General features: G+C 62.9%; 54 protein-coding genes and 1 pseudogene. 21 read left to right on the plus strand and 34 right to left on the minus strand.

All coding sequences use genetic code 11. From position 1 onward, the window contains the following. Positions 1-23 precede the first annotated feature (23 nt). On the minus strand, positions 24-5084 hold the full coding sequence (gene nrdD, locus QZ650_RS11475; protein ID WP_292518955.1) for an anaerobic ribonucleoside-triphosphate reductase: 5061 nt from the start codon (positions 5082-5084) through the stop codon (positions 24-26). Beyond that, positions 5081-5548: a glutaredoxin family protein gene (locus QZ650_RS11880; protein WP_366932192.1), complete on the minus strand. Its 468-nt coding sequence runs from the start codon at positions 5546-5548 to the stop codon at positions 5081-5083. The genes nrdD and QZ650_RS11880 overlap by 4 nt, the downstream gene beginning before the upstream one ends. A gap of 31 nt (positions 5549-5579) precedes the next feature. Between QZ650_RS11880 and thpR the strand changes: the two genes are divergently transcribed. Then, positions 5580-6119: an RNA 2',3'-cyclic phosphodiesterase gene (gene thpR / locus QZ650_RS11485; RefSeq protein ID WP_292518953.1), complete on the plus strand. Its 540-nt coding sequence runs from the start codon at positions 5580-5582 to the stop codon at positions 6117-6119. After that, positions 6116-7489: a CCA tRNA nucleotidyltransferase gene (gene cca / locus QZ650_RS11490; protein ID WP_292518951.1), complete on the plus strand. Its 1374-nt coding sequence runs from the start codon at positions 6116-6118 to the stop codon at positions 7487-7489. Before thpR ends, cca begins: the two co-directional genes overlap by 4 nt. A 184-nt stretch (positions 7490-7673) precedes the next feature. Here cca and QZ650_RS11495 read toward each other — a convergent pair whose 3' ends face one another. Then, positions 7674-8837: a chloride channel protein gene (locus tag QZ650_RS11495; protein WP_292518949.1), complete on the minus strand. Its 1164-nt coding sequence runs from the start codon at positions 8835-8837 to the stop codon at positions 7674-7676. A gap of 221 nt (positions 8838-9058) precedes the next feature. Here QZ650_RS11495 and QZ650_RS11500 point away from each other — a divergent pair, with 221 nt between their 5' ends. Further along, complete coding sequence (locus tag QZ650_RS11500) at positions 9059-9466, plus strand: hypothetical protein (protein WP_292518947.1); 408 nt, start codon at positions 9059-9061, stop codon at positions 9464-9466. Between the two features lie 12 nt (positions 9467-9478). Here QZ650_RS11500 and QZ650_RS11505 read toward each other — a convergent pair whose 3' ends face one another. Genes QZ650_RS11505 through QZ650_RS11520 form a run of 4 tightly spaced genes read right to left on the minus strand, consistent with a single transcriptional unit; the run spans position 9479 to position 13822 of the window. Further along, complete coding sequence (locus tag QZ650_RS11505) at positions 9479-10498, minus strand: Coenzyme F420 hydrogenase/dehydrogenase, beta subunit C-terminal domain (protein ID WP_292518945.1); 1020 nt, start codon at positions 10496-10498, stop codon at positions 9479-9481. Between the two features lie 5 nt (positions 10499-10503). After that, positions 10504-11241: a hypothetical protein gene (locus QZ650_RS11510; protein ID WP_292518943.1), complete on the minus strand. Its 738-nt coding sequence runs from the start codon at positions 11239-11241 to the stop codon at positions 10504-10506. A gap of 5 nt (positions 11242-11246) precedes the next feature. Then, positions 11247-12764 carry a glutamate synthase-related protein gene (locus QZ650_RS11515; protein ID WP_292518940.1) on the minus strand — a complete coding sequence of 506 codons (1518 nt, stop codon included), beginning with the start codon at positions 12762-12764 and terminating at the stop codon, positions 11247-11249. Continuing rightward, positions 12761-13822 carry a glutamine amidotransferase family protein gene (locus tag QZ650_RS11520; RefSeq protein WP_292518938.1) on the minus strand — a complete coding sequence of 354 codons (1062 nt, stop codon included), beginning with the start codon at positions 13820-13822 and terminating at the stop codon, positions 12761-12763. The genes QZ650_RS11515 and QZ650_RS11520 overlap by 4 nt, the downstream gene beginning before the upstream one ends. 104 nt (positions 13823-13926) lie before the next feature. Here QZ650_RS11520 and glnA point away from each other — a divergent pair, with 104 nt between their 5' ends. Beyond that, on the plus strand, positions 13927-15255 hold the full coding sequence (gene glnA / locus QZ650_RS11525; protein ID WP_292518935.1) for a type I glutamate--ammonia ligase: 1329 nt from the start codon (positions 13927-13929) through the stop codon (positions 15253-15255). A gap of 267 nt (positions 15256-15522) precedes the next feature. Here the strand turns inward: glnA and QZ650_RS11530 are convergent, their stop codons facing one another. From QZ650_RS11530 to QZ650_RS11540, 3 genes are all read right to left on the minus strand, one after another. Further along, positions 15523-15840 carry a hypothetical protein gene (locus QZ650_RS11530; RefSeq protein ID WP_292518933.1) on the minus strand — a complete coding sequence of 106 codons (318 nt, stop codon included), beginning with the start codon at positions 15838-15840 and terminating at the stop codon, positions 15523-15525. A 1-nt stretch (position 15841) separates the two neighbouring features. After that, positions 15842-16738, minus strand: a complete 897-nt coding sequence (locus QZ650_RS11535; protein ID WP_292518931.1) for an Mrp/NBP35 family ATP-binding protein — start codon at positions 16736-16738, stop codon at positions 15842-15844. Positions 16739-16877: 139 nt separating this feature from the next. Then, the gene (locus QZ650_RS11540) at positions 16878-17183 is read right to left on the minus strand and encodes a ubiquitin-like small modifier protein 1 (protein ID WP_292518928.1); all 306 of its coding nucleotides are present in this window, start codon (positions 17181-17183) and stop codon (positions 16878-16880) included. 157 nt (positions 17184-17340) lie between these two features. Here QZ650_RS11540 and QZ650_RS11545 point away from each other — a divergent pair, with 157 nt between their 5' ends. Continuing rightward, complete coding sequence (locus QZ650_RS11545; RefSeq protein WP_292518926.1) at positions 17341-19149, plus strand: aldehyde ferredoxin oxidoreductase family protein; 1809 nt, start codon at positions 17341-17343, stop codon at positions 19147-19149. 6 nt (positions 19150-19155) lie between these two features. Here the strand turns inward: QZ650_RS11545 and tsaA are convergent, their stop codons facing one another. Together tsaA and QZ650_RS11555 are read right to left on the minus strand one after the other, a co-directional pair. After that, the gene (gene tsaA, locus QZ650_RS11550; protein ID WP_292518924.1) at positions 19156-19593 is read right to left on the minus strand and encodes a tRNA (N6-threonylcarbamoyladenosine(37)-N6)-methyltransferase TrmO; all 438 of its coding nucleotides are present in this window, start codon (positions 19591-19593) and stop codon (positions 19156-19158) included. A 3-nt stretch (positions 19594-19596) separates the two neighbouring features. Continuing rightward, positions 19597-20022: a ribonuclease HI family protein gene (locus tag QZ650_RS11555; RefSeq protein WP_292518922.1), complete on the minus strand. Its 426-nt coding sequence runs from the start codon at positions 20020-20022 to the stop codon at positions 19597-19599. 139 nt (positions 20023-20161) lie between these two features. Here QZ650_RS11555 and QZ650_RS11560 point away from each other — a divergent pair, with 139 nt between their 5' ends. From QZ650_RS11560 to QZ650_RS11580, 5 genes are all read left to right on the plus strand, one after another. Continuing rightward, entirely contained in the window at positions 20162-20866 is a 705-nt protein-coding gene (locus QZ650_RS11560; RefSeq protein ID WP_292518920.1) for a phosphoribosyltransferase, read from the plus strand. A 31-nt stretch (positions 20867-20897) separates the two neighbouring features. Next, the gene (locus QZ650_RS11565; protein ID WP_292518918.1) at positions 20898-21359 is read left to right on the plus strand and encodes a YbhB/YbcL family Raf kinase inhibitor-like protein; all 462 of its coding nucleotides are present in this window, start codon (positions 20898-20900) and stop codon (positions 21357-21359) included. A gap of 71 nt (positions 21360-21430) precedes the next feature. Next, positions 21431-21922: a YbhB/YbcL family Raf kinase inhibitor-like protein gene (locus QZ650_RS11570; RefSeq protein ID WP_292518916.1), complete on the plus strand. Its 492-nt coding sequence runs from the start codon at positions 21431-21433 to the stop codon at positions 21920-21922. Positions 21923-21975: 53 nt separating this feature from the next. Continuing rightward, on the plus strand, positions 21976-22443 hold the full coding sequence (locus QZ650_RS11575) for a YbhB/YbcL family Raf kinase inhibitor-like protein (RefSeq protein WP_292518914.1): 468 nt from the start codon (positions 21976-21978) through the stop codon (positions 22441-22443). Between the two features lie 71 nt (positions 22444-22514). Further along, entirely contained in the window at positions 22515-22958 is a 444-nt protein-coding gene (locus QZ650_RS11580) for a YbhB/YbcL family Raf kinase inhibitor-like protein (protein ID WP_292518912.1), read from the plus strand. Between the two features lie 50 nt (positions 22959-23008). On the opposite strand, the gene QZ650_RS11585 is transcribed toward QZ650_RS11580, so the two are convergent. Beyond that, entirely contained in the window at positions 23009-23461 is a 453-nt protein-coding gene (locus QZ650_RS11585) for a CBS domain-containing protein (RefSeq protein WP_292518910.1), read from the minus strand. Between the two features lie 118 nt (positions 23462-23579). Here QZ650_RS11585 and QZ650_RS11590 point away from each other — a divergent pair, with 118 nt between their 5' ends. Beyond that, positions 23580-24509: a DUF475 domain-containing protein gene (locus tag QZ650_RS11590; protein ID WP_292518908.1), complete on the plus strand. Its 930-nt coding sequence runs from the start codon at positions 23580-23582 to the stop codon at positions 24507-24509. A 91-nt stretch (positions 24510-24600) separates the two neighbouring features. Beyond that, entirely contained in the window at positions 24601-25176 is a 576-nt protein-coding gene (locus QZ650_RS11595; RefSeq protein WP_292518906.1) for a flavin reductase family protein, read from the plus strand. Positions 25177-25229: 53 nt separating this feature from the next. On the opposite strand, the gene QZ650_RS11600 is transcribed toward QZ650_RS11595, so the two are convergent. From QZ650_RS11600 to QZ650_RS11610, 3 genes are all read right to left on the minus strand, one after another. Next, positions 25230-25394, minus strand: coding sequence for a hypothetical protein (locus QZ650_RS11600; RefSeq protein WP_292518904.1), 165 nt, complete (start codon positions 25392-25394; stop codon positions 25230-25232). Positions 25395-25479: 85 nt separating this feature from the next. Beyond that, positions 25480-26598 (minus strand): TIGR04084 family radical SAM/SPASM domain-containing protein, encoded by a 1119-nt coding sequence (locus QZ650_RS11605; RefSeq protein ID WP_292518901.1) that lies wholly within the window; start codon positions 26596-26598, stop codon positions 25480-25482. An 88-nt stretch (positions 26599-26686) separates the two neighbouring features. Beyond that, entirely contained in the window at positions 26687-26902 is a 216-nt protein-coding gene (locus tag QZ650_RS11610) for a type II toxin-antitoxin system HicB family antitoxin (protein WP_292518899.1), read from the minus strand. A gap of 188 nt (positions 26903-27090) precedes the next feature. On the opposite strand from QZ650_RS11610, the gene QZ650_RS11615 reads away from it, so the two are divergent. The 3 genes from QZ650_RS11615 to QZ650_RS11625 all read left to right on the plus strand — a co-directional run bounded on the left by QZ650_RS11615 (position 27091) and on the right by QZ650_RS11625 (position 32302). Further along, positions 27091-27426 (plus strand): cupin domain-containing protein, encoded by a 336-nt coding sequence (locus QZ650_RS11615; protein ID WP_292518897.1) that lies wholly within the window; start codon positions 27091-27093, stop codon positions 27424-27426. Between the two features lie 56 nt (positions 27427-27482). Further along, positions 27483-29393 carry a glycoside hydrolase family 15 protein gene (locus QZ650_RS11620; protein WP_292518895.1) on the plus strand — a complete coding sequence of 637 codons (1911 nt, stop codon included), beginning with the start codon at positions 27483-27485 and terminating at the stop codon, positions 29391-29393. Positions 29394-29557: 164 nt separating this feature from the next. Continuing rightward, positions 29558-32302: an HAD-IC family P-type ATPase gene (locus tag QZ650_RS11625; protein ID WP_292518893.1), complete on the plus strand. Its 2745-nt coding sequence runs from the start codon at positions 29558-29560 to the stop codon at positions 32300-32302. On the opposite strand, the gene QZ650_RS11630 is transcribed toward QZ650_RS11625, so the two are convergent. After that, the gene (locus QZ650_RS11630) at positions 32275-34188 is read right to left on the minus strand and encodes a beta-propeller domain-containing protein (RefSeq protein ID WP_292518891.1); all 1914 of its coding nucleotides are present in this window, start codon (positions 34186-34188) and stop codon (positions 32275-32277) included. The genes QZ650_RS11625 and QZ650_RS11630 overlap by 28 nt on opposite strands. 93 nt (positions 34189-34281) lie before the next feature. Next, positions 34282-35217 carry a calcium/sodium antiporter gene (locus QZ650_RS11635; RefSeq protein WP_292518889.1) on the minus strand — a complete coding sequence of 312 codons (936 nt, stop codon included), beginning with the start codon at positions 35215-35217 and terminating at the stop codon, positions 34282-34284. Between the two features lie 187 nt (positions 35218-35404). Between QZ650_RS11635 and QZ650_RS11640 the strand changes: the two genes are divergently transcribed. Further along, a complete protein-coding gene (locus QZ650_RS11640) occupies positions 35405-36118 on the plus strand; it encodes a SagB/ThcOx family dehydrogenase (RefSeq protein ID WP_292518887.1) in 714 nt (237 codons plus the stop codon). 41 nt (positions 36119-36159) lie between these two features. On the opposite strand, the gene QZ650_RS11885 is transcribed toward QZ650_RS11640, so the two are convergent. Continuing rightward, positions 36160-36366 carry a hypothetical protein gene (locus tag QZ650_RS11885; RefSeq protein WP_366830104.1) on the minus strand — a complete coding sequence of 69 codons (207 nt, stop codon included), beginning with the start codon at positions 36364-36366 and terminating at the stop codon, positions 36160-36162. A 6-nt stretch (positions 36367-36372) separates the two neighbouring features. Here QZ650_RS11885 and QZ650_RS11890 point away from each other — a divergent pair. From QZ650_RS11890 to QZ650_RS11655, 4 genes and pseudogenes are all read left to right on the plus strand, one after another. Then, a pseudogene (locus QZ650_RS11890) lies at positions 36373-36537 on the plus strand (YkgJ family cysteine cluster protein); the annotation flags it as partial. Between the two features lie 45 nt (positions 36538-36582). Continuing rightward, positions 36583-36915 (plus strand): hypothetical protein, encoded by a 333-nt coding sequence (locus QZ650_RS11895; protein ID WP_366830106.1) that lies wholly within the window; start codon positions 36583-36585, stop codon positions 36913-36915. A gap of 76 nt (positions 36916-36991) precedes the next feature. Next, positions 36992-38779, plus strand: coding sequence for an SLC13 family permease (locus QZ650_RS11650; RefSeq protein WP_292518885.1), 1788 nt, complete (start codon positions 36992-36994; stop codon positions 38777-38779). Positions 38780-38871: 92 nt separating this feature from the next. After that, positions 38872-40242: an NAD(P)/FAD-dependent oxidoreductase gene (locus QZ650_RS11655; protein WP_292518882.1), complete on the plus strand. Its 1371-nt coding sequence runs from the start codon at positions 38872-38874 to the stop codon at positions 40240-40242. A gap of 577 nt (positions 40243-40819) precedes the next feature. Here QZ650_RS11655 and QZ650_RS11660 read toward each other — a convergent pair. From QZ650_RS11660 to QZ650_RS11705, 10 genes are all read right to left on the minus strand, one after another. Then, entirely contained in the window at positions 40820-41215 is a 396-nt protein-coding gene (locus tag QZ650_RS11660) for a hypothetical protein (RefSeq protein ID WP_292518880.1), read from the minus strand. A gap of 381 nt (positions 41216-41596) precedes the next feature. After that, positions 41597-41989, minus strand: coding sequence for a 4Fe-4S dicluster domain-containing protein (locus tag QZ650_RS11665; RefSeq protein WP_292518878.1), 393 nt, complete (start codon positions 41987-41989; stop codon positions 41597-41599). Positions 41990-41996: 7 nt separating this feature from the next. Further along, entirely contained in the window at positions 41997-43076 is a 1080-nt protein-coding gene (locus QZ650_RS11670; RefSeq protein WP_292518876.1) for a nickel-dependent hydrogenase large subunit, read from the minus strand. Beyond that, the gene (locus QZ650_RS11675; RefSeq protein WP_292518874.1) at positions 43061-43441 is read right to left on the minus strand and encodes an NADH-quinone oxidoreductase subunit C; all 381 of its coding nucleotides are present in this window, start codon (positions 43439-43441) and stop codon (positions 43061-43063) included. The genes QZ650_RS11670 and QZ650_RS11675 overlap by 16 nt, the downstream gene beginning before the upstream one ends. Continuing rightward, positions 43438-43914 carry an NADH-quinone oxidoreductase subunit B family protein gene (locus QZ650_RS11680; protein WP_292519342.1) on the minus strand — a complete coding sequence of 159 codons (477 nt, stop codon included), beginning with the start codon at positions 43912-43914 and terminating at the stop codon, positions 43438-43440. The genes QZ650_RS11675 and QZ650_RS11680 overlap by 4 nt, the downstream gene beginning before the upstream one ends. 5 nt (positions 43915-43919) lie before the next feature. Next, positions 43920-44786, minus strand: coding sequence for an NADH-quinone oxidoreductase subunit H (locus QZ650_RS11685; protein ID WP_292518872.1), 867 nt, complete (start codon positions 44784-44786; stop codon positions 43920-43922). Further along, positions 44783-46687, minus strand: coding sequence for a proton-conducting transporter membrane subunit (locus QZ650_RS11690; RefSeq protein WP_292518871.1), 1905 nt, complete (start codon positions 46685-46687; stop codon positions 44783-44785). The genes QZ650_RS11685 and QZ650_RS11690 overlap by 4 nt, the downstream gene beginning before the upstream one ends. 347 nt (positions 46688-47034) lie before the next feature. Beyond that, complete coding sequence (locus QZ650_RS11695; RefSeq protein WP_292518870.1) at positions 47035-47403, minus strand: HIT family protein; 369 nt, start codon at positions 47401-47403, stop codon at positions 47035-47037. Positions 47404-47451: 48 nt separating this feature from the next. Beyond that, positions 47452-48630: a DUF362 domain-containing protein gene (locus QZ650_RS11700; RefSeq protein ID WP_292518869.1), complete on the minus strand. Its 1179-nt coding sequence runs from the start codon at positions 48628-48630 to the stop codon at positions 47452-47454. Between the two features lie 4 nt (positions 48631-48634). Continuing rightward, complete coding sequence (locus QZ650_RS11705) at positions 48635-49315, minus strand: ribonuclease III domain-containing protein (protein WP_292522506.1); 681 nt, start codon at positions 49313-49315, stop codon at positions 48635-48637. Between the two features lie 219 nt (positions 49316-49534). On the opposite strand from QZ650_RS11705, the gene QZ650_RS11710 reads away from it, so the two are divergent. After that, entirely contained in the window at positions 49535-50284 is a 750-nt protein-coding gene (locus QZ650_RS11710) for a hypothetical protein (protein WP_292518865.1), read from the plus strand. 37 nt (positions 50285-50321) lie between these two features. Here QZ650_RS11710 and QZ650_RS11715 read toward each other — a convergent pair whose 3' ends face one another. The 5 genes from QZ650_RS11715 to QZ650_RS11735 are packed head-to-tail and all read right to left on the minus strand — an operon-like array spanning position 50322 to position 55959. Beyond that, positions 50322-51587 (minus strand): molybdopterin-binding protein, encoded by a 1266-nt coding sequence (locus tag QZ650_RS11715; protein WP_292518863.1) that lies wholly within the window; start codon positions 51585-51587, stop codon positions 50322-50324. A 58-nt stretch (positions 51588-51645) separates the two neighbouring features. Then, entirely contained in the window at positions 51646-52446 is an 801-nt protein-coding gene (locus QZ650_RS11720; RefSeq protein ID WP_292518861.1) for a formylmethanofuran dehydrogenase subunit C, read from the minus strand. A 13-nt stretch (positions 52447-52459) separates the two neighbouring features. Then, positions 52460-54172: a formylmethanofuran dehydrogenase subunit A gene (locus tag QZ650_RS11725; protein WP_292518858.1), complete on the minus strand. Its 1713-nt coding sequence runs from the start codon at positions 54170-54172 to the stop codon at positions 52460-52462. 3 nt (positions 54173-54175) lie between these two features. Beyond that, positions 54176-55546, minus strand: coding sequence for a formylmethanofuran dehydrogenase subunit B (locus tag QZ650_RS11730; RefSeq protein ID WP_292518856.1), 1371 nt, complete (start codon positions 55544-55546; stop codon positions 54176-54178). Beyond that, the gene (locus QZ650_RS11735) at positions 55546-55959 is read right to left on the minus strand and encodes a molybdopterin dinucleotide binding domain-containing protein (RefSeq protein ID WP_292518854.1); all 414 of its coding nucleotides are present in this window, start codon (positions 55957-55959) and stop codon (positions 55546-55548) included. The genes QZ650_RS11730 and QZ650_RS11735 overlap by 1 nt, the downstream gene beginning before the upstream one ends. Positions 55960-56436: the final 477 nt, after the last annotated feature.

Here is a 56436-nt window from a genome sequence, read left to right on the forward strand (position 1 = left end):
AACCAAAAATGATGTGATAGCGGTCAGACATCCGCCCGGTCTGCCGCCGGGGAGACCCCGCCCGCCTTTCCCTGATCCGAACGCACTGGTTTCAGTTCCCGGTACTCCTTCAGGGAGACGGTCAGGTCCCGGGTGAAGGCGAAGTAGCCGATCTGGGTTGTCCGGCAGAGGTTCATCGCCATCTCCATCAGCCCCCGCGGGTCGGGGCGCGCCTCCCCGAGCCAGATGTGGAAGATGTTCCCGCCGTCCACGACGGGGAAGAAGACGTGCTCGATCTCGATCCTCTTTGTGAGCGGGACCGGGGCTCCCGGGGTGACATGCGTCCCGTTCGTGTAGTAGATGGGGAGATCAAGTGTCGTACCGAGCATATCGAGCGCCCGATCGGCGTCGCCCTTGATGACCTTGATCGCGTGGTCGCGGAACCGCTCGTCAAGGAGATCGGCGACCGCGAACCGCTGGCCGGTCGTCTCCGCCGGGGTGCGGGCGAGGGCGATCGTCATGTTGTGCTTCTTTGAGAGTTCGCGAGCGTACATCTCGAGTTCGGTCATCGCCCGGACAGCGAGGCGGAACGCCTCCTTTGACTCGTGGAGCTGGTGGCCGGTGAAGTGCTGCACCATCTCGTTGACGCCGACGACGCCGATGGTGTAGACGAGCCCTTCGAGGTCCACCGCAATCGCACCGCGCTCGCCGGTGTTCGGGTCCTTCGGCCGCTGCATCGCAAACGGCATCCGCCCGTTTGTCCGTATGAGAGACATCCAGCGGCGCTTGATACGGTAGAGGTCGACGGCGATGTCCATAAGGGACTTCAGTTCGGCGAAGAGCCGTTCCTGGTCGCCCTCTGCCTTATATGCCGCCCGCGGGCAGTTGATGGACATCACCTGCCAGGAGCCCATCGAGAAGTGCTTCCCCTCACGGAAGTAGAGTTTGTCCTCGAACTGGTCGTCCTCGTCGGCGAGGGAGGAAAATTGGTACGCGCAACAGTTTCCGGTCACGATCCCGAGCGCGTTCGTGAAGGTGTGGGTGTCGGCGACATCGACGAGGTCGTAGACGTAGCCGTCGTAGGGCAGTCTCTCGATAGACCGTATGCGAACCGGGTGGAGGTCACCGTTGATGAGCCGTTCAACGTTCCCTATCCGTGCTTCGGGCCGTATAAGGGAGACCTGTGCACTATGATGCCCTGACGAGGCATACTGACTTGCATAGACGAGTCCGGTGTACTGAAGCCCGCTTGCTTCGATCGGGAGGCGGGTGAAGGTCCCTCCGGTTTGTCGCGACGATCCGGCGGCTGCCGCTATGCCGTAGCCGGTCTCATGGGCGAACCGTTGGATCTGGTCCTGTGCCGTAATCGTGCAGGTGTAAGCGGTGAGGGGGTACGGCTCGTCGGTCTGGGGGTGCGTGACGGTCGTCTCCTGTTCGAGATAGTTCGCCTGGACGCCGATACGTTGCGCGAGCCAGACCAGTTTCTGAACTGCGTTCCGCGACACCAGCTTTATACGGATGCCCCTTGCATGGTGGACGTACCTGCCCTGTTGCCCTGCCCGGACGGTGACGTTCCCGTCACCGCGGAATGCGGCATCGAGATAGGTTCCCACCAGTTCCCTGTCGACATCGAAGAGCAGATCGGGTACGTTCTTCTCGACAGCGCACTTCCCGCAACCGATTGCGTCAAGGAGGAGATATAGGAGTTTACTGTTGACGGTGACGTTGACGGCTGTGGCCTCGTCGGAGATCAGCGGTTCATAGTCAAGGAAGCCTTTGATGCACGCTACGGCATCCCGGATGAGATCGTCTTCGTGCTTTCCGAACGAGAGCCTTACCGTATACCGCCGTCCACTGGTATCGCTGCATCCTTCCGCGAGGTAGTAGCCGAGGAACCTGATGAACTCCCTTGTTACCGGAAGCATCTCGGGCAGGCCGCGGTTCTTTGCGTTCCGGATGTTCACCTCGCCGTCCCGGAGCACGATCTCATCGGCATATCCGGCGGTGCGGAGCGTTTCTACTACGTTGAGTTCTCTCGCCGGGTTGCTCCCGAATTCGGCGGTTCTGATCACCGGGAGGTAGTCTCCAGTACTGAGTTTCCGTGCCGCTGTCTTCGTGAATCTTCCTTCAGCATGGATGAAGACCGGGTGATCCGGCGTGACGGTGATCCGGCGACCGGATTCGAGGGTGATGCGAAGCATCTCTCCTGTGTGCTTCTTTCGCATGACTCCGCGGAAGGGGCGCAGCGTTGCCGTCATACCCACGATATCGACACTCGGGGCCTTTGCATCGAGAGGGGCGAACTCCGTGCCGTATGAATCGATCTCCCTGTCTTCTGCGGCCGTATCTTCAAAGAGGTCTTTTATCTCCCTGATCCGGGTTCTTCCGTCCGAATCCACGATCGGAACCAGTTCGTCGCCCGCGAGACATTGATAGCATGAAATCCCCTCTCCGGCGCCCCGGTAGCCGGGAATCTGGTTGTCGTAGTAGGGGGTGCCGTACTTGGACGCGAGTTCGAACGTCATCAGGTAGAGATCCTGGTAGGTGGGAAGGTCCGGGTGCTCGCGGTTGAACTCCTCGTTCTCGGTGAGGAAGTCGGGCTCGATGCTGATCTCGGGTTTCGGGAAGGAGAAGGGTTTGCCCCAGTAGTCCCCCTCGAGCATCACCTCCATCAGGGCCTTGAAGAGGAGCCGGACCTCACGCTCGAACTCGCCGTAAGTTCGGAGCGGCGCCTGCTCTCCGTTCCAGACCTTGCCGCGGTAGACGCAGGGTTTGTCCTTCCAGAGGGTGGGAACCCCGGGGGAGAGCTGGACCGACGAGAAGACCACCTGGCCGCCCCGGGCGACCATCATCTGGGTCATCTCGTAGACGAACATCTGCATCAGCTGCTTGATCTCCTCATACTCCATCCCCTCGAAGAAGGGCGCCATGAACGTGAGGAAGTTGTAGTAGCCCTGGCCGCCGGCGAAGTTCGTCTGGGCGGAGCCGAGCGCCTTGACCGCGTGGAGGACCGCCACCTCGGCCCTCTTCGCGGGGCCGGCAACCGAGGCCTTCGTCCCGTTGCCGTCGGGCATCAGGCCGTAGTAGAAGAAGTAGCGGAGATCCCAGTCCTGGCAGTTATGGATGAGGAGGCCGTCGGAAGCGAAGAACGTATGGCTCTCCTCGCTCCCATCGCCTTCGATGAAAAGGTCGTAGACGTACCCGCCGGTCGGTTCCGCCGGAGCAACCTCGACGACGGTCTCCTTCCTCCCGGCGGTCCGTATCCCCTTCACCGCGGAGAGGAAACCGTCGATGTGGTCCTGCCGCGAATCAAGGAAGGTGGCGTATCGGGCAAACGTCTCGATGTTCTTCCTGCCGTTGAGCTGGAGCCGGTAGAGCGTCTTGCGTTCCGCATCGTCCCCGTAGAGTTCGACGATATGGGGGTCCATGCCGAGCGCCGCAAGAAGGAGCGAGAGTTCCTGCCGGAGGGTCGGCGACGCGGTCGTGTAGTTGACGATGCAGTCCGACTTCTCCGGGCGGTAGTATGCCGAGCCGTCTCCGGTGAAGAGGGCGGAGAGGAACTCGTGCAGGAGCACGTCGTCGAGATGGTAGACTACCCAGGGGAGGCGTTTTTCTCCCGCTCCCTCCGGGATGGCGAAGACGTAGCGGAAGAGCAGGTAGGCCAGTTTGCCGCCGAAGTAGACCTGCAGTGCCCGATCGCGCTCAACATCGACCCCGTAGATGGTCGTGGTACCGGGGCTGCCGCCGGCGACCGTCGCATAGGTGTTCAGGGCGGCGGATGCCGCAGCGCAGATGGCGGGCGCCTGGCGGTTTTCCGTGATCGCGAGGTTATACTGCCCGACCGCCGGTGCGGCGTTGTAGTTGCCTTCAGAGACGAAGAACCCGAGAAGGCGGACGAGTTCGGGCGTAAGCTCAAGGAGGGCAGGGAGTTCGTGCTCGCTCCCGGTGACCCCGACGGTGACCCCGGCATACTCCTCGATGCCGTAGAGGTGGGAGAACGCGTTGAAGAGCGCGACCGGCATGATCCCGCGTGTATACCACTGCTTCCGGTGCTCCACACCGAGAGCCCGCGAGATATCGGCATACGAGGCGGCCCGGCCGCTCTGCACGACACCGGCAAATATCTCTTCTGCGCCGCGGACGTAGACGTTCTCGAGGAGACCGGCCGGCACCGACGCCGGCAGTTCCCGGACGAGGTCGATCGCCCCGATCGACTCTCCGCGAAGAGCATCGGTCTCAGTGATCCGGTAGAGGGCGTCCCCGGCGCAGACCTCGTCGGCACGCCGGATAGCCATCCCGTCATCGGTCCGCACCGGGATACGGTGCTCGTCGGTGACCAGCAGCGACCTTCCTCCTGACGTCCGGATCCGGAGCATCTCGCCGGCATTCACCCGCCGGCGTGTCACCTTTACAACCCGCCGCCAGCCCTTCGGCGTCAGTGCGGCGAGGTCCTCCGGGTGCCATTCCTCGCCCTCGATCGGGAGTTCGGCAGGGAGGACGCTCTGGATACGGTTATCCATCCGCACAGGTATCGCCGTACTCCCGTCGATGCAGAATGGCCGGGTCCCGAAGTACTCCAGGTCGTGGATATGGAGGTCACCACGGAGGTGGTGGTCCGCGAGGTCCGGAGGGAGTTGCAGGAGGTACTGCTCCTTGCTGATCTTGTCCGCCTTCTTCTTGTGCGAGGTCTCGGCGTTCTCCTGGAGGTTCGCGTTGTCGTGGGCCTCAAAGCCCCTCCCCACATCGATGAGGTGCGCGTCAAAGACCGGGGTTCCCACCCGGGTGCAGACGTTGCGGTAGGGGATCAGGCCGCGCTCAAGGAGGGTCATGTTGACGATCTCGCGGATCAGCGGGCCGGAGAGCGACTGGAGGCCCAGCATCTGGATCTTCTTCTCGACCCGGCGGGCGATATCCTTCGCCGTCTCCTCGTCGGCTCCCTCGTAGCCGTAGAAGACCTCGACGAGGCGGCTCTCTTCCACGATCTGCCGGATGATCCTGTTCTTGTCCCAGTCGAGGAGGTAGCCCCGCGACGTCCTGACTTTCGGGAAAGTGGGAATGAAGTCCCCGAATATGGTCGTCTGCGTCGACTTGCGCGTCAACCTCATGCCCCCGCGATCAGGCCCGCGACAAGGTCTTCCTGGAACGCACCGCCGGCGAAGAGATCACCGGATGTATAGAATTCGTCGCCCTTCTGCAGCACCGGCGCTTCCTGGACGAATATCCCGTTCATGCGGAGTTCCGTCAGCGCCTCAGCGGACGCCATGTCGCACTCGACGAAGGGAACCCCTCTGGAGGCCAGGAATTCTTTGAGAATCTCACAGTTCGGGCAGAATTCCAGTGTATAAACGATAAATTGCGCTGTATCGGAAATGATAATACCCCCGGAGTCGGTCGTTATATTTTGACTCCGGACGGATATATCCTCTGTGATTCGGTCCAGAACACCGTCCGTTGTTGGGCGCGCATTCCTGAACCCCGTATGGCTCCCCGGCAAAAACGCTTCCAAAATCGGTTTTCTACCGTTGTCCGCCCAAAGACGGTGGATGCGCTCCTGCTGCACAATCATCATTTTGTAGGGTGAGACACGATAGTACGGTAATATGGTCAGGACGTTCGTTGCAATCGATCTCTCGGAGGAGATCCGCGAGAAGGCTCGTCTGTCGCAGGAGATCCTGGCTGAGTCCAGCGGGCGGCTTGCCATCGTTGCTCCTGCAAATCTCCACATCACGCTCAAGTTTCTCGGGGAAGTCGACCCGGGGATGATTGAGCCGATCATCGATGCGCTCCGGGCTGTCAGGGCTGCTCCCTTTGAGTTGACGATCGGGTGTGCGGTCTGCAACCCTCCAAAAAAACCGCGGGTGATCTGGTGTGACGTCACGGACGAAGGAGAGAGCGCCGCTCTCGCCCGGCAGGTGGACGACCTTCTTGCGCCGCTCGGGTTTCCACGGGAAAAACGTCCTTTCCGTCCCCACGTGACCCTTGCACGGGTCAAAGAGTTCCATCCCTCTCAGTGCAGGGCGGTGGCGTGCACCCCCCGCGAACCCCTCGGGAGGTATCGGGTGGAGAGCGTCAAACTCAAGAAGAGCACGCTCACCCCCCGCGGATCGATCTACGATGACCTTGCGGAGGTCCCGCTGTGACCCGGTATCCCTGCGAAGAGGAGGTGCTCGGGAAGATCCGTCCCACGCCTGAAGAGCGGACGTATGTCCGGACGATGGGAGAGCGCCTGATCGAGGCGGTGGAAGCGTCGGGAGTGGCGAAGGCGATGATGGTGGGGTCGGTCGCCCGCGACACCTTCGTCCGGGGCGACCGGGACCTCGACGTCTTCATGCTCTTTGACCCCGCCCTCTCCCGGGAGGAACTCCAGGAGCAGGGGCTCGCGCTCGCGCACCGGGTCGCGGAGGAGTTCGGCGCGACCTGGCGTGAGAAGTATGCGGAGCACCCCTACGTCAATGCCACGATCAATTCGCTGGATATCGATCTCGTCCCCTGCTACGCAGTCCCGAGCGCCACCGAGATCAAGAGCGCCGTGGACCGGACCCCGTTCCATACCCGCTACATCCTCTCGCACATCGCAAACTACGCCGACGACGTCCTCCTTTTGAAGCAGTTCGCGAAAGCGGGCGGGGTCTACGGGTCGGACCACATGACCGAGGGGTTCTCCGGCTACCTCTGCGAGCTGCTGACGATCTACTACGGCGGGTTTCACGCGCTCATCGAGGCGGCCGCCCGCTGGAGGCCGGGGGAGACGATCGATATCGAGGGGCACGGGAAGAAGCAGTTTGAGGACCCACTTGTCGTCATCGACCCGGTCGACCCGGAGAGGAACGTGGCGGCGGCGCTCTCGCTCTCGAGGATGTTCGAGTTCGCAGAGCTCGCCCGGGGCTACCTTGCGGAGCCGTCGATGGCGTTCTTCTGCCGGCAACCGTCCCCGCCGCTCACCCGGGACGTCTTCGCCCGGCTGCTCTCCGCCCGGGGGACCCATCTCTTTACGCTCACCCTCAAGACGCCGGACTACACCCCCGACACGGTGGTGCCCCAGCTCAGGAAGTCAGCCGAGTCCATCCGGGAACTCCTGGAGCGGAGCGGGTTTCCGGCGAACCGCATCGACGTCTGCATGGGGGCGGAGCGGTCGATGCTCCTCTTTGAGCTGATGGCCGGGACCGTCCCGGTGATGCGCCGGCATATCGGGCCGCCGGTCTGGTCCCGGGAGAACGCCGAGAAGTTCCTTGCGAAGTACGTCCGGGAGGAGGTCTTTGCCGGCCCCTACATTGAGGACGGCCGCTACGTGGTGGAACTCCCCCGGACGTTCACCCGGGCGGTCGACCTCCTGCGGTCGAGAGATCTCTTCAGTGTCGCGCTCGGGAAACACGTTCGCCGCTCGATGAAGCAGGGCTGGACGGTGAACACAGGTGCGGAGTGCTGGGACGAGGAGTTTGCCGGATTCCTCTCGGGGTTCCTGGAGCGCTCGTCGCCGCTCGCGAGGATAAAGAGGCTGACGGGGAAATGAGAGGACTCGCTTGAACCACGACAAACCTCTCCATCACGGCTATGCCGTATCCCCCGTCCCGGCAAAGTGGTTGGCGGGCGCGGCACAGACCATCCGTTACTTTTTTGCGGGCATCATCGACCGTTGCACCGGTTCTCCCGTTTCATCGGGGAGATTCGGTTAAAATCTTCCCAACAGCCTGAGTTTACGGTTCGGTCACCGCGCCCCCTCCGTTGCCCTCGTGAGGAAACATCTCGATCTTTTTGGTGGTGTAATACCCGACTACGGTCGCGATAGCGATGATGATCAGAATCTCCCACTGCAGGAAGACGAGCGCCACGATAGGGATCACCGCGGCCGGCATCTTGAGGACGCAGACGATCATCCCTGCCATGACGGCGGGAACGGCGACGGCGGGCGGGATTGCGGGAACCAGGAGGTTGACGGCGAGACCGAGCGTCCCGCCCGCAAAGATCAGCGGAAAGATTGGTCCGCCCTTGAAGATCGTCGCCATGCACCATGTGCTTGCGACGATCTTCACCGCGACGAGCAGGAGCAGCACGGCCGCACCGGCAGTTGCTCCCGTCTCGAGGACAGTCTTGAACTCGTTTTGTCCTGAGAAGAGCACGAGCGGAAAGACCGTCCCGGCAATACCGAGCCCGACACCCCCGGCAACACCCCTGATCAGGTGCCGCCCGGCGAGGGGTGTCATGAGGCGGTAAAAGAAGCGGAATGCTCCGATGAAGAGGACGCCCGCCGCCGCACCGGCAAGCCCGAGGATCGCGGCGTAGACAAGGTACGGCGGGAGCAATTCTCCAAGCGGCGCAAGTGGATAGAGGGCACCGCCTGCGGTCCTGGTGATCTGAAGGTAGATCGCAAATCCGGCAAGGGCACCGACGATGCCGGCGCTCGAGAGCGTCCGCACCCGGCTCCGCAGCCGGTCGCCGGCAAGGGTGCCCATGCTCCCGCCCATATCGATGGCGGCCACCTCGGGTCCGAGACTCGCCCCGAAGATCAGCGAGAGGTAGATGGCGAGCAGCCCGGCGGGAAGGTACCGCGGCTCGAACCGGCCGGTCCTCTGAAACTCTATAAGACTCTGCTGGAGCAGCAGTACGTGGTCGCCGAAGACGTGCAGGCAGAGCCCGACCGCGAGGCCGCCCACGGTCGCGAGGATCAGAGGAAAGAAGGGGACCGGGGGTGAGTCCGGCCAGAGAAGGGCCTCTCCGAGGCTCTGCAACTCGAGAAAGAGCACCATCGCTCCGGCGGCCGCGATGGCGATCAGGATGGCGGCGAGCACGAACCGGGGTGAGTACCGCCCGACCCCGGTTCCGCCGGGAGAGGCGGCGCTGCTGTCTGCGGGATGGTTCACGTCTCCCCCTGTGGTCGGACTGATATATATGTCGACCGCGAGCGGTTCCGCGGTGGGGAACGATCGGGGCGATCTGGTTACCAGTGCCACTCCAGAGGCTTCAGCGGCGCTTCTCTGAAGATGCAGGCGAAGATACCTGCCCGGCCTTTTTGAAGGATACCGGACTCCTCCCGGAGCTATCGCGATGGTATAATATCCCGTTGAAGTGCCATCCTTCTTCTATGAACGTGACACAAACCGGAAAACTCATCGGCTTCGGCCTCCTCACCTGGCTCCTCCCCTTCATCCTCTCGCTCTTCCTCTATTCCCCGGAGGGTGAGCCGCTCTACGACATCTTCCTCATCAAGTCGATCCTGCTCGTCTTCTCCGCCGCGCTCGGCACTCTTCTCATCCTCATCTATTTCAGGAACGTGCGGTCCAGCTTTATCCGGGAAGGCGCCCTGCTCGGCGGCGTCTGGCTCCTGATCAACTGGGCGCTCGACGCCGTTATCCTCCTGCCCCTCTCGGGGATGGATGCCGGCACCTACATGGCAGAGATCGGGCTTCGCTATCTCAACATCCCGATCATTGCGGTCGGGATCGGGTATGCGGCCGAACGGGCCGTTCGAGAAGCACTTCGGGGAGTTTGAGAAAAAAAGAGATTATTCCTGGGGGCGCTCTGCCTTCTTCGCCGCCAGGCGCTCGATGATGGAGAGGTCGACGCTGCTGCCGGTCGCAAGTTTCCCCTGCCAGACCGCGCGGTCGACGAAGCCTCTGCCGATATCGTTTCGGATGATGAGCGTTGTGTAACCGCCCGGTGACCCGACGGCCCCGGCCGAGACGTCCGCTTCCACCGCCGTGAAGTCGGTGCAGACCCGGCACCCGGGCCGGACCGCTTCCTCCAGGTCGGCGAGCGGGATGGAGAGCTGCCGCTCGTCCTGCAGGTAAACGTCCAGTTTACCCTTGATATCCAGGCGGCGGATCTCCCAGGGCTCGATCTTCTTCTCGGACTGCAGTTTCCCCTCGACCAGTTTCGCGTAGTCGAAGGTCTCCGTGCAGAAGAGGCCGATCACGAGCCGGATCGCCTTTGCGTAGGGTTTGAGGAGTTCATGCTCGCTCGCCCGGATCGCCTGGGTCGCCCGTGCCACGCAGGGCACGCCCACGACGGCGATGCGCCGGTACTTCCGGGTGACCACTGCTTCCTTGAGGGATGCCAGGAGCGGCACCCACCAGGCGTAGCGGCTTCCGGCGTGCAGAACCAGTTCCTCTGAGGAGGTGATCACCGCAGAGGACGGTTTCATCGTCCAGGGGTCCCTGGTCACGGTGACGACGGCGTCGATCAGCCCCTCATCGAGGGCGTTCACGAGGATTGCCGTCACCGCACCGCCGCTCTGCTTGCGCTCAACGGTGAAGACCGACCGGGCCGCAACGATATCCTGGTACGGTCCGAGCATCTTCCCCTGCGCCGCAAGGTCGACCCTCGGGCAGGCCGCGTAGCATGCCCCGCAGGGCACGCTGTCGTTCTCGGCCTTGCAGTAGCCGATGCTCACCGGCGCATCGGTGCTCTCCGGCGCGAACCGGAGGCCATCCGCCGGGCAGACCGCCACACAGGCCCCGCACCCGGAGCAGAGGTCGGTCTTCCAGACCTCGGCTTCCAGATCCTTGAATGTCTTCATCTCCATGCCTATCACTCCCACGTATATTTCCCGGCAAAGGGCCTTGCGCTTGCAGGGACAATCCGGGTGTAGTTCGCCTTTACGAGCGGTTCCGCATCAAGCCCGAAGTCGTCCGCAAACTCCCGGAGCACCGGGACGATCCGTGCCCTGTCCTCATCGGTGAGCGGCACCTTCTTTGCCCCGGAAGCGAGGCAGGCGTCATCCACATCCCCGCGGATGACGATCTCCCCGCCGTGGATCCCGCTCCCGATCTCGCGGGCCTTCATGACCCCGTCAAGACCGAGGACGATCAAGAGGCCGCCTGCCATGTACTCGCCGAGGAACGTCTGCGCCGACCCTCCGACGACCAGTATGGGGCGCTGTGCCTGGTACTGCTTCATGTGAATCCCGCCGCGGTAGCCGATGTCTCCGCGGACGAAGACCTTGCCGCCCCGCATGCTGTGCGCCACCGCATCCCCGGCGCTGCCGTGGATAACTACCTTCCCGCTATCCATCGTGTTCCCGGGCGCGTGTTCTGCGTTGCCGTGGACAATGACGGTCGGTCCGCTCATGAACATCGCAAGGTCGCCGCCCGCGACGCCGTTGACGCGGATCGTGGCGTCGCCCCGCAGGCCGTTGCCGATGAACCGCTGCCCGAGGACGTTATTGATGACGATCTCGCCGGCGCCGTCCGCAATAGCCTTCCGGACCTGCTGGTTTAAGGGGGTGTAGTGCACCCCTTTCGCATCGATCGTGACTTTCTTTGCCATTCTGCTCACGCTCCCACCGATTTCACGTCGAGGATATTGAGGAGGCCCTCATCCAGCATGTAGCCCCGGAGCCGGTCGCGGTTGCCGCGCAGGCTCTCGATGCTGTTGATGCCGGCCGCACCCATCAGTTCGGTGATCTCGAGCGTCCATGCGTGGATCAGGTTTGCCACCTGCTTTGATGCCACATCGGGGTTCAGGCGGTCCACGAGATCCTGGCGCTGGGTGGCGATTCCCCAGGGGCAGAGGCCCTGGTAACAGTTTCCGCAGACGCGGCAGCCCATCGCTGCGAGCGCCGCGGTCGCGATGTAGACCGCGTCGGCGCCGAGGGCGATCGACTTCATGACGTCTGCGCTCTCGCGGATGCTGCCGCAGGCAATCAGGGAGACCTCGTTTCTGAGCCCCTGCTTGCGGAGCTCCTTGTCGGCGGTCGCGATGGCGACCTCGATCGGGATGCCGACGTGGTCGCGGAAGACCCGCGGCGCCGCGCCGGTGCCGCCCCGGAACCCGTCGATGGCGATGGCGTCCACACCGGAACGGGCGACGGCCACCACGTTCTCGGCGTTGTTGTTGACGGCCGCGATCTTTGCGAAGATCGGCTTCTTCCCGCCCGTCGCTTCCCTGACGGACCGGACGAGCTGGGGAAGGTCCTCGATACCGTAGATGTCGTGGTGCGGTGCGGGGCTGATCGCGTCGCTCCCCTCCGGGATCATCCTCGTCTTTGAGACATCCGCGCTCACCTTCTCGCCGGGGAGGTGTCCGCCGATGCCGGGCTTCGCGCCCTGGCCAAGTTTGAGTTCGATGGCCGCGCCGCGTTCAAGGTAGTCGATGTTCACACCGAACCGCCCGGAAGCGATCTGGACGATCATCCGGTCCTGGTAGGGATAGAGGCCGGGATGCAGTCCGCCCTCCCCGGTACCCATGTAGGTGCCGGTCTCCTGTGCCGCGCGGGCCATGGAGATGTGGGCGTTGAGGCTGATTGCACCGAAACTCATGTGACCGAGGAGGATCGGCGTCTCGACCATGAGGTTCGGGGCGAGTTCCGTGGAGAGCTCAACGTCCCCGTTTGCCTTCTGCTTGAAGTCGAGCCTGGAGGGCTTCTTGCCGAGGTAGGTCCGGAGCTCGACGGGCTCGCGGAGCGGGTCGGTCGGGGGCGTCGTGACCTGGCAGGCGTCCAGCATCAGGTGGTCGAAGATGATCGGGAGGTTCGAGACGCTGCCCATGCCGGCGAGGATGATCTTCCCCGTCCGGGACTGGTTGTAGATCGACTCCCTGACCGCCCGGGTCCAGACCGGGTGGCTCCGGTAGTCGCAGGGCTGCTCTTCGAGCATGATGGCGTCCCGGGGGCAGTAGGTGAGGCACCGGTGGCAGGCGGTGCACTTCCGGGAGTTGATCAGGATCCTGTCGCCGTCCCGCCGGAAGACACCGTAGGAACAGTTATCGATGCACCGCCCGCACTCCATGCACTGCTTGCGGTCGATGCTGATCCGGTACCGGAGCGGCATGCTGCCGAAGTTGCTGCTCATGGGGCAACCCTCCCGATCACCGGCTCTCCTGCAGCCGGCCGCGTGATCGACTCGACCTTCGGTTCCATGGCACGGATCGCCACCTCTTCGCTTGCGATATAGAGGCGGTCGTCGCACTCGCCGACGACCATCGGCCGGAGTTTGCCCCGGTCGGTGAACCCGACCATCATGTCGGGGTTCGCGGCCACGATGGTGAACGGTCCGTTCATCGTCGCAGAGCCGTAGGCGAACCGGAGAGCGCGGTTCAGTTTCTGCTCGGCTTCTGGCATCCGGTCGATCTCATCCCAGTAGGGTGGGGCGAGTGCCCGGATGGCGAGGTTGATGTCAAGCCCGTGCTTCCGCACCAGCAGGTCGATTAAGTAGGTGATGACCTCGCTGTCGGTGGACATCGAGCAGGTGTAGCCGAAGCTCTCGATGTAGCGCCGGTTGGCCCCGTAGGTAGTGATCTTCCCGTTCTCCACGACACTCCAGTCGTGCAGGTTGAACGGGTCAGGCCGCTCCCACTTCTCCGGGCTCGCCGTCGCGTAGCGGTTGTGGGCGAGCCAGATGTAGCCCTCGTAGTCCTGTATCCGGTAGTAGTTCGCCACATCCTCGGGCCATGCGCCGGATCCTCCGGCCTTGAAGACGCCGACGTTCTTGCCGGACGAGATGACCTCGGCACCGTTCTGTGCCGCATTAATCTGCATCACGAGGTTCGTGATGATATCCTTCTCCGGCGACGTGCTTCCCGGAGCGAGAGTGGCGTCGGGCTTGAAGAAGTAGCGCCAGGGGGTGCAGGTTGTTCGGAGGTTCGGCTGATCGCAGGTGGGGATCGCCTCTTCATGCTCGATCGCTCCCCACTGCTCCAGTGTTGCGTCGACAACCGCTTTGCTCTTGCCGGGATTGTCGAGAAGGACATGGAGCGCATAGCAGTTCTGGTAGTCAGGGTAAATGCCGTAGGCAACATACCCCGCTCCCTCACCGCTACCGCGCTCGTTCATTATGGAGAGGGCGTCCCGGATTCCGGAACCGTCCATCATCTGACGCCTCTTATCCATTACACCAAATATGCCGCACATGGTAACCTCGGTGATTTAACGTTCAGTTGCTGTTGCTTAGAACTCTGCCTGGGTATATTTGTGTCAATAGGTATTTATTTAATCGGATAGAAGTAGACTTCCACATGTCCCGTGATGCCACTTCCGCGATGCTCGAGCGCATCGAAAAGGATAATGTCAAATTCCTTCGTCTGCAGTTCACCGACCTTCTTGGCATGCCAAAAAACGTCGCCATCCCGGTGAAACAGGCAGAGAAGGCACTGACCGGTGGTATCGGGTTTGACGGGTCGTCGATCGAGGGGTTCGTCCGGATCGAAGAGTCCGATATGGTGCTCAAACCCGACCTCTCCACCTACACCCTCCTGCCCTGGCGGGTTCAGGAGTACGCCGAGGCGCGCTTCGTATGCGATGTCTACAAGGCCAACGGCAAACCGTTCGAGGGCGACCCGCGCTACGTGCTCCGGCGCGCGATGGAGGATGCGGCGAAGGACGGCTACGTCTTCAACACCGGACCGGAACTGGAGTTCTTCCTCTTCAAGATGCTTGACGGCAAACCGACCACGCAGTTCCAGGACGTCGGCGGCTACTTCGACCTTGCGCCGACCGACCTTGCCGAGGATGTCCGGCGCGAGATCATCCTCGCCCTCACGGAGATGGGGTTCGAGATCGAGGCGTCCCACCATGAGGTCGCCGAGAGCCAGCACGAGATTGACTTCAAGTACAGCGATGCGCTCCACACGGCGGACAGCGTCATCACGTTCAAGTTCGCGGTCAAGACGATGGCGCTGATGCGCGGCCTGCACGCGTCCTTCATGGCAAAACCGATCTACGGGATCTGCGGGAGCGGGATGCATACCAACTGCTCGCTTGCAAAAGACGGCAAAAACGCCTTCTACGATCCCGAAGCCCCCCTGCAACTCTCAGAGACCTGCATGCACTTCATCGGGGGGCTCCTCCGTCACGCCCGGGCCATCACCCGGGTCGCGAACCCGACGATCAACTCCTACAAACGGCTCGTCCCCGGCTACGAAGCGCCCTGTTACGTCAGCTGGAGCGCGAGCAACCGGTCGACGCTCGTCCGGGTCCCGGCGCCCCGCGGCAACAGCACCCGGGTCGAGTTCCGCAGCCCCGACCCGACCTGCAACCCCTACCTCGCCTTCGCCGCGATGCTCGCCGCCGGGATGGAAGGCGTCCGCCAGAAGATCGAGCCGCCGGTCGGCGTCGATAAGAATATCTACCATATGACGGCCGCCGAGCGGGACTGCGCCGGGATCACGACACTGCCCGGCGACCTTTACGAGGCGCACCAGGCCCTGCTTGCCGACGATCTCATCTGCAGGGCGTTCGGGCCCCATGTCGTCGAGGCGCTCACGAACGTCACGAACGCCGAGTGGGACGCTTACCGGACGGTGGTCCACCCCTGGGAACTCGAGCGCTACCTCGCGACATACTAACCCCATTTTTTGAGCTGGTTCGGCCCCCGTTATCCCTTTTCAGGCATTCGGCTTCGTGTTCTCGAAGAATGTCATCCTTTTCGGGTTCCCGTCCTGCAGACGGTCGTCTCGTGGAACGTCGCACTTCGCGTGAGTTGATGATGGATGGAGGATGGCGGAGGCTCACGCGAAGTCAGTGTAGTGCAGCGTTCCGGGTAGATGCGGCTGGTCTTCCGATACGCGGGCTGCAAAAAAGGGGATCGATGGTCTCTTATGAACCGGCCGGCCTCAGCAGCACTGCTTGTCGCCGGCCTCTTCTCCCTCGAGGAGGAGCCTCCCGAAGAGCATCCGTTCGAGGACGGAGGCCACGTACTTCATCCGCTGGGCCTTCTCCATATCCTCGTAACGGTGGATGTCGGCGTAAACCTGCAGGCGGACGAGGCCGAACCGGAGACGGTCGAGGTCTTCGTCCCCGAGTCCCGAAGCCTCACGGTAGACGGGCTCGAGCAGGAAGGGAAACTCCTCGAAGTTCTCAAGCGCCTCGACGACCTTCGAGAATATCGTGAGGGGTTCCTCCTGTCCGGCAAGAATCCGTGAGTACTCCATATTACCCCTCGATCTCTTTCACAAGGGCTTCCATGATGGCATCGAAACTCTTCCGGGTCGGGTTGTCCTCAGCACGGCGGATGATGAAGGGCCGCCCTTCGTCCGCGGCCCTTCGCATCTCGGGATCGAGCGGAATGGCGCCGAGGAATGGCACACCGAGTTCCTTTGCCTCTTTCTCTCCACCGCCCCTGCCGAAGACATCGATCTCCTCCTTGCAGTGGGGGCAGACGAATCCGCTCATGTTCTCCACGATCCCGAGGACCCGGAGTTCGAGTTTCTTCACGAACTCAGCCGCTTTGCTCGAATCGAGGATTGCAACGTCCTGCGGGGTGGTGACGATGACCGCTCCGGCGATGTTCGGGGCGAGCTGGGCGACAGTGAGAGCCTCATCCCCGGTGCCGGGCGGGAGGTCGACGACCAGGTAGTCGAGGTCGCCCCAGTTGACGTCTTCCAGGAACTGCCGGATGACCGTCATCTTCATCGGCCCGCGCCAGATAACGGGAGTGTTGCGCTCCGGGAGCAGAAACGCCATGGAGATGACCGCAAGGTTGCCGGTGATCCTGACCGGTTCGATGATCTTCCCGTCGTAGGACTGGAGACGGGCGTCCTCGACGCCGAGCATCTTCGGGATGTCCGGGCCGTGGATGTCGAGGTCGATGAGCCCCGTGTTATACCCGCGGTTCGCGAGGGCATAGGCGAGGTTCGTCGAGACCGTACTCTTGCCGACCCCGCCTTTTCCAGAGAGGACGAGAACGACATGCTTTACGCTGATATTGGCTTTCGGCGGGAGATCTTTCGGGGCGCCCGTGTTTCTCTGGTCGCTGCACCCGGTCGCTGATGGACAGCTGGCACAGTTCCCGGCACAGGTTTCCTTATTGGGTTCGTTTGTCTGAGTCATAGGAAGTATCCTCTGCGGTATAGTATCCTTCTAGAGAAGGATCTAAAGCTACTATATATTAACGGTAAAAAGCCACAAAAAGGTATAGATGATGGCAAATAATCCTGTTCTGCCCGGGACCGCTGTTTCGGGTACGGGATTATCCCCCGGCGGCGGGAGGAAAGAGGGCGACGGTGTCGCCGTCGTTGAGGGGCGTTGCAAGGCCCCCGCTGAAGTGGATGTTCCTGCCGTTCTTTAAGATATTGACGTATGCTCTGATCTCCCCGGCAGGGGTGAAGAGGGCGTCGCCGAGCCCCGGGTGCCGGGCGGCGAGGAGGTTGAGGAGGTCACCGACGGTCGATCCTTCCAGGACCTCTGCATCGTGCTCCGCCGGGAGGGTATCACGGAGCATGGCAAACGCCCTGATCCTCACCCGTATACAGCCATCACTCTCCGCGCAGTTCATCCGATAGCCGGGTGATGGGGGTGCCCGGCCTTATTGGTATCGCTCCGGGGGTAGTTGGATCTGATGTGATTTCCTTTATTCTAAAGTTAATTGGATGTTTGTCGTCGTCGGCAGCCTTATTAACTCCGGGCGGGGCCTGTGGGGATGGTGGTCATGCATGAACGGCTACGCAGAGAAGATCCTTCACGTCGACCTTGCGCGTGAACGGATGGTGGAAGAGCCGTTTCCCGAAGGATGGAGACGGAAGTATATCGGAGGCAGGGGGCTCGGGGTCCGTATCTTTCAGGATATGGTAAACCCCGGCATCGATCCTCTTGGTGCGGAGAATGTGCTGATCTTTGCCACCGGGCCGGTCGCGGGAAGCGGCCTGCCGCTCGGGTCCCGGTACGACGTCATCACAAAGTCCCCGCTGACCGGGACACTGACCAGCGCGAACTCCGGCGGGAAGTTCGGCACCAGCATGAAACGGGCGGGGTTTGATGCGGTCGTGATCCGGGGTCGGGCGGAGCGGCCGGTCTCCCTCGTCCTCGACGACGGACGTGCGGAACTTCGGGACGCCTCGGATCTCGTGGGGATGACGACGAGCGAGACCTCCTCGGCCTTACAGGCGGACCTCGGTGATCCCGGTGCGAGCGTCGCCTGCATCGGTCCCGCCGGCGAGCGGCTGACCCGGATCGCCGCCATAATCAACGAGAACTCCAGGGCCGCCGGCCGCGGGGGCGTCGGCGCCGTGATGGGATCGAAGAACCTCAAAGCGGTTGCCGCCCGGGGGGCCGGCCGGATCACCGTTGCCGACGCCGCCCGGTTCGCCGCCCTGAAGAAAGAGATCGCCGGAAAGATCCGGGAGAACGCCATATCGGGCGGCGGGCTGCCCCGGTTCGGGACGGCGGTCCTCGTGAACATCATCAACGAGAACTACATCCTCCCGACCCGGAACTTCCAGACCGCACACTTCCCCGCCGCGGAGAACGTCTCGGGCGAGCGGATGGCCGATACCATCCTCTCCGGGAAGATGGGGTGCCAGGCCTGCGTCATCCAGTGCGGCCGCGACGTCGAGGTCGAAGGAAAGCGGACGGCGGGCCCGGAGTACGAGACGATCTGGGCGTTCGGCCCTGACTGCGGGATCGACAACCTTGCGGCCGTCGTGGAGGCGAACAACCTCTGTAACGACCTCGGTATCGACACGATCTCCGCCGGGTCGACGATCGCCTGCGCCATGGAACTCTCGGAGAAGGGCTACATCGATGAAGAGATCCGGTTCGGCGACGTGGACCGGATGGTCGACCTCGTCCGCCGGATCGGCTATCGCGACGGCATCGGCGACGAACTTGCGGAAGGCTCCTTCCGATTCGCGAGAAGGCACGGCCACCCCGACCTCTCCATGAGCGTCAAGCGGCAGGAACTTCCTGCCTACGACCCCCGGGGGCTGCAGGGGCACGGCCTTGCCTACGCGACATCGGTCCGGGGCGGCGACCATGTCTACGCCTACCTGATCGCCCCGGAAGTGCTCGGGTCGCCGGAGAAACTTGATCCCTACTCGAGCGACGGGAAGGCGGCCTGGACGAAGACGTTCCAGGACCTCACTGCGTTCATCGACTCGTCGGGGAGCTGCCTCTTCACCTCATTCCCGCTCGGGGCGGCGGATTACGGGGCCATGGTCTCGGCGGTCACCGGCTACGATATCGATGCGGGTGAGGTGCTCCGGACCGGCGAGCGGATCTGGAACATGCAGAGGGTCTTCAACCTGAGAGCCGGGTGCACCCGGGAGGACGATACCCTGCCGCCGCGCCTCCTCCACGAACCGCTCACCGAAGGCGCCCCGAAAGGCCGTGTCTGGGAGCGCGAGCCGCTCCTTGACGAATACTACGATATCCGGGGATGGGACCGCGAAGGGCGCCCTACGGCGGAGAAACTCCGCGAACTCGGCATCGAGCAGAAAGAAGCGGTGGCGGTTCCGGTTCCCTGATCCCGCCTACTTTTTGATATGCCAGCCGCCCGTCGCTTCGGGGATGCAGTCGATCTCGGGTGAGTAGGGTTTGATGTCGAGCACCGGGGTGCCGTCCAGGGCGTCGAGCCCACAGACGACCAGGACACCCCCCTCACGCCGGACAAGGTCGACGATCCCGAGCCCGATCGGGTTCGGCCGGGCGGGTGAGCGGGTCGAGAAGACCCCTCTCTCCCGGGTCTCGCCGGGTGGCGTTGCATGGAGCAGCCCCCGCTCCGCCCGGTCAAGCCAGTAGAGCACGATGAGATGGCTGCTCCGCTCTATATCCTCAAGCCCGGGGAGATACGCGTCGAGGATGTGGATCTCGGCGACGGTATCTGCCAACCGTCCCTGGCGGGGGGCGTCGCCCCGGACCTGGTAGGGCGATCGGACGACGCCGATGGGGATGCACTCGATCGCAGTCATACTCTATCTCCTCTGCCGTTCCGCATCAAGCGTCTCGTTGCAGAGACGGTCCGCGACCTGGATGCAGGGATGTTCCCTGGGAACGCTCTCGAACCTGACATCCGTGAAGGCGCCGGCCAGCCGCCGCACCTCGCCCGCAAGGGCTGCAAGGTGCTCTTTGGTGATGCGGTACCTGCCGGTGAGCTGGCGGACGACGAGTTCCGAGTCCGACCGGACGATAAGCCTGCCCTGAGTGAACTCGCGGGCAGCGGTAAGACCGTTGATGACGGCGTGGTACTCGGCCACGTTGTTTGTCGCCTTCCCGATATACTCCGATCGACCGGCCACAACGGAGCCGTCCCGCACGATCACGTATGCCCAGGCGGCGTCTCCGGGGTTTCCCCGTGATGCACCGTCTGTGTACAGCCTCACGGTATCTGCTGTCGTCACGGATGCTCCTCCCGGTCGCATTTTATCCGCACCATCTGCCGTGATCATCAATCTTTAGGATGTTATTGATATCGTTCTCCCGCTCGACGGGACCGCCCACCGGAAGATGTTAATATCCCGGTGCAGTAAAGGCGAGCGTATGCTGGACGCGGGCAGGATCATTGAGGATGAAGCGTTGCGGGACCGACTGGGTGTCTTTGAGGATCGGACCGATGCCGGAAGACACCTTGCAGCGACCCTCTCAACGCTCGAGACGATCACCGAACCGGTGGTCTGTGCCATCCCTGCCGGGGGGGTGCCGCCGGGGCTTGAGGTGGTACGGGCCTTGAAGGCGCCGCTCCGGATGGCGGTGGTCCGGAAGGTGCAGGTACCCTGGAACCCGGAAGCCGGGTTCGGCGCCGTGACCTGGGACGGGCAGGTCTTCCTGAACCGTGCCCTCATGGCCGGGCTCGACCTCTCGGAGGCCGAGGTGGACGCTGCTGTCGAGAAGGCCAGAAAGAACGTGGAAGAGCGTATGAAGAAGTTCTCCGGCGGTCAGCAGGGTCCGGGGCTCGAAGGCCGGACCGCGATCCTGATCGACGACGGCCTTGCAACCGGGTACACGATGCTCGCCACCGTCGAGGCGGCCCGGGCCGAGTCGCCCCGCGAGATCATCGTGGCGGTCCCTACCGGCTCTCTTCACGCCGTCAACTTCATCGCCCGGAAGGCAGAGATCGTCGTCTGCTTGAACATCAGGACCAGCCGCACCTTCGCGGTCGCGCAGGCGTACGAGCGGTGGCACGACCTTACTGACCGGGAAGTCCAGGAGTTGCTGATCCAGGCCCGGGATATGGGACTCTTCTGACGCATGGGGTATGGCGATGGAGCCTTTAACAGTGATACTGAATTTTGGCATCTTCCCGGTGGAGCATACCTGCGATGGTGCCGATACCTCTCCGGAGATCACGATTCTCGGCGCGAAGACGCCGTATCTCGCGATCGTCATGGAGGATCCCGATGCTACATGGGGCACGTTCACCCACTGGATCGTCTGGAATATTCCGGCCACGGAGCTGATCCCGGAAGGTCTGGCGGCTGAAAGCGTCCTCTCCGAGCCGGTTGAGGCAGTCCAGGGGACGAATGACTCGGGAAAGGTCGGTTACACCGGCCCCTGCCCGCTCCGAGGAGAGTCACATCGCTACCTCTTCCGGGTCTACGGGCTCGCCGGCCCCCTCGATCTCCCGCCGGGAGCCGATCGGGTCGCTCTCGGACGCGCCATGGGGGACACCATCCGGCAGTACGGCGAGGCCTTCGCGGCATACGGAAGAACGGTTGAAGCAGGGCCGCCCCGGTGCTAGGCCCGATCCCATCACCTCCGCCGCAACAGGTATATACGACCCTTCCTATTGGGTGCCGGAGAGTAACGAGTATGCAGAACCTGACCATAGAACTTGGTTTCGATCAGTTTCCGCCGGAGCATACCTGTGACGGTGAGGACATCTCCCCGAAAATACGCGTTCTCGGGTCAAATGCTCCTTACCTTGCGGTCATCGTGGATGATATAGATGCCCCGCGGGGCACGTTCACCCACTGGCTTGCCTGGAACATCCCGTCGACCGGCGAGATCCCCGAAGGCATTCCTCAGGAACCCCGGATCTCCCACCCGGTCGCTGCGGTCCAGGGGATGAACGACTTCCGGAGGACCGGTTACGGTGGCCCCTGCCCGCCGAAGGGTGCGTCGCACCGTTTCTTCATCCGGGTCTACGGCGTGGAGCGGGAACTCGATATCCCGCCGGGTGCCGACCGGACCCGGCTTGAAGGGGCACTCGCGAGCGCCGCCACCGAGTATGGTGAGACGATGGCGACGTACCAGCGCAGAACCGCCCCCGGCATCACGCTCCCGGCCGGGCGCCGGACCTGAGACGCTCAGGGTCCCCGCAACCTATTTTATCGTCCTGCGCCGAAAGTCTCCGTATGACCCCCGGCGTTGCCAAACTGGTCGTCTCCCTCCGTTCGGCGGAACTTCCCATCTGGAACACCTGCGATGGCGCCGATCTCTCCCCCGAACTGAGGGTTCGCGGTCTAACGGATGAGATGCGATCGATGGCAGTCTTTGCGCTGAACCCCTTCGAACCAGGGTGCTCTTTTACAACCTGGATCATCTGGAACCTCTTGCCGTCGCCCCTGATCCCGGAGGGCATCCCCACGCAGGGTGTCGTGACGGCTCCGGTGAATGCCGTCCAGGGGACGAACGACTACGGGAGCATCGGGTGGCGCGGTCCCTGTCCTCCTCAGGGGGAGACACACCGCTGTATCTTCAAGGTCTACGGGCTCGACGCTATGCTCGACCTCACCCCCGGCGCAGGCAAGCACGATCTCATCGATGCGATGCGGGGCCACGTCCTCGGGTTCGGCGAGACCGCCGCCATGTACTCCCGGTGACCGCACGCACCCTTTTTATATCTGGTTCCCAAAGGTGGCTATCGACGGAGCCTGGTACGATGCCTGATCTGATGGTAAAACTGGATTTCGATGAGTTCCCGGCGGCCCACACCTGTAAGGGGGCGAACCGGTCCCCCGCAATCCGGGTTGAGGGGATCCTGCCGAACATCAAGTCGCTTGCGATCCTTGCGACGACGAGCCCCGAGGAAGGATCTTCACGGGTCGCGTGGGTTCTCTGGAACCTCCCGGCCGTCCCGCTGATCCCGGAAGGGTTCCCCGGCGAAGGCGTGGTGGAGTCGCCGCTCCATGCTGTACAGGGCACGAACGACTTTGACACCATCGGTTACCGGGGTCCCTGTCCGGGGCCCGGGGAGACCGAGGCGTACCTCTTCCGGGTCTACGCGCTCGACCTCGATCTTGCGCTCGATCCCGGCGCGACCTGGGAGGAGATGATCCGGGCGATGGAGGGGTCGATGAACCAGACCGGGGAGGTGATAGTCTTCGCCACCGGGTAGCAGGAGAGGACGCGCGGCCTCCTCCTTGAAAAATGGGGAGATGCCGCCCCTTACATGGGTATGGGGGCGCTTGGTCTCTGCATGGGCGGGCTCTGTTTCTCGATGTTCTTTGCGATGGCAGCCATCTCATCGCCCAGCATGCGGATGATGTCGTCCATGGTGACGATACCGATCAACTTCCCGGCGTCGTCGACGACCGGCATCCTCCGGATACCGGCCTCGGTCATCTTCTGGATGGCCTCGTAGATCCCCATACTGTCCTGGAACGTGATGACGTCCCGGGTCACGATCTCTCCCGCCCGGACCTCACCCGGATTCTTCTCCTGGGCCATGACTCTGATCGCGAGATCGCGGTCGGTAAGTATACCGGCGGGCCGGTTGTCGCCGGTGACGACGACGACGCTTCCGACATTCTTCTCTCCCATGACCCTCGCCACCTCCACCGCCGGCGTGTCCGGCGAGACGGCGACGACCTGCTCACGGCAGCACTTCACAATTCCCATATCTCTTTCCTCCTTGACGACGACTGACTCATGCGGGTATGATATATGAACGTAACTCGTACTCTACCGGCTCGGCCTCTTCTTATATACGATCGAGAACAGATCCTTCTACGCAAAAATGGACTGGCTACTGATTATTCTGACTGTAGCGGGCCTCATTGTCTTCGAGACGGTCTCAAGCATCGATAACGCCATCATCAATGCGGACGTCCTCGCGACGATGAGCGAGCGAGCCCGCAGGTGGTTCCTTCTGTGGGGTCTGATCGCTGCGGTCTTCGTGATCCGGGGGCTCCTACCGTGGGTGATCGTCTGGGCGACAAATCCGTCGCTTGGGCCCATGGGCGCGCTGCTCGCGACATTCTCAAGCGATCCGGATGTCGTGGCTGCGATTGAAGAGTCTGCCCCGATCCTCCTGATATTCGGAGGGATGTTCCTTGTCCTCCTCTTCTTTCACTGGCTCTTTGCGGAGGAGAAGAACTGCTGCCTCCGAACAGAGGCGTTCTTCTCCCGGCAGACCGTCTGGTTCTATGCCGTTGCCTCGATCCTGCTTGCCGCTGTAGTCTGGTTCGCCCTCCAGATCAACGTCATGATGGGTTTTGCGGCCGTGCTCGGGTCCACCATCTTCTTCATCGTACACGGATTCAGGCAGAACGCCGAGGTGCAGGAAGCCCGGTTGAAAGGGTCGGGGATGTCGGACATCTCGAAACTCGCCTACCTCGAGGTCCTTGATGCGACCTTCTCGATCGATGGTGTCATCGGGGCATTTGCCTTCACTCTCTCGGTCCCCCTCATCCTGATAGGGAACGGTGTCGGGGCCTTTGTGGTCAGGGAACTGACCGTCCGGAGCGTCGACCGGATCCGGAGTTACTGCTACCTCAAGAACGGGGCGATGTACTCTATCCTGGTGCTCGGGACGATCATGCTCGCGGACAGTTTCGGGTTCCATATTCCCGCCTGGCTCTCGCCGATAGCAACATTTGCCATTGTCGGCTTCTTCCTCTTCCGCTCGGTGCAGGAGCAGAAGAAGGGGGCGGCGGGCGCCGCGTGACCGGCTCCTTGCCTCCTCCCTTTTCACCATTGGGCGCATCATACGGGCGATCGAAAAGGTTTATCCGGGTCTGGAGACGAATCGTATTCCCATGACAAAGCAATCGATTGGCCCACGGACTCTCCTCTATCCTCACCCCGACCTCATCATCGGGACCTACGGCTCCGACGGTCGGCCGGATGTGATGGCCGCGGCATGGGGCGGCATATGCTCGTCCCGCCCCCCGGCGGTGGCGGTCTCGATCCAGAAGGTCCGGCAGACCTACGAGAACCTGATGCGCGAGCGTGAGTTCACAATCAGCATACCCTCGGTGGACTACGTCCGGGAGGCGGACTACTTCGGCATCGTCTCCGGCCGGGATACGGACAAGTTCGCCGCGACGGGGCTTACGCCGGTCAAAAGCGATCTCGTGAACGCACCATACGTCGGTGAGTTCCCGGTCGTCCTCGAGTGCCGCCTCCTCCAGACGGTCGAGATCGGCATGCACACCCAGTTCATCGGGGAGATCCTGGACGTGAAGGTGGACGAGAGCGTCCTTGGAGAGGACGGCAAGCCCGATATCGAGAAGGTCCGGCCGTTCGCCTACGACTCGATGCGGCAGGAGTATTACGGGTCCGGCAGCGTGCTCGCGAAAGCCTTCTCGGTGGGAAAAGAACTCAAGAAATAATCTTTTTTCGGCGGTACATCCTCATCGGCACTGCCACGGCTCGCGCCTGTTCCTCACCGCCGGCGGTCCCGCTTCGCTTCGACCCACCGCTTTCGCTTCCCGCACCGTTCGCACCGCTGCTCCCACTCGATGACGTTCGATGAGTACTCGTCGTATCCGCGCTTCCTGCCCCAGCGGTGGAGCCCGATTCTGCAGAGGATGAGGCCGATGGTCGTCATGGTTCCCTCATCGTTGTCGTCTCTCTGGTTGGATGAATGTTGCCCCGGAGGGAGGCGGTCAGGCCGCTCGCCGCGTCTCCCTCTCTCACGGTATAATCTCGCAGCTGTTGTATTTCCGGTGGGTAAAGTCTTCCATTCGTATTTTTCCTGCGTCGATGAGGGCCCGGATCTCCGGGAGCGCCTCCGAGAGGGCCGAGTAGAGGTTATGAACCGTCCTGCAGACGACCCGCCGCCCTTCCTCCGGCCAGGGGTCGGTGATGTTTGAGTAGAGGCATCGGCCGCCGCAGAAGTCGCGGATATCGCACGTCGTGCAGGCTCCCGCGACGTCCGTCACCGGGAGGCGGAGGGGATCGGCTGTCGCGATATGCCCGGCGTAGTAGTCCTTCATCCCGACCATGATGGGACAGGGGGCGATATGCCCGTCGGTCATGATGCTGTAGTTCGCGTGGCCGCACCCGCACCGGAGCATGCTCGGTCGCGCAAGCAGCATATCCTCCATCGGGTCCATGAAGGGATACCACCGGAGCACCCGGCCTTCGGTTCGCATCGTCTCGACCCAGAACGCGACGAGCGACCGGATGCCGGGGTTGTAACTCTCCTCCACCCACGCGGCGTAGTCGCGCATCCGGTAGTCGTTCCAGAAGTTCGCATCCATCTGCCAGTGGACGGCCGGGAACGAGAAATCGTCGTTTGCCGTGAGGTAGCGGACGGCCTCCACGATATCGGTATCCTCGGTCACGGTCATCCGGGCGATCACCTCGCCGGAGAATCCCCCCGCCGCAAGGCCGCGGAGGTTTTTTGTGATCCGGTGAAATGTCCCCTCCCCCCGGTGGGCGTCGGTGAGTTCCTCCGGCCCGTCGATCGAGACCAGGATCGTATCGAACCGATTCGCGGTTCCGGGTTCGAGACGGTCGAGGAGCGTGCCGTTCGTGTGCAGGATCAGCGCCGATACCGGAGCATCGCGGGCGATCTCGCGGACGAGGTCGACGGCGAGCAGCGGCTCCCCGCCGTAGAAGGTCAGCACGGCCTCGGGGTCCTTTGCGAGGAACCGGTAGAGGTCGGCGAGGTCGATATCGAGGTCGACCGGGAGGTCTTCGTCGACGGCGATCTCGGGGAGATCCGGCGGTTCGACGGTGAACGCCTTGCCGCGGCAGTAGGTGCAGCAGAGGTTGCAGTTATCGGTCAGGATGAGGTGGTAATACACTGGTGGTCTCTTATTATTTCGGGGCCGGCCGGGAAAAAGGTGAGGATGCGGAGCCTTATGGGTCCGGGCGGATTAACTTCAGCGTGGCTCACCTGCCGGCGGTGTCCGGTTTCTCCACCGTCAGGACCGACTCGACGTCCTGCAATATCTCGAGTTTCCTTGCATTCTCAAAGTAGAGATTGACAGCTTCGCGGATGTTATGCAGTGCCTCCTCCGGCGTATCGCCACAACTGGCAACCTCGATCTCCCGGCATTTTGATACGTAGAAGCCCTCCTCTTCCCTGATCCGTATAGTCAGCCACATCTTCGTCAACCCGCTCACCTTCGGTCACAGACTATCTGCTCACGGACATACTATCCCTTGTGTCCGGCGGAGCAGCCATCCGGCTTCCCTGTTCTGGACCGGCATCTCCCTGTGACCCTGAAATCCATCTCATCTGTTCATCGTCCCGGGCCGCAAGACAGAATACCCGGAAGGAGTAACGGACTCATATGCCTGAGACAAAGAAAGAGAACCTCACCGAACAGGTCATCGATCCCCGCGACCTCGTCGCCTACCAGCCGGGCTCGATCGTCAGCCGGATGCTCACCTACACGAAGGCCGGGACGATCACGGTCTTCGCATTCGATGCGGGCGAAGGCCTCTCGGAGCACACCGCGCCCTACGACGCCGTCCTCCAGGTCATCGACGGGGAGGCCCTCATCACCATAGCCGGCGAGGAGTACCCGATGAAGACGGGCGACCTGATCATCATGCCGGCGACGATACCTCACGCAGTCCACGCCGTCACCCGGTTCAAGATGATACTGACGATGATCCACGCTTAGTTCGCTCGTGGAGCACTGCCTGCAGATTTTTATAGGTTGGCGACCGGTCCTCCCCCATGCGCACTCCAGCCCCTGCAGGAGATGGGTCCGGCCCGGGCGGCTACCTGCCCCTCTCGGACTACGGGTTCATCGGAAACCTCCGGACAGCGGCGCTCGTCGGCCGGAACGGCTCGATCGACTGGTGCTGCTTTCCCTACCTTGACAGCCCGAGCGTCTTTGCCGCCATCCTCGATGCCGGGCGCGGCGGTCGCTTCTCGATCTCGGTTGCGGACGGCGGGTCCGGTGATCAGGACTACTTCGGGGATACCAACATCCTCGTCACCAGGTTCACGACCGGTTCGGGAAGACTTGCGTTGACCGACCTGATGCCGCTCTCGGGAGAGATCTCAGGCCGCGGAGAGTCACACGCCCCTCCCGTGATCCTCCGGTTCCTCGACTGTGAGGAGGGTGCCGTGGATGTGGCGGTCGAGTGGTCGCCGCGGTTCGACTACGCCCGGGCCCGGACCTGCATCGAGCGGGTCCCGGGAGGCTGGCTCGCGACCGGCGGCGGTGAGGCGCTCTTCCTCTGCGGACTGGATGGCGCCCGGGTCGCCTCGACCGGGCAGGGTACCACCCTCCGGGCCCGGTTCGCGATGCATGAGGGCGAGCGGAGGATCCTTCAGACCCGTTGGGGCCTCGAGGACATGACCTGCGACCCCGGCCGTGCCGAGGCGGCGTTTGACGAGACGGTCCGGGTCTGGCGGGCCTGGGCGCACTACGAGGACCTGGCGCAGACGCCGCGGTGGGCCGGCGAGTGGCTGCCTTACGTCACCCGGGCCGAACTGACCCTGAAACTCCTGACCATGGCCGATTCAGGGGCCATCGCCGCCGCTCCCACGACATCCCTCCCCGAGGAGATCGGCGGGGCGCGGAACTGGGACTACCGCTACGCGTGGGTCCGGGACGCCTCGATGACGGCCCAGGCGCTGGTCTCACTCGGCCATCCCCGGGAGGCGATCGAGTTTCTCCAGTGGATGGAGCGGACCGCCGAGGCCCGTTCCGGGGCGCGGCAGCCGCAGGTGCTCTTCGGGCTGCACGATGCGACGGCCGACCTGACGGAGATCGAACTTACGCATCTCGAGGGCTACCGCGGCTCTCGCCCGGTCCGGATCGGGAACGCCGCCGCCAACCAGCTGCAGCTTGAGATCTTCGGGGAGCTCATCTCCACCGGCTACGAACTCATCCGCCGGGGCGTGAACCTGGGACCCGAGGCCCTCCGGTTCCTCTCCGCCGTCGCGGATTACGCCTGCAGCCGGTGGACGGAGCCCGACCAGGGTATCTGGGAGATCCGGGGCCCGGCGCAGCATTTCGTCTACTCGAAGGTGATGGTCTGGGTCGCTCTCGACCGGGCGATCCATCTCGCGGAGCACCACGGCCTTCCCGGCGACGTCGACCGGTGGCGGCGCACGCGGGAGACCATCCGGGAGCGGGTGCTCGCCGAGGGCTACGATCCCGGGTTAGGCTCGTTCGTGCAGTCGTTCGGGTCGAAGGCGCTCGACGCGGTCAATCTCCGCATCCCCCTCGTCGAGTTCCTCCCCTTCGACGACGAGCGGGTCCAGGGAACGATCGATGCGACGCTCGAACACCTGACGAAGAACGGCCTCGTCTACCGCTACCTCGCTGACGACGGCCTCCCCGGCGGGGAGGGGGCCTTCGGCCTCTGCACCTTCTGGCTGGTGGACGTCCTGGCACTCTCGGGGAGGGTGGAGGAAGCGAGGGAGATCTTTGACGGGATCGTGGCCCGGGCAAACCACCTGGGCCTCCTGCCGGAGGAGTTCGACCCGGATACCGGGGAGTTCCTGGGGAACTTCCCCCAGGCCTTCACCCACATCGGCCTCGTCAACAGTGCCCTGTATCTCGCGCACGCGGAAGGCCGGTGGGTTCCGGAGCATGCGCCGGCGGGCATCCCGCGGGAGGGAGTGCGGTAGCAGCGATACCCTTCAGGCTGGAAGATGGGAGACGGCGGGCTTGGCGTCTCCTGGTTGAGCTCTACGTAACATATATGCTATCTCCCTGGAGATCCACCCGGCGTTCCATTTCACATCCTGCAGTACCGGTGTATGGATGAATAACCCTGCATGACAACGCGGCGATGACAGACTCTTCCCTCTCACCCGAAGAATCCCGGACGACGGCATGGCACGCCCTGCCGGCGGAAGATGCAGCTGAAACGCTCGCCTCGCCGGACGAGGGCCTCACCGACGCCGAGGTCGCCCGGCGGCGCAGGATATTCGGAGAAAACGCCCTCCCGCAGAAGCGGCCTCCGACGGTGCTTGAGGTCTTCCTCCGCCAGTTCATGAGTCCGCTCATCTACGTCCTCCTTGCTGCCGGGATCATATCCGTCCTCTTCTCCGACCTCACCGACGCGATCTTCATCTTCATCGTCGTCCTGACGAACGCCGTCATCGGGACCATCCAGGAGGTGAGGGCGGGGAAGAGCGCAGCAGCCCTGCAGCGGATGCTCGTGTCCTCTTCACGGGTGTGGCGGAATAACCGTGAGACGATCGTCCCGGCCGAAGACCTGGTCCCCGGAGACCGTGTCGCTCTGGAGTCGGGTGACCGCGTCCCCGCCGACATCCGCATCCTCGCGGCGCAGTCGCTCGCTGTCGACGAGTCGCTCCTGACCGGGGAATCGCAGGCGGTCGGAAAGAGCCCGGATACCGTCGATGCCTCCTTGCCCCCGGCCGACCGCCTGAATTTGGTCTACGCCGGCAGCACCATCATGAGCGGTCGCAGTACCGGGATCGTGGTCGCGACCGGCCAGCATACCGAGATCGGGCAGATCGCCGAGACGGTCACGACATCGGTGGCGGGTAAGCCGCCGCTCGTTATCCGCATGGAAGACTTCTCCAGAAAGATCAGCCTCGCCGTCCTTGCCGCCACAGGGCTGCTTGCGATCATCGTCCTCGGCCAGGGGATGCCGCTCCTTGAGGTCTTCTTCCTCGCCGTCGCCCTTGCGGTCTCGGCGATTCCGGCAAGCCTGCCGGTCGCGCTGACCGTCGCGCTCTCGGTTGCAACATCGCGTATGGCGGGGCGCAACGTCATCGTCCGGTTCCTTGCCGCGGTCGAGAGCCTTGGGAGTTGCACGCTTATCGCGAGCGACAAGACGGGCACCCTCACCGTGAACCAGCAGACCGCCCGGGTCGTCGCCCTGCCGACGGGTGAAACGTTCTCCGTCACCGGGGCGGGGTATGCGGGCGAGGGGGAGATCCTCGACGGGGCGGGTGACCCGGTGGCCGGCCCTCTCCGCGAACGGCTGGAGCGCCTGGCCCGCGCCGCAACGATCAGCAACGAGGCATCCCTGGAGCGGACTGACGAAGGGAACTGGGAGCACCGGGGCGATGCGATCGACGTGGCGTTCCTTGCGGTCACCTACAAGCTGGGGCTCGACCCCGCCGGTATTCGCGAGAGTGCGCCTGCCGTCGCCGAGATCCCCTTCGAGTCCGAGCGGCGGTATGCCGCCGTCTGGTACCAGGAGGGCGAGGAGACCCTGGTGGCGGTCAAGGGGGCTGCGGAAACGGTCATTCCATCCTGCCACACCATGGCCGGCGGGCCGGACGGCAGTATGCCGCTCGACCTGGACCGGGTGCAGGGGGACCTCGAGACCCTTACCTCCCGCGGCTACCGGGTGCTCGCCGTGGCCCGGGGTCGTGCGGAGGGAGAGGTCTCCGCGGAGAACCCAAAGCTCCCTCCCCTCGAGCTCCTCGGCCTGGTCGGGTTCATCGACCCGATCCGGCCCGACGTGCCCGACGCCGTGCGGCGGTGCCGCAACGCCGGGGTCGATGTGGTGATGGTGACGGGGGATCACCCCGCAACGGCTCTCGCCATCGCGCGGGAACTCGATATCGCGGACTCCCCCGACAGGGTCGTCACCGGCGCGGAACTGGGTGATGACGAGGTCCCGACGTTCTCGAAGTTCATCGACCGGGTGCAGGGTGCCCGGGTCTTTGCCCGGGTGACGCCGCTGCAGAAACTCCGGATCGTCGAGGCTTACCGGGAGAACGGGGAGTTCGTCGCGGTCACCGGGGACGGGGTCAACGACGCGCCGGCGCTCCGGAGCGCGAACATCGGGGTCGCGATGGGTTCCGGGACCGATGTGGCCAAGGATACGGCGTCGTTGATCGTCACCGACGACGACTTCGCCTCGATCGTCGCCGGGATCGAGGAAGGACGGTACGCCTACGACAACGTTCGGAAGGTCGTCTACCTCCTGATCACGACCGGGTTTGCCGAGGTCCTCCTCTTCATGCTCGCCCTCCTCATCGGCCTGCCGCTGCCCCTCCTTGCGGTCCAGCTCCTCTGGCTGAACCTGGTGACGAACGGCATCCAGGACACGGCACTGGCGTTTGAGAAGGGTGAGCCCGGCGTCATGAACCGGCCGCCGCGAAGGCCGGAAGAGGGGTTCTTCAACCGGCTGATGATAGAAGAGGTGCTCCTCTCCGGGACAGTCATCGGGCTTGTCACGCTCGGCACCTGGTACTGGCTCCTCTCAAATGGATGGGATGAGTTTGCCGCCCGGAACCTGATTTTCCTGCTGATGGTGCTCTTCGAGAACTTCCATCTCTTCAACTGCCGTTCAGAGTACATCTCCGCATTCCGCGTCCCCATCAGCAACAACTACATCCTGATCGCCGCCGTCATCGCCGCACAGGGCTTGCATATCGCCGCACTCTACATCCCCTTCTTCCAGGACGTCCTCCAGGTGCAGCCCGTCTCCCTGGTCGAGTGGATCACGCTGCTCGTTCTCGCCTCCTCGGTCGTGGTCGTGATGGAGATCTTCAAGGCGGTCCGGAAACACCGCCCGCCGGCTCACCAGACCGGGTACGGAGTCGGGTAGGTCTCCCACCGGTAGGGGAGGAAAACCTCGTTCACCCGGCTGCCGTCGGCGAGATCGGTCATGATGATGCTTCTTGCCGAGACGGTGTAGAGGGTGTCGTCCATGAAGAGCGACCGGCGCACGGCGTCGGGCGAGTCCCAGGTGTAAGGGGAACCCTTCTCCGCGTGGGCGACCGTGCCCTGCAGGACGAACCCTTCTGCCGGGTTTACCGAGTAGGCGTAAGCCCCCTGCCAGGTCGTGGTGCCGTAGGAGCCGGGGTACTTCGATTCGCGGTTCTCCACCCGTCTTATCTCGCTCACCGGGATGACGAGGAGGGCTCGCTCTTCCGAGAAGAGGAAGGCCTTGTGGTCGCGGAGCGCCGCGGAGTCCGTCCCGGCCTCCCCGATCACGACGTTGTCGACCAGGCTCGGGTTGTTCACGTCTGAGACGTTGAAGAGGGCTATCTTGAGCCCCCCGACAGAGACGCCGCCCCACTCGTCCCCGCTCGTCTCCTTGCCGATGCCGATGATGTGGTCGGGGCCGTAGGGATGGAGATAGTCGGAGTAGCCCGGGATCTTGAGTTCCCCGAGGATGCCCGGGCTCTCCGGGTTCGAGAGGTCGATGACGAAGAGGGGGTCGATCCGCTTGAACGTCACGAGATACAGCCGGTCGCCGGCGAACCGGGCAGCGTAGATCCGCTCGTCCGGCGCAATATGCTCGAGCGTCCCGATCGTCTTCATTGTGGAGTCGAGGACGTAGACGTTGTTGTACTGGATCGCACCCTCCCGCGTCCAGCCCTCGACGGTCGTTGCTACCCGGAGATTCTCCTGGTACTCGTCGAGTGAGAACTGGTTTAAGAGGTCTCCGGGGACCTCGCCCATCGCCCGGTAGTCGATCTCTCCCTCTCCGATCGCGAACCGGTGGATGAGCGTCCTGTCGCGGGCGCCGACGCTCCCCGGGGCCGTCCCGGTGGGATATGCCGGATCCGTGCTCCGGTAGCCGATATACAGGTTCTCCTGCGACGCATAGAGGGTGGTGTCGTAGCCAAGAAGGAAGGTCTCCGCGTCAGGGGTGCCGGCATCGGTGATGGAGAAGGCGCCCGCGGTGTAGAAGACGTAGTTCTGGAGCGGGCTTCCCGGCCGGTAGACGTCCGGCCGGACCGGTTCTGCGCCGCCCGCCCTCACCTCGGGGAGGAGGATGTCGTCCTGGACCCAGACCGGGGACTCCCGCGTGAGGGTGTAGACATGGTCGCCTATCAGCCGGGCGTCGTAATAGTCGCCGGTGAACGTGACATTCCGGACCTCCTCTGGCTCCTCTCTATCGCCGATATCGTAGATGTAGGCATGCGTCACCGTCCGCCAGACCGGGACCGGGGTTACGCTCCCTTCAACGGTGGTCATCCTCTCTTCTGCTTTGGTGGCAAAGACCACCAGACGGTCGCCAGCGAGGAAGAGCGCCTTCGGGGTTCCCGGGATCCGGGTCCCGGATACTATCTTCGCGGCTTCCGGCGGGAAGGCATCGAGGATCGTGAGCGTCTCGCCCGATATGATGTAGATGTACTTCCCGTCGTTCTTCAGGAAGTCGGCCTCGTCCACGCCCTCCACCTGCACGTTCGTCACGGAGTAGTCGCTGGCCTGCGACGTCGGGGCGGACGTCGCCACCGGCGCCGGGGCGTTCATCCCTGACTCCGGCGCGATACCCCCGGTGATTCGGGGGTAGCCGGCATCGCTCCATCCTCCCTGTGCGTACTCGGCCAAAAATGCCCTGATCTCCTCTTTCGACGCAAATTTCTGGAGATCTCCCCACGTATCCTTCCCGGCGTCCTCCGAAGCAAGGGCGGTCCCGATGATCGCTGCCACGACGAGACAGCCGAGAGCGACCGCCGCCGCCGGTTTCCAGTTCCCCATATCCGTTCACCTTCCGATAGAGGATGATGCACGTGCGGGGGTATCAGGTTTGTGTAACCTACGAATAATTTCGAAGTCTTGGGAGTTCCCCCGTCACACTACCGGCGCCGTCGAGAAGATCCAGGCGATGTAGGCGGCATAGCCAAGGAGCAGGACGATCGACCAGGCCCGGACAATGCCCGGCCGGGCAAAGAGCAGGGGGAGGATCGCGACCGTGAAGAGGACGACCGCGACGATGTCGAGTACGGATCCGACGGTGACCGGGGCGAGGAGGAGGCTTATCCCGAGGACCAGGAGGAGGTTGAAGATATTGCTCCCGAGGATGTTGCCGATGGAGATGGCGCCTTCGTTTCTCACGGCCGCGACAAGCGATGTCGCGAGTTCAGGCAGCGACGTGCCGACGGCGACGATTGAGAGGCCGATGACGAACGCGGGGATCCCGAAGGCTTCCGCGAGCGTGACGGCGCCGTTGACGACCAGTTGCGCCCCGATGATGACGGCGGCAAGACCAAGCCCGATGTAGAGGATGTCGGCCCATCCATGAGACTTAATGTCGACATCCTCCCCTTCACGGCTCTCCCGAAGCATAAGGGCGAGGATGATCACAAAGAGAACGAGGAGCACTGCTCCGGTGAGGGCGTCGAGCGTGCCTCTCATGGCAAGCAGAGCGAACGCCGCCGTCGCAACGAGCATCATCACGGTGTGCCGGGTGAGTGCCGAGCGCGAGGTTTCAGAGGCGGCAATCATATCGGGCCGGATGAGGGTGCAGAGCGCGAGAATAAGGGCGATATTCGCAATGTTGCTCCCAAGGACGTTCCCGAGGGCAATTCCGGTGTTCCCCGTGGCTGCGGCGTTCGTGCTGACGACGAGTTCAGGCAGCGAGGTGCCGAACGCGATGATCGTCGACCCGATCAGGGCCGGAGATATGCTGTGGCGGAGGGCGAGGCCGCTTCCGCCTCCTACGAAGAGATCGGCTCCTTTGACAAGGAGGGTCAGGCCGACGATGAGTATGATGGCGATCACTATCATGGGAATGCCTCGGATATGGTGGTAATAGTTGGGCAGCGCCCTCCCAATACATTTGCGGATTCGGGTCACGAACAACTGCCTGGAGGAAGGAGGCGTGTGACGGGCAAAAGATTATGTCTTCTCTCGCCATCGGGCCCGTATGTCCTATCGGAGTCCCCGGTCCCTGCGCGGGGTGGGAAGGGAGTTTATGCAGAGGACGGAGCACGGAAACCAGCCCCCTTCGGACCAGGTGCTGGGCCGCCCGCCGCCGCCGCTCGAGGTCCCGTACACGAAGGGGAAAGCGTTCATCCCGCTGCCTCCGCCGGAGGATATCACCCTTCCCGCAGTCGATCTCCGTGACGCCATCGAGCAGCGGGAGAGCGTCAGGGATTATGCCCCGGAACCGCTTGCACTCCACGAACTCTCCTTCCTTCTCTGGTGCACCCAGGGGGTCCGGCGGGCCGTCGGCGGGGCCTTCACTCTCCGCACGGTCCCGTCCGCGGGTGCCCGGCACGCGCTCGAGACCTACCTCCTGATCAACCGTGTCGAGGGCGTTCCCCCCGGGCTCTACCGCTACCTGGCCCTCGAGCACCGTCTTGCCGAAGAGTCGCGCGACCCCGATATCGCCCGGCAGGTGACGGCAGCGTGCCTGAATCAGCCGCATATCATCGAGAGCGCCGCCACCTTTCTCTGGACCGCCGTCCCCGAACGGATGACATGGCGCTATGGCGAGCGCGGCTACCGCTACCTGCATCTCGACGCCGGCCACGTCTGCCAGAACCTCTACCTCGCGGCATCGGGTGTGGGCTGCGGGGTCTGTGCGATCGGTGCCTTCGATGACGCGGTTATGAATCGGCTTCTTGGTCTTAACGGCGAGGAGGAGTTCCTGATCTACGTTGCGACGGTCGGAAAGAGGGTCTGATCCGGCGGGCCGAAGGGCATATCCCCCTCCCCATCACACCTCTAAGACAACAGTCCCGACGCGAGCGCCGGGCACGATGAGGGAGGCTGCTGGTTACGTTCACGTTCGACGAAGAGATAGTTGCCCTTGAAGCAGAACGCGAAAGGCTTCTCCAGTTCCCGGAGGAGGAGTTCATCGAGATCATCCGCGATGTCGGGTTCTCCTGCGACCGTTGCGCCCGCTGCTGCACCCGGGAGTTCAATGGTCACGTCTTCCTGCTCGAGGAGGACACCGAGAGTGTCCGTTCGTTTGCACCCGACGCCGTCGTCCCGGCGCCGGACTTCGATGCCTGCGACCAGCAGGGGCGCTTTTACGTCTCAGGCTACGCCCTCCGGACAAGACCTGACGGTACCTGCATCTTCCTCTCGGACGGCAGGTGCACCATCTACGACCGGCGGTTTGCCATCTGCCGCGTCTACCCCTACATGCTCCACCGGGAGGCCGATGCGACAGGCACCGTGGACTGGCGGCAGATCGGCGGCTTGAACGAGCACGGCTGCTACAACACCCCGATCGACGATGCCGAATGCCTCCGGATTGCCCGGGAGACCCGGGCGTATGAGGCGGCGTTCCTTGACCAGGCGATCCGGTTCCGGAAAGCCCTCCGGGATCTCTTCGCCTGTGAAGGGCTGCGGTACGTCCGGCGAACCTACGATCTCCTTATGCGGGACTTCCGGAAGGGCGCCGAGGTCGAGGTCCGGGTCTTCCATCGCGGAAGGTTCGAGCCGCACCGGGTCACCCGCGCGATCTACGAATAGATCTAGTTTCAGGAACATCTCCCTCCACTTCAGTCGCCCGCACCTTTTTCTGCTTCCCGCACGCCGGGGGTGCTTGATGGAGACCGAGGTCCTCATCACCCTGCTGGTGCTGGCCGGCACTGCCGTTCTCTTCATCTCCGGCATCGTCAGGGTCGACGTCGCTGCCATGCTCGTGACCCTCGCGCTAACATGGCTCGGGATCGTCACCCCGCAAGAGGCCCTCTCCGGTTTTTCGAGCAACGCGGTCATCGCGATGCTCTCGGTGATGGTTCTCGGCCGCGGGCTCGACCGGACCGGGGTGACCATCCGCATCGCCCGGGCGATCGTCGGGATTGCCGGTCGCGGCGAACGAGGGCTGACCGCCGCCGCCTCGCTCGTCGCCGGCGGGCTCTCGGCCTTCATGCAGAGTGTCGGGGCCACCGCCGTCTTCCTCCCTTCACTTTTGCGGGTCTCGTCGCTTACAGGTATCGCGCCATCGCGCCTCCTCCTGCCCGTCGGCTACGCCGCGACCATCGGGGGCACCGTCAGCATGGTGGGGGCCGGCACCCTCATCATCCTCAACGACCTTCTGCGGCAGGCCGGATATCCGCCCTTCGGGCTCTTTGCGGTCACCCCTATCGGGGTGCCGCTCCTGCTCGCCGGGGTCGCCTTCTTCTACTTCTTCGGGGACCGTCTCCTCCCCCGGCGCGAGAAGACCCGGCTGAGCCCGCAGGAGGAACTGATCCGGACTTGGCAACCCCCCTCCCGCATATCCTACCTCCGGGTCCCTGCGGGGAGTCCTCTCGCGGGGAAGACGCGGGAGGAGGTGCGCATGATCTCGCGCTACAACCTCCACCTCATATCTCTTGCCGAAGAGGACGAGATCGTCTACACACCGTGGCGGCACACTCGGTTTGCCACCGGGCAGGAACTCGGGATTCTCGGGCAGGACAGCGACGTTGAGCGGTTCAGGGCCGATTTCGGGCTCGAGTGGGTCCGGCCGGGAGAGAGTTCGGCAAACGTTATGACCGACCCGAACGTTGGGTTTGCGGAGGTGATCGTCCGCCCATATGCATCGGTCATCGGCAAGACGCTCCGGGACCTCGAGTTCCGGGTGACCTACGGTGTCGAGGTGCTGATCCTCCTCTCCGGGACCGAGGAGCAGCGGACGAACCTTGCCGACCTGCCCCTGGAGGCGGGGGACGCGATGGTCGTGCTCGGCCGGTGGGAGCGGCTCCGTGCGCTTGCCACGAACAAGAATTTCGTCATGGTAACCCCCATCGAGGGGCGGACGGGAGTTCGCGAACGCGGCGCGAAGACAGCTGTCCTCTGCTTTCTTGCCGCCGTCGCCCTCACCTACACCGGTCTCTCGATCGCGACAAGCCTTCTTTCGGGCGTGCTCGCGATGGTCCTTCTCCGGGTCATCCCGGTCGGCGAGGTCTACCGGGCCATCGACTGGCGGACGCTCGTGCTGATCGCCGGGCTCCTCCCGCTCGGCATCGCGATGGATTCGACGGGCACGGCCCGGTTCATTGCGGACCGGATGGTTGCCCTGGTCGCCGGGTATCCGACGCTCCTCATCCTCATCGCGGTAGCAGTCCTTGCGACCGCTTTTTCGCTTATCATGTCAAACATCGCCGCGACGGTCCTCCTGGTTCCGCTTGCGATCGTGATGGCAGGCCCGCTCGGGCTCGATCCGCGTGGCCTCGCGCTCCTTGTCGGGATCTGCACCTCAAACTCGTTCCTCCTCCCGACTCACCCGGTCAACGCCCTCCTGATGGGTCCGGGGAACTACCAGACCCGGGATTACCTTGTTGCGGGGAGTGTCATGACGGTCGTCTTCATCCTCATCGCTGTCGGGCTCATCTCTCTCCTCTTCTTCTGACCGCTCCTCACCTCCTGTGGTCAACCGACGGCGCCGGGCTCCTGCAACCCTGGTAAACCTTTATACCGCTCAGTGTCGACCAGAGGTTCGCTATGGAGCGGGAGTACGATGTCCTCGTTATCGGGACCGGGGTTGCCGGTTCCGACGTTGCCTGGCACTGCAGGGAAGCCGGGATGCGTGTCGCGATCGTTGATTGCCGGGACTACGGGGGAACGTGCGCCCTGCGGGGCTGTGTCCCCAAATGGGTGCTGGCCGGAGCCACGACGGCGGTAGCCAGCGTTCGTGACCGGCAGGAGACCGGCATCACCGGGGATGTCTCGATCGACTGGCCGCGCCTGATCGCTTTCGAGCACACGTTCACCGACCCCATTCCCCGGAGAAAGGAGGAGGGGTTCCGGGGAGCGGGAATCCATACCTACCATGGGTTTGCCCGTTTCACCGGACCGAACAGGGTGGCAATCGGGAACGATACCTTCACGGCACGGTACATCGTTATCGCCGCCGGCGCACACCCGCGTCCCCTGAACGTCCCTGGCGAGGATCTCATAACCCCGAGTGAAGACTTCTTCTACCTTCCAAAACTCCCTGAGCGGATCATCTTCATCGGCGGGGGATACATATCGTTTGAGTTTGCGCATGTTGCCACCAGGGCCGGGTCGACGGTGACCATCCTCCAGCGGAGCGGGAGGGTGCTCTCGGGGTTCGACCCTGATATCGCTGAGAGGCTGGTCCTGGCCACAAGGGAGATCGGGATCGACGTGCAGGTGAATATGCCCCTTATCTCGGTCGAGAGGAAGACCGCCGGCCTCCGGGTGCGGGCCGGGAAGCCGGGGAAGGAGGAGATATTCGATGCCGATATGGTCATCCACGGTGCCGGCAGGGTCTCGGTGGTCGAGGGGCTCGATCTTGCGGCCGGGAACATCGAGACCGATCGCCGGGGGATCGTGGTCGACGACCACCTCCAGAGCGTCTCGAACCCCGCCGTCTACGTTGCCGGGGACGCAAGCCCCAATAGCCCGCAGCTGACCCCGGTCGCCGTGATGGACGCCCACATCGTCGTCGACAACATCTTGCACGGCAACACCCGGACCGCGGACTACTCCGTCGTCCCGAGCGCCGTCTTCACGACCCCGTCCATCGCATCCGTAGGGCTCACGGAGGAGGAGGCGAAGGAGAAAGGAATACCCTACGTCGTCAACGCCGGCGACCTCTCGGGCCGCTTCACGAACAGGGGCATCGGCGAGAAGCACGCCGGCTACAAACTCCTGGTCGACGGTGACTCCCGCCGGATCCTCGGCGCCCACCTCATCGGGCCCAGCGTCGGGGAGGTGATCAACATCTTTGCCCTCGCGATCAAGCACAATCTGACGGTTGACAATCTCACGCTGGACGCGATCCCGTGGGCTTACCCGAGCAGCACCTACGACATCATCCACATGATCTACCCGCTGGTGAGGAAGTGAGGTGAACGACGCTCTGGAGTGCGATCTAAGGGATCATCAGGCTTTGAGGGTTTCCGAGTTGCGGCGGACGGGAAGGGGGAACTGTTCGACAGAGTGGATGTGATTGACTATTTACAACTGATGCAGAGGGATGTTAGAACTGTTTTTCACCTATTCTAATGCATTGGACCGTGGGGATATCGCCATTAGGGGAGGGGCTGACGGGGAGGGGGCTTGCCCCCGCCCCTGTCTCAACTCACACAGATTTGCACAGTTTCCCAAAGCCTCCACACATCTTATCACCCCACCCCACCCCGCCCGGCCTCCGGCCTCCTCATTCGCACCTTCGATGCTCATGCTCCTGCCCTTCGGCCAGTCGGACCCCACACCCCGGGGTCGGGGCAGTGCGTGGCGATACCCTCCTGGTAAGCCGTGTATGAGCTGTGGCCGGTGCGGGCGTTCATAAGGACAAAATCGGAAACTCGCATGGAATAAAGTTTTTTGGCAGCAGGCAGACAGATATTACACCGTTGGATGCGCCATACGAATCGATAAATTGGAGTTCTGTTGCTTTAGCGTTATGCTTATAGCACGGGTATTATTCAATCTGCTCTTTTTCGGCACCTATCTCCCTGAATGCCTTTGTTAACAATGGGAGAACTATATGGAGTGCTTTTAGGTTATTACTTAGCATCGTATGCTGCCAGGTACCTTGCGCTAATTTCTTCTGCGCTTTCTCGGATTTACTAATCAAAGAAGTTATTGGCGCAAACGCTTTTTTCAAATCTTCTTTTGAATAATCCAGAGCATCGCTTTCGGCTAATTCTTTTGAGATCAATGATAACGCTATATTAAGCGCTTGAAGCCTGTTCTTTTGTAACGTATGCTGAGAAGTGCCTTGTGCGAATTTTTCTTTTGCTTTCTCAGTCTGGCTAACCATTAAAGCTATGACTCGGAGTGCTTCCTCCATATCTTTCTTTGTAAAATTATCCATAAACTCAACCCAGATCCGTAATTTAAACTACTCGATAAGTTCCTGTTTATCTATGTAATTTTCCAATTAAATCATGGCAGAGTGCGAAACAAAAAGGTAAGCAAACAAAACAGGCTGATAGTGTGTTGGCCTGTTTTTGTCCTTAATTTTTCCTTATTAACATCTATTGACTGGAGGGCCAGGACCCGAACACCAGAGAACGACAAACCTCCAGGAACAGAGCTTGAGCACCAGAAGGTGCGTAGCCCCACGGCCCGGTATACCGGGCCCCTCATAGTCTCGGTCGTTTTGGTGGTCTCGCACTGATAGTGTTTCCACCGCTCGATAGAAACAGTGATGAAAAAAGATAGCACCGGGGCTCCTAACCCCGGTCTCCTCACTTCACGCGCCTGCGCCCTCTTCGGCCGGCTTCTTCGCCGGCCTCTCGGGCTTCACGTAGGTGATGGTATAGCGCTCCACCACGTGCTCCACCACCGGCGGGAGATATGCCTGCTCCATCGTGAGGCTCCCGAACGGGCAGCCCTCGACGCAGTCTCCGCAGGCGATGCACCGCATCCGGTCAATCTCCCAGACCTTTGCCTCCTTATCGATGCTGATCGCCACGCACGGGCAGCGCCGCGAGCAGAGACCACAGGAGCGGCAGGTTGCCGGGTCGATAGTGACGTGTCCGCGGGTGATGGGGCCTGTCCGCGCCGGGACCGCCGGGTACTGCCGGGTGGCCGGGCCTCTCGCAAGGTTCCGGAGAACCGTCTTTGTCATCTGAAATATGCCCATTTTGGTCTCACCTCTCCGTGCAGCTGATGCAGGGGTCGATCGAGAGCACCACGACCGGAACATCGGCAAGCTGGGCGCCGGGCAGCATCTTCACGAGCGGCGGGATGTTCGCGAGTGTCGGCGTCCGTATCCGGGCCCGGGCCAGGTGCTTCGTGCCGTTGCCCCGGAGGTAGTGGACGACCTCTCCCCGCGGCTGCTCCACGCGGGAGAAGTACTCGCCGTCCGGCGTTCCCTTGACCTTCACGTCGAGGGCCCCTTCGGGGATCTGGTCGATCGCCCGCCGGATCAGGTCGATGGAGGCGTAGATCTCCTTGACCCTCACGGCGCACCGGGCGTAGCAGTCCCCGGCGGTCTCGACGACCGGCTTGAAGCCAAGGTCGCCGTAGGCAGCGTAGCCGGTCTCGCGGTGGTCGACCGGGACCCCGCTTGCTCTTGCGGTCGGGCCGACCGCCCCGAGGGCGTAGGCGTCGTCCTTTGATATGACCGAGAGGCCCTGGAGGCGGTACTTCACCGTATCGTCGTTTAAGAAGATATCGCCGAGGTCCCGGCACTCCTCCTCGAAGGGGTCGAGCGCACGGTGCATCTCGTCGAGTTTCTCCTGCCCGATATCGCGCCGGACCCCGCCGACCTTGCAGGTGCCCTGAATGACCCGGCCGCCGGTGGTGTCCTCAAGCGTGTCGAGGACACTCTCCCGGAGTTGCCAGGACCGCATGAAGAGGTTCTCAAAGCCCATTCCGTCCGCAAAGAGGCCGAGCCAGAGGAGATGCGAGTGGAGACGCGAGCACTCCGACCAGATTGTCCGGAGGTACTTCGCCCGGTCGGGCACCTCGATCCCCATGATATGCTCGATGCCCTGGGAGTAGCAGAGCGCGTGCATGAAACTGCAGATGCCGCAGATCCGTTCCGCCACGTAGACGTACTCGGTGAACTCGCGCTTCTGCACGAGTTGTTCGAGCCCGCGGTGGATGTAGCCGATGGACGGGACCACGTCCACCACCGTCTCGTCCTCGAGGACGAGGTCGAGGTGGATCGGCTCCGGCAGGACCGGGTGCTGCGGTCCGAACGGCACGACTATGCGTTCCGGCATCGGTCACCTCCGCTCCTTGTGACGCTGAACGGATACTTCTCTGCCGTCCGAATGAACGTCCCCTTAAAGTCGATGTTGATCCCGGTGACCGGAATCCCGAAGAGATCGTGCATCTCGTTCTCGTAGACGAACGCTCCCCAGTAGATCCCGGATATGCTCGGGATCTCCGTCTCCGGCTCGACCGTCAGGCGGAGATTCCTGTACTGGTAGTCCTTATCGAACGAGTAGTTGATCTCGTACGTCTCGCCGGTCCCCGTGCACCCTATCTGGACCAGGCGGTACCCGCCGGCATGGAGAGCCTCAACCTCTCGGGTGAGGTCCTCCAGCGCAACGCTGATGGTAGTCTGCTCTTCGTTGACCGTCATGTACTCTCACCTGCCGCCTGCCGCGCGCTCTCTTTCGTCTGCGCTGCGCCAGTCATCTTCTCCCGTCTCTCTTCAAGAATCGCGAGTGCTTTCACGACGCCGTCGATGATCATCTCCGGCCTCGCCGCGCATCCCGGAACATAGACGTCCACGGGGATAACCTTGTCGACGCCACCCACGATGTTGTAACACTCCCGGAATATTCCGCCGGAAGCGGCGCAGACACCGATTGCGACAACGACCTTCGGCTCCGGCATCTGCTCGTAGATGTTTCTGACCACCTCCCGGTTCTGCTCGTTGATCCCGCCGGTGATCATGAGGATGTCGGCGTGCTTCGGGTTTCCGGTGTTGATGATGCCGAACCGCTCCACGTCGTAGAGCGGTGTCAGGCACGCAAGCACCTCAATATCGCACCCGTTGCAGCTGGATGCATCGTAGTGAAGGATCCAGGGTGATCGCTTCAGGAATGCCATGGTACTCATACACCCCCAAGCATCATATAGGAGAGGATCGCCAGGTTTGCAATACCGAGGACTGCCGCAAGCCACCCGCTCTTCAGTGCCGCCTGCCACCGCACCCGTGCGGTGACGTTATCGACGAAGATCTCGGCGAGGTAGGTGACCACGACCGCGATGATCCCGATCACGGGGTTCCAGGCGAAGAAGAGGAAGATGAACCCGAGGAGGAAGACGTTCTCGTACCAGTGAGCGATCTCGACCTGTGCGAGCGTCGAGCCCGAGAACTCCGTCGTGATACCCTTGACGATCTCCTGGTGCGCATGGTGCGACGTCGAGATGTCGAAGGGAGACTTCCGGAGTTTGATCGTGAGGATGGTCGCGAACCCGAGGAAGACTCCGGGGAGGTAGAGGATGGCCGGCACCGTCGTCACGGCGATATCAGCGACGTAGAAACTGTTCGTGACCATGTAGAGCCCGACGGCCGCAAGGATGATCATCGGTTCATACGCCATCAGCTGGATCAGTTCACGCTCGGCCCCGATGTGGCTGTAGGGCGAGTGGACCGCGTAGGCCCCGAGCACCAGGAATACGTGCGCGAGCGTGAAGGCGAAGATGACGAGCAGCAGGTCCCCTCCCGCGAAGAAGAGCGCCCCGGAGACGGCGATGAAGATCAGGTAGGCGAGGACATAGAAGTTCTGCGCCGTGGTGACGACGGCCCGCTCCTTCTCGAAGAGTTTCCCTACATCGTAGAAGGGCTGGAGAAGCGGCGGTCCGACCCGCCCCTGCATCCGCGCGGTTATCTTCCGGTCGATTCCGGCGATGAGGCCGCCCGCTATGGGCGCGAGGATGAGGAAGAGGACCGCCCCGATAAGCCAGGTCCAGGTCATAGGGCCACCCCCGCGAGGATCCACGATGCAAGGATCAGGACGATGCAGACCGCAGCTCCCGGCCGGAAGAGCTTTGCCTCGCCGAAGTACTCGTTGAGGTAGTAGTTCCGTGTCTGGGCCTCCCGGGTCAGGCCGAGCGAGCCTGCGAAGTGCAGGTCCGGCGTCGCGGTCCTCCCGCCCATGTAGGCCGGGAGGTGCCGTGCGGTCCTCTTAAAGAGGAGGAACGAGACCGGGAGGATCAGCAGGAGCGCCATCATCAGGAGCATGATCGCGACGTTCGCCTCTCCGAGGCGTGCCGTAGCCCCGTAGATCCCAAGGACATAGGGCTCGATCAGCGCCGAGGAGATGACCGGGAAGAGGGCGACGGCCGCTATCACGAGTCCTGTGATGATGTAGAGGGGGGCCCAGGGCTCCTCAAAGAACCCCTTCTCGACCCGTTCCCGGTTCCGGGTAACCGCGACGAGTTTGCCCATCCATTTTGCCCAGAAAAAGACCGTAACAGCACTCCCGTAGGCGAGGATCGCGATGAAGACCAGGCCGAAGGGGACCTGGACGAACGCCTCGATCGCCGCCCACTTGGAGATCAGCATGCCGAACGGTGCAAGGAACATGCCGGCGATACCGATGAACATCATCACCGCCATCCTGGGCATCCGGACGATCAGGCCTTCCATGTCCTCGATATTGCGGCTCCCGGTCCGGTGCTCGATCGCACCGGTCCCGAGGAAGAGGAGCGCCTTTGCGACGGCGTGGAAGATGATCAGGAGGATTGCGGCCCAGACGAGCATGTAGGTCCCGACACCTGCACAGGCCGCTATCAGGCCGAGGTTTGCTATCGTCGAGTAGGCGAGAACCGACTTTGCGTCGCTCTGCGATATCGCGATCGCGGACGCAACGACGAAGGTCACGGCGCCGACGAGGCCAACGGAGAACCCGGCAAACGTTCCGGCGAAGACCGGCGAGAACCGGACAAGGATGTAGACGCCGGCCTTGACCATGGTGCTCGAATGGAGCAGGGCCGAGACCGGGGTCGGGGCCACCATCGCCCCGAGGAGCCAGGAGGAGAAGGGCATCAGCGCGGCCTTCGTGATCCCGGCAAATCCGATCAGGACGGCGGGGATCAGGACGACTGCGGTCTCCCCTGAGGCGAGCACCCGGGCGAGATCGACGCCTCCGCTCGTCGTCTCGGTTGCAGCAAGGAAGACCAGTGCCACGACGAACGCGACCCCGCCAAGAAGGTTCATCACCAGGGCGCGGAAGGCGTTCCGTGTCGCCTCTTCCGTCTCCGAGTAACCGATCAGCAGGAATGAACTGATGGTGGTGACTTCCCAGAAGAAGAAGAGCCACATGAGGTTATTGGAGAAGACCAGGCCGAACATCGCGGCGAGGAAGGCGAAGATGACAAAGAAAAACATCCTCTGCCGGTCACGCACCTCCGGGTGGTGGTGGTGATACGTCTCCATGTACCTGACCGCGTATACGGCGATGAGGCTCCCGATGAGCCCTATGATCAGGGCCATGATGATGGAGAACTGGTCTATGAAGAGGTTGTTGACCGCATGAAGGTTCCCCGAGAACGTCGTCTCGAGGTAGACCACAAGCGCCGCCTGAATGACGGCCAGCACGATTGCCAGGTAGTTCCTGAACTTTGCACCCATGTAGATGATGAAGAGCGCAAGACCCATCTCGATGGCCACCATGGCGAGGCCGACTGCTTCCGACGGCGCGGCAAAGTAGACCGCGCCCTCGAATGCGTACCGGATAAGCAGGTATATCGACGCCCCGCCGATAGCGAGAGCTGAGAGGGCGACCACCGCGTAGCGCAATGCCGTTCGCTTCACGAACAACAAAAGACATGCGACGAGGATGGGGAACAGTATTAGGAAGAGCAGCGTCTGCACTATTGTCCCTCATAGGGTAACTATGCCCTACTTACATAATTAATCATTCCAAATCGGCACGCGGGGATATCGGCCGGTGGGCGTCGGTGCCGCAGGGTGCCGGGCCGCGGGAAGGTCGTCGACCGGGGTTCCGCCCGGAGCCAGGGCTTTTGCTGTTACGTCGCGGGGTCTTTGGGGGACAGTGCCATCCCCGGGCCGAAAACCTGCAGGGATGAGTTGCGTCCCCTCCGGTCGACCGGTTTGACCCTGCGCGGCCTCCCTTCATCCTGACGTGGTCTCGCGCGGAGCCGGAAAGAGACACCTGTGCGAAGCAGTGGTGTATTGCGTGTATACAGGTCAGCGCCGCGTCAATCCGATCTCCGCGGTATCACGCCCCGCACCCCGCCTTCGTGCTCTCCGGGTGCGTCGCTCTTGTAACGCGGGATGAAGTGGATGTGGACGTGCATGACGTTCTGTCCCGCGGCCTCCCCGACGTTGACGCCGATGTTGTAGCCGTCGGGATGCCGCTCGCGATCGGTGAGTGCCCTGCAGTCATCGATGAGCCGGGCAAGTGCCATCCTCTCCTCATCTGTCGTATCGAAGTAACCCGGGACATGCCGGAACGGGATCACGAGCAGGTGGCCGGGGCTGACCGGATGGATGTCGTAGCGTGCGTAGCAGAGGTCGTTTCTCGCGACGATATCCTCCGGGGCCGGGTTGCAGAACGGACATGGCATGCCCTCTGCTCTTCCCCCATCCCACATGAGGGTTTTGGCTTCGTCGTCTCACCCGAAGAGGCGGGCGAGGAGCCGTCCGGTGAGGCCCCGGGAGAGGGCGATGGCGTGCTCGGTGCACATCTCGTGGCAGCAGTAGCACCGGATGCAGCGCGCAAGATCGATCGTCGCCCTGCCTTCGGCGATGGTGATCGCCTGGACCGGGCAGATCCGTTCGCACTTCCGGCAGCCGATGCACGACCGGGCAACCACGCCGGGCCGGGGGGCGTAGACCCTCCCGAACCGCTGGACGACGGCGAGCATCACCCGCCGCCAGACGCCCGCTCCGCCCCCGGCGTAGGTCGAGGGTTTCCGGAAGTCCGGGAACGCGAACGCCGCCGGGTCGTCGCCGACCGTCCGGACGGTGGCGGGGTCGAGGAGCCCGCGCGCGGTCGCACTCCGTATGCTCCCGATCTCGAGCGGGTCCATGCCGATGAGCCGGGCGAGGACGGTGTCCACGGCCGCATACTCGCTCCCGGCGAGGATCACCCCGATCTTCCTCGGGCTCCCCGCCTGGGGACCGTCTCCTTCCATTCCTATAACCGCATCAACGACCTGGAGCCGGGGCCTCATGCACTCGTTGAGGTCGACAAGCATCCTCCCGAAGGCGTACTCGTCGCGGAACCGGAAGTGGAAGACCGGCTTATCGAGCCCCGGGATGAGGCCGAAGAGGTTCTTTGTCGCGCCGGTCATCCGGGTCCACATGTGGGTCTTCGCCTTCGAGACGACCACGATCGCGTCGGCCTCGACGGCCGGGGTGATGATCGAGAACTGCTTCACCGTCTCGCCTTCCGGGAAGGAAACAACCTGTGAGCCGGTATCGTAGTTCAGGGCGGCTCCGGTCTCTTCGGCAACCACCGCATACCCGGCGCGTGTGTATGCCCGCCGCAGGTTCGCCTCGCTGTAGACGATCCCGGCCCCGGGGCTGTCGCCGATGACGACCCGGCACCCGTGCTCGGTAAGGAGCCGGGCGACGGCGGCGACGACCGCGGGGTGGGTGGTGACGCATCGTTCCGGCTCCTGTCCCTGCAGGAGGTTCGGTTTGAGGAGCACCTTCTCTCCCGGTGCTGCGAACCTCTCGATGCCGCCGAGGAGGCCGATTGCCCGGCGGACGGCCGCATCGACCTCGTCCCGGCCGTAATCATCGCACCGGACGACGGCGACGGTTGCGTCCCGCTCAACCGGCTGCACGCTCTCACTCCTCCCCGAGGCGGCCGAGCGCCTCTCTGGCCGCGAGCATTGCCGCTCCCTGCTTGGTCCGCGCCTCTCCCTTCCCGAGGAGAGTCCCCCCGACAGTCACCCTGGCGACCCAGACCGGGCAGTTGCCGGGACCGGTCTGGCGGAAGGCATACTCAAGTCCGCCGAGGTTCTCCCGGGCCGCATACTCCTGGAGCCTCCCCCGGTAGTTCCGGCTGCCGTCACACTCCGCGATCTCATCCTCGAATATGGCGAGTACGACCTCGCGAGCCACGGCAAGGCCGCGGTCGAGGTAGATGGCGCCGATCAGGGCCTCGAACGCGTCGGCAACGATGGAGTCGGTCAGCGCCTGCCCATGCCGTCTGATGACCCCGTCGATGCCGAGACCCTGCCCGCGCACGATCTCGGCGAGTTTCGTGTTCCTGGTCACCTGGAGCCGTCTGTTCATCTCACCGGGCGGGAGGTCGTATTCACCGTAAAGATGGTCGGCGATGATGAAGTCGAGGACGTAGTTTCCCAGGAACTCAAGTCGTTCGTTATCGTCCGGCGTCGCTACCGGATACTCCCCGCTGTTCAGGCACGACCTGTGTGTCAACGCCTGATCATAGAGAGGGAGGACCGCATCAGAGACATCGGTGATCCCGAACGGGGGGCGGGCGAGGAGCGCACGCACCTCCACCTCCCGGCCACAGCCAGCGGGCTCCGGGCGTCCGGGAGGTTTGTGTCCAAAGAGGCTGCCGATACGAAGCCTTTCCCTGATGGTGGTGAGTCTCATGGCCGTGGGGTGCGGGGGGAACCTGCCGCTCTTCTATAGAATGGCTTTCTTCCTGCTCGATAAACCTTTGCTGGAGATAAGGCTCCGGGAAACCTTTTCGTTATCTATGAAAGAGATCTACCTATGCAGTCCGCGATGGGCGAGGCTGGCGGGAGCGTCTATCTCGACATCGAGTTCGGTTACGTCTACGGCACCTGCCGGGGGGTCATGATGCCGATCGAGATCGGTGCGGTCGTCTACCGGCCGGAGGATGACAGGGTCCGCTACGCCGGGGAGCAGTTCCGTTACGACATCGATGTCGAGATCTGGAAGAAGGTGACCGACCCGTGCGGCAAGACTGTCGGTGTCGCGACGACCGTGGCGAACATGGGGCGCGGCGAGTACGGGATGGCTTACGACCACTCTTTCCGGATGTCGGACGATGATCTGCCGGCGGCAACGGAGGCTGCCAACAAGGCGTTTTCAGATCTGGGAGCCTTCATGGAGCCGTTCCTCTCGACAGGCGATGTCGAAGAGGTTGTCGTCTTTGCAGCGGATATGGAGAAGCGGGCCTTCAGGATGGCGGATATCTCGCTCGACGGCTCCACGCTGGTCGATCTTCAGCGAGAGATCCGGCGGCACTTCGGGATGAAACAGGTCCTCTCTCTTGACCGTCTCGCCCGTCTCATCGACTTTTCTGCAGACGGCTCCACGGTCGCCTCGACGCACTTTCGGTATCCTGTCCCCGCGGAGTACCGTCACCTCCTCGCCGCCCACCGTGGGATGGGCGACGCCGTCCGGACGTTCCTGCTCGCGCGGGAGTTTCAGGAGGAGTTCAGGCATCTTGAGGAGCGCATCCGCACCTTATTGAAGGCCTGCGAGGGCGAGGGATGAAAGAGGAGTTGCCGGTGCAGGCGGCCCCCGGGCTCCGTCAGGGACCGTCTTTCATCGGGGATGCCGCTTCCTTTTCTGGTATCCGGGCTCCCGGTGCAGGTTCGCAGACTTCAGCCCCCCCCTGGAGCGTCCGGTGCGGCCCGGTCAGCAGGACCTCGACCTCGACGCCGTCGCTGATGCTCCCGACCCCTGCAGGGATGTGCAGGTAGGCATTTCCCCGCACCATTGCCATCTGCGTGCCGCCCCCGCGCGGCAGGGGGGTCGCGGCGTAGCGATCGCCTGTCCGCGAGACGGTGAGGAGGACGAACTCGTCGTAGCCGGGGTTCGCCGTGACCGTCCCGTCGAGCCGGGCGCGGAGGCGCTCCGCCGGCCGGGGGTGAAATCCCCACGCCGCGAGGAGGGGGAGGGCGAGTTCCCGTGCGGCTGTTTGGGCAGCAATCGGGTATCCCGGGAGCCCGATAACCGGTTTGCCTCCGACCCGGCCGACGATCGCCGGCGTACCCGGTTTCATCGCGATGCCGTGGACGAGCACCTCCCCGAGGTCGGCGATGACATCGGCGGTGAAGTCCCGGGTGCCTGCCGATGACCCGGCGGAGATGAGGAGGAGATCGTTCTCGTGGACGCCATCCATGATGGCCTGCCGGAGTAGTCCTGGCTCGTCGCGGACGATTCCATAGCGGGTACAGGCAGCGCCGGCCTCGCCGAGCAGTGCCGCGGCAACGGCGGTGTTGCTCTCGACAACCTCTCCCGGTCCCGGGAGTTCGCCCGCCGAAACGAGCTCTCTTCCTGTCGGGATGAGGCCGACCCGGACTTCCCGCACGTCAACCGTGACGAGCCCAGAGGAGAGGAGCGCCCCGATATCCCAGGGACGTATCCGGTGCCCGGCCGGGAGGATCAGGTCGCCCTGCCGGATCTCGCTCCCTCTCGGGTGGAGGTGCTCGCCGGGGACCACGGCCTTCCCGGTACTCCAGGTGCCGTCTTCCCCGATGACATCCTCGATCATGACGACTGCGTCATAGCCGGGGGGAATCGCGTTCCCGGTATTCACCCGGAAGGGGTTTTTGAGCCTGACCGGGTTTGCCGCGCTCGCCCCGGCGGTCTCACGGCTCTTGACGGCGAAACCGTCTCTTGCAGCGATATCCGTCTCGGGAACGGTCAGCGGCGAGTAGACGGGTTTTGCCGTCACCCGTCCGGCCGCATCGGCAACCGGAAGGGTGACGGTCCGATCGGGAGCCGGAAAGACCGAACGCATCAGTTCCCTGACTTCTGCAAGCGGTCTTGACGCGAGGCGCCGCCTCATCATAACGTTATGCCCATATCATCGCCTGCTCCCGGCGGCCCGGTCGCTCTCGCAAAAAAAATTAGATTCTGGTATAGAGGTTCGCATACACCGTCTTGCCTTTCGAGACAGGATGGCGCTCGCCGAGATCCCCGATGTAGTGGGTGAAGGTGGCCGTCTCACCGTCGACCTCCTGCTCCACCTCGCCGACCCTCTGGAAGCCCGGGAGCGGATTCTCGATTGTCCCGTAGACGTAGATGTCGCCTTTCACCATCTGCCCGCCGACACGGCCCTTGGCGTTGCCCTTGACGATGACGGTCCCGCCTTCGCCGTGAGTGGAGATATGGATGTCGGCATCGCCGCCGATGACGATCGTCCCGCCGTTGATGAACGTGGCGGTGTCGTTCCCGACGCTGCCGGCGACCCGGATCACGCCGCCCTGCATGCCGCGCCACTCGCCGCGTGGCGATGCGCCCAGGTGATGACCGGCATTTCCGTCGACGATGAGCTCGCCGCCTTCCATCCCTATGCCGCAGAACGAATCGACGTTCCCTTTCACGTGGATCTTGCCGCCCTTCATCCAGCCGCCGATGTACATGTCGGCGTTGCCTTCGATGACGATCTCGCCTGCGGTCATCTGCTGGCCGATCCTCTTGACACGGGTGCAGTCGCCGCGGAGGACGATCTTTGTCTCTTCTGCCGTTGCTCCGCCGTCGCCTGCGACGGTGAAGTACTTCCCGAGCGGGCTCTTCTGTTTGCCTTCCCAGACGTCGAGGGCAGCGATCTCCGCGGCCTTCTTGCCTGCGAAGTTGTCCGGTGTGATATTCTGCCCCTCAAGCATGAGCCTGGGGGGATTGGTCAGGGTGAGGGTTACTGTCTTCATGCTTCTCATCACCTCATTCTGTCGTATTGACCTCGATCACCCGCGGGTTGTGGAGATGTTCCTCAAAGAGCGAGTAGTTGTCGAGTTTGACGCTGTAGTGCTTGAGGAAGTGCTCGTAGATGTCCCGCTGCACCTGCGCGTTCTCCGGGACCTTGACGTCGACCCAGATGGTCCGCTTTGCGGGTTCCGCGACGACCTCGCCGTCTCTGACGGTCACGACGCCGTCCTTGACGAGCCAGGCGCACCGGCCGAAAGCCTTCTCAATCTCTACCGGGTCGGAGGGCATATTCTCGGGGTTGAGGGCGTAGACGGCGATGTCGGCGTCCATGCCGGGGGCAAGCCCGCCGTAGGTGTTGCTGACACCGAGCGCCTTTGCCGGCCCCGCCCGGGTCATCTGCGCGATCTCGTAGAGCGAGAGTTCGCGGTCGATGCCGTCGATGGAGGTTGCGTCGATCGTTTTGTCAAGCCACTTGAACGTCTTCATCGTCGCGTCACGCGCAGCCCTGCTCATCAGCCAGGTGATGACACGCGGGTAGCGGGTGAACGGCCCGGCGTTCGGGTGGTCGGTGGTGATGAACGTCCGCATCAGGTCTTTGGAGAAGAGGGCCAGCTCCAGGCCGACCGCCCACTGGATGGTGCAGACCTTGACCTTCGGGCTGTAGATGTAGGGGACGACGCCTGCGGCCGTCTCGAGCTCTACGTCCACGTTTGCCCACTTCAGGTGGTTGAGGGAGCAGAGGTGGTGTTCGAACGGCCCGTCGGCGGTCATTGTGGTCGTCTCGTCGAGGGTCACCTGGCCCATATCGATGGTGAGGTTGTCGTGGGCGTTCACGTAGTCCATGACGTCCTTTGCCCGGGACTCGAAGTTCCCCCAGGAGTCGCCACCGTAGGAGTGGAACTGCAGGTGCGTCATGTGCATCACCTGCTCGCGGCCGAAGTCGTTCTTTGCGGTGTAGCCTTCGGCGAGTTTGAGCGACTCGAGCGTGTCGACGTAGTTGCCGGGGTTTCCGAGGTTGTTCGCGTGCAGGTGCACCGAGTGGGGGAGGCCGAGGAACTCGTTCGTCTCAATGAGGCCCTTCACGATCTCTGCCGGCGTGATGTCGAAGTAGGGGACCGGGTCGTGGATGTTGACACAGTTCAGACCCCATCCCCAGGCCTCGGATCCGCCGGGGTTGACGACCTTGATGCCGAACCCGCGGGTTGCCCGGAGAAGCCAGGCAGTGTAGGCGGCGTTGTTCTCGATCTCGTTGTTTTTCAGGTATTCAAGAGTGAACCAGTTGTTCCCGAAGACCGGCATCGCAGCGTTGTCGATGATCGGGGTATCGCGGATCTCCTCGTGGACGTGCGGGGAGTGGAGCGGGGGCATCGCCGCCTCGTTGACGAAGACGTAGCCCATCCGCGCGTAGTCATAGCCGGTCTTGAACGTCGAGGGGACGGAGAAGCCCATCTCCATGCGGCTGCACGTGGGGGATTTGTGGGGGCTCTTGAAGAGCTTGTCTTCCGGCCGGAAGAGCCGGCCGACGTTCACCTTCGGCCCGACAACGTGAGAGTGAATGTCGACACCGCCTGCCATTACAGTCATGCCGGCGGCGTCGATCGTCTTCGGGCTCTTGAGGGTCCCTGGCTCGACGATCTTGCCGTCCTTGACTGCAACATCCATGCGGTCGCCTTTAATGCCCTGCAGGGGGTCGAAGACGAACCCGTTCTTGATAATGAATTCGCTCATGCTTCACTCCTCCGCGCGGACGCCTTCCGGAGCGGCCTTGATCTCGGTCTTCGCGGCCTCTTCAGCTTCGATCTCGCAGAGCCGCTTGTGGATCCGCTCGAAGAGCTCCTCGTCGCTGATGACACCCTCGGGCGGGTCGATGACCTTACGGTACTGGATCGGGACGTTGTCCATCCGGTAGACGATGCCCGGGACCTCGACCCCGACGATGCCCACCGGGATGTGGAGGTCGGAGATCTCGCTCGCCATGCAGATGTTCGGATCGACGGTGATCCAGGGGTGCTTCCGGAGGTGCTTGACCGCCTCGATCGGGAAGTGGGCGCCGGCGTCGGTCCCCACGTTGAAGAAGGCGTCCACCTCGTCGCGCATGGCAAGGTCGACCGAGCTCGTCTCGCCGGGGTTCATGTGGGCGATATCCTTCTTCGTCAGGTCCAGACAGTAGGGGAACCCGTACTGCCATGACCAGACCGCACCCGGTCCGGTGATGTTGTAGTGGCCCCGCATCGCCATGATCGTCCACTTGGTGAAGTCGTTTAAGTCACGGGTCAGGCTGATGGCGATGTCCACGTTGTGGTTGCGGCCGTCGGAGTGGCAGAGCCCCATGCCGTAGAAGATGGTGCCGAACCGGGCCTTCTTCAGGATATCGGCGACTTCGAGGATCTTCTCGCGCTTGATCCCGGCAACCTCATCGGGGATCTCGTGGCCGCGGACGACGGCACGGAACGCGTCGAAGAGCTCGTAGTCGTGCCCCTGCTTCACCTGCAGGTAGATGTCCGCCACCTGGGCGGTGTCGGTGTGCCTCGGATCGATGACGATGATCTTGCGGCTCTTGTGACCCTTGCCGGTGAAGAAGCCGCGGGGGAAGATCGAGTAGCGGGACATGTGCCGCGGGTGGGCGTGGGCCGGGTTCGCGCCCCAGTAGACGATGACGTCAGCCCGGTTCTTCGTCTCGCCGAGGGTGCAGCTCGGGTAGCCGTTGTCGAATATGGCGAGGAACGAACTTCCGTGGCAGATGGACGCGCAGTTGTCGAGCACGGCCCCCGCTTTCTCGGCGACCTTGGCCGCGGCGGCCATGCCTTCGCAGTTGGTCGATCCGAACCCGTAGATCAGGGGTTTCTTTGCATTGTAGAGCACTTTTGCCGCGTAATCCACCGCTTCGTCGTAGGAGATATCCTTGTAGGTGCCGTCCGGCTGGCGGAGGCGGGGCAGTTTGACCCTCTCGCTACCTGTTGCGTGGTGGAAGATCTGGTTGCCGATGGCACAGGCGTTCTCCACCTCGAGGATCTGCTTTCCATCGTCCGATACGGTCACGACAAGGTCGTCGCAGCAGACGCCGCAGTATGGGCATCCGACGTTCTCAATCTTCTTTGGCATCACTGATCACCTCTCCACATTCCGACGGCTCCCTGAACGAGTTCGAGCGCGCTCTTCCGGCGCTCGCCGTTCACCGGCTCGATCGTCACGGGGAATCCGCTGTACTGGGGTTCCCCGGTCGCCTGAGTCCGCGGAGGAACAACCTGGTTTGCCCAGACTCCCTGCGGGATGAAGGCAAGGCCGGGGTAGAGCGATTGACGCCCCCTGACGACCTTGACGACCACACTTCCGCACTCGCTCGTTACCCGTACCAGCTGGTTCGGGACGAGGCCCAGCGCTTTGACGTCGTCGTCATGCATCTCGACGATCGAGCAGGCCTCAAAGTATTCCGGGGTTGTTTTGCCCTTCTCCATCGCGACGCCTTCTTCGATGGAGCGCTGAGTGATCATGTTCAACGTAATCTTGTTCGCCATAGTTTTGCCTCTATGTGGTTGGTGGGATCGGCCTCCCGGACTCCGGCAAAGCATGAGAGTACGGTTCTTCCGATACTGGATGTTACCCGGGTTCCTCTGCAAAACGCCGGGGATGAACTTGTCCGTGGGGAACGAACCTCTCCGGAGGGAGCACGGGTAGCTTTTTGTCATAACTTGTAATGTTTTGTATTTAACTATTCCGAATTTGTAAGGTATTTCAGGTGATCAACTTTACATCGTAAAATCCTGCGGATTCAATTTGAAAATCTGGTCGTGGTTCTGTCGTGTTTAGCCGAAAAAGTCTCATTATCGGGGTATGGTGCTGCTGCTTTCCGGGCTCGTGCCGTATGCTGTGTGGTTAACATGCCGGCATGGCGGGGTCTGCGGTTCCCGGCCGTTCGAGCGTCGGCATACCAGACTCCTGCCGACAGTCTCCAGGGTCCTGGTGGGGCGGCCTGGTTGCGGCAGGTGTATATA

This window comes from Methanoculleus sp., from assembly GCF_020696975.1.
Taxonomy (GTDB): Archaea; Halobacteriota; Methanomicrobia; order Methanomicrobiales; family Methanoculleaceae; genus Methanoculleus.

Bases quoted from the DNA above. Each gene is read 5' to 3' on its own strand.
- QZ650_RS11665 (WP_292518878.1), bottom strand. From the start codon at position 41,989: ATGGGCATATTTCAGATGACAAAGACGGTTCTCCGGAACCTTGCGAGA.
- QZ650_RS11670 (WP_292518876.1), bottom strand. From the start codon at position 43,076: ATGCCGGAACGCATAGTCGTGCCGTTCGGACCGCAGCACCCGGTCCTG.
- QZ650_RS11650 (WP_292518885.1), top strand. From the start codon at position 36,992: ATGGAGACCGAGGTCCTCATCACCCTGCTGGTGCTGGCCGGCACTGCC.
- QZ650_RS11520 (WP_292518938.1), bottom strand. From the start codon at position 13,822: ATGTGCGGCATATTTGGTGTAATGGATAAGAGGCGTCAGATGATGGAC.
- QZ650_RS11655 (WP_292518882.1), top strand. From the start codon at position 38,872: ATGGAGCGGGAGTACGATGTCCTCGTTATCGGGACCGGGGTTGCCGGT.
- QZ650_RS11535 (WP_292518931.1), bottom strand. From the start codon at position 16,738: ATGACTCAGACAAACGAACCCAATAAGGAAACCTGTGCCGGGAACTGT.
- QZ650_RS11695 (WP_292518870.1), bottom strand. From the start codon at position 47,403: ATGCCATGTCCGTTCTGCAACCCGGCCCCGGAGGATATCGTCGCGAGA.
- QZ650_RS11515 (WP_292518940.1), bottom strand. From the start codon at position 12,764: ATGAGCAGCAACTTCGGCAGCATGCCGCTCCGGTACCGGATCAGCATC.
- QZ650_RS11730 (WP_292518856.1), bottom strand. From the start codon at position 55,546: ATGCCAAAGAAGATTGAGAACGTCGGATGCCCATACTGCGGCGTCTGC.
- QZ650_RS11660 (WP_292518880.1), bottom strand. From the start codon at position 41,215: ATGGATAATTTTACAAAGAAAGATATGGAGGAAGCACTCCGAGTCATA.
- QZ650_RS11610 (WP_292518899.1), bottom strand. From the start codon at position 26,902: ATGTGGCTGACTATACGGATCAGGGAAGAGGAGGGCTTCTACGTATCA.
- QZ650_RS11630 (WP_292518891.1), bottom strand. From the start codon at position 34,188: ATGGGGAACTGGAAACCGGCGGCGGCGGTCGCTCTCGGCTGTCTCGTC.
- QZ650_RS11715 (WP_292518863.1), bottom strand. From the start codon at position 51,587: ATGATGAGGCGGCGCCTCGCGTCAAGACCGCTTGCAGAAGTCAGGGAA.
- QZ650_RS11680 (WP_292519342.1), bottom strand. From the start codon at position 43,914: ATGGCATTCCTGAAGCGATCACCCTGGATCCTTCACTACGATGCATCC.
- QZ650_RS11675 (WP_292518874.1), bottom strand. From the start codon at position 43,441: ATGACGGTCAACGAAGAGCAGACTACCATCAGCGTTGCGCTGGAGGAC.
- QZ650_RS11570 (WP_292518916.1), top strand. From the start codon at position 21,431: ATGCAGAACCTGACCATAGAACTTGGTTTCGATCAGTTTCCGCCGGAG.
- QZ650_RS11895 (WP_366830106.1), top strand. From the start codon at position 36,583: ATGCTCCACCGGGAGGCCGATGCGACAGGCACCGTGGACTGGCGGCAG.
- tsaA (WP_292518924.1), bottom strand. From the start codon at position 19,593: ATGACTGCGATCGAGTGCATCCCCATCGGCGTCGTCCGATCGCCCTAC.
- QZ650_RS11720 (WP_292518861.1), bottom strand. From the start codon at position 52,446: ATGAAGACAGTAACCCTCACCCTGACCAATCCCCCCAGGCTCATGCTT.
- QZ650_RS11530 (WP_292518933.1), bottom strand. From the start codon at position 15,840: ATGGAGTACTCACGGATTCTTGCCGGACAGGAGGAACCCCTCACGATA.
- QZ650_RS11880 (WP_366932192.1), bottom strand. From the start codon at position 5,548: ATGATGATTGTGCAGCAGGAGCGCATCCACCGTCTTTGGGCGGACAAC.
- QZ650_RS11735 (WP_292518854.1), bottom strand. From the start codon at position 55,959: ATGGCGAACAAGATTACGTTGAACATGATCACTCAGCGCTCCATCGAA.
- glnA (WP_292518935.1), top strand. From the start codon at position 13,927: ATGTCCCGTGATGCCACTTCCGCGATGCTCGAGCGCATCGAAAAGGAT.
- QZ650_RS11685 (WP_292518872.1), bottom strand. From the start codon at position 44,786: ATGACCTGGACCTGGCTTATCGGGGCGGTCCTCTTCCTCATCCTCGCG.
- QZ650_RS11600 (WP_292518904.1), bottom strand. From the start codon at position 25,394: ATGACGACCATCGGCCTCATCCTCTGCAGAATCGGGCTCCACCGCTGG.
- QZ650_RS11595 (WP_292518906.1), top strand. From the start codon at position 24,601: ATGACAAAGCAATCGATTGGCCCACGGACTCTCCTCTATCCTCACCCC.
- nrdD (WP_292518955.1), bottom strand. From the start codon at position 5,084: ATGAGGTTGACGCGCAAGTCGACGCAGACGACCATATTCGGGGACTTC.
- QZ650_RS11505 (WP_292518945.1), bottom strand. From the start codon at position 10,498: ATGGAGATGAAGACATTCAAGGATCTGGAAGCCGAGGTCTGGAAGACC.
- QZ650_RS11510 (WP_292518943.1), bottom strand. From the start codon at position 11,241: ATGGCAAAGAAAGTCACGATCGATGCGAAAGGGGTGCACTACACCCCC.
- QZ650_RS11640 (WP_292518887.1), top strand. From the start codon at position 35,405: ATGCAGAGGACGGAGCACGGAAACCAGCCCCCTTCGGACCAGGTGCTG.
- QZ650_RS11585 (WP_292518910.1), bottom strand. From the start codon at position 23,461: ATGGGAATTGTGAAGTGCTGCCGTGAGCAGGTCGTCGCCGTCTCGCCG.
- QZ650_RS11620 (WP_292518895.1), top strand. From the start codon at position 27,483: ATGCGCACTCCAGCCCCTGCAGGAGATGGGTCCGGCCCGGGCGGCTAC.
- QZ650_RS11635 (WP_292518889.1), bottom strand. From the start codon at position 35,217: ATGATAGTGATCGCCATCATACTCATCGTCGGCCTGACCCTCCTTGTC.
- QZ650_RS11625 (WP_292518893.1), top strand. From the start codon at position 29,558: ATGACAGACTCTTCCCTCTCACCCGAAGAATCCCGGACGACGGCATGG.
- QZ650_RS11725 (WP_292518858.1), bottom strand. From the start codon at position 54,172: ATGAGCGAATTCATTATCAAGAACGGGTTCGTCTTCGACCCCCTGCAG.
- QZ650_RS11500 (WP_292518947.1), top strand. From the start codon at position 9,059: ATGAACGTGACACAAACCGGAAAACTCATCGGCTTCGGCCTCCTCACC.
- QZ650_RS11545 (WP_292518926.1), top strand. From the start codon at position 17,341: ATGAACGGCTACGCAGAGAAGATCCTTCACGTCGACCTTGCGCGTGAA.
- QZ650_RS11710 (WP_292518865.1), top strand. From the start codon at position 49,535: ATGCAGTCCGCGATGGGCGAGGCTGGCGGGAGCGTCTATCTCGACATC.
- QZ650_RS11540 (WP_292518928.1), bottom strand. From the start codon at position 17,183: ATGAACTGCGCGGAGAGTGATGGCTGTATACGGGTGAGGATCAGGGCG.
- QZ650_RS11615 (WP_292518897.1), top strand. From the start codon at position 27,091: ATGCCTGAGACAAAGAAAGAGAACCTCACCGAACAGGTCATCGATCCC.
- QZ650_RS11575 (WP_292518914.1), top strand. From the start codon at position 21,976: ATGACCCCCGGCGTTGCCAAACTGGTCGTCTCCCTCCGTTCGGCGGAA.
- QZ650_RS11580 (WP_292518912.1), top strand. From the start codon at position 22,515: ATGGTAAAACTGGATTTCGATGAGTTCCCGGCGGCCCACACCTGTAAG.
- thpR (WP_292518953.1), top strand. From the start codon at position 5,580: ATGGTCAGGACGTTCGTTGCAATCGATCTCTCGGAGGAGATCCGCGAG.
- QZ650_RS11590 (WP_292518908.1), top strand. From the start codon at position 23,580: ATGGACTGGCTACTGATTATTCTGACTGTAGCGGGCCTCATTGTCTTC.
- QZ650_RS11560 (WP_292518920.1), top strand. From the start codon at position 20,162: ATGCTGGACGCGGGCAGGATCATTGAGGATGAAGCGTTGCGGGACCGA.